This window comes from Rhodobacteraceae bacterium S2214 (assembly GCA_025141675.1).
GTDB lineage: Bacteria > Pseudomonadota > Alphaproteobacteria > Rhodobacterales > Rhodobacteraceae > Yoonia.
On sequence record CP081161.1, the window covers coordinates 1468849 to 1523785 of the forward strand.

General features: G+C 55.2%; 61 protein-coding genes (1 of these 61 cut by a window edge). 21 read left to right on the forward strand and 40 right to left on the reverse strand.

Annotation, left to right across the window (positions count from 1 at the left end):
• The 4 genes from K3729_07310 to K3729_07325 form a co-directional block, all read left to right on the forward strand.
• A protein-coding gene (locus K3729_07310; GenBank protein ID UWR00570.1) for a TRAP transporter large permease crosses the window boundary here: on the forward strand, positions 1-646 show its 3' end. It extends 893 nt beyond the left edge of the window; the window shows 646 of its 1539 coding nt (coding positions 894-1539); its start codon lies beyond the left edge, outside the window; its stop codon occupies positions 644-646.
• Between the two features lie 22 nt (positions 647-668).
• Positions 669-1733 (forward strand): TRAP transporter substrate-binding protein DctP, encoded by a 1065-nt coding sequence (gene dctP / locus K3729_07315; protein ID UWR00571.1) that lies wholly within the window; start codon positions 669-671, stop codon positions 1731-1733.
• 107 nt (positions 1734-1840) lie between these two features.
• Complete coding sequence (locus tag K3729_07320; GenBank protein ID UWR00572.1) at positions 1841-2233, forward strand: hypothetical protein; 393 nt, start codon at positions 1841-1843, stop codon at positions 2231-2233.
• A 401-nt stretch (positions 2234-2634) separates the two neighbouring features.
• Positions 2635-3354, forward strand: coding sequence for an NAD(P)H-dependent oxidoreductase (locus K3729_07325; GenBank protein UWR00573.1), 720 nt, complete (start codon positions 2635-2637; stop codon positions 3352-3354).
• Positions 3355-3496: 142 nt separating this feature from the next.
• Here the strand turns inward: K3729_07325 and K3729_07330 are convergent, their stop codons facing one another.
• Positions 3497-3913 carry a sel1 repeat family protein gene (locus K3729_07330; protein ID UWR00976.1) on the reverse strand — a complete coding sequence of 139 codons (417 nt, stop codon included), beginning with the start codon at positions 3911-3913 and terminating at the stop codon, positions 3497-3499.
• Between the two features lie 114 nt (positions 3914-4027).
• Here K3729_07330 and K3729_07335 point away from each other — a divergent pair, with 114 nt between their 5' ends.
• The 3 genes from K3729_07335 (at position 4028) to K3729_07345 (ending at position 6740) form a co-directional block, all read left to right on the forward strand.
• Complete coding sequence (locus K3729_07335) at positions 4028-5284, forward strand: methylamine utilization protein MauG (GenBank protein UWR00574.1); 1257 nt, start codon at positions 4028-4030, stop codon at positions 5282-5284.
• A 72-nt stretch (positions 5285-5356) separates the two neighbouring features.
• Positions 5357-6130: an MOSC domain-containing protein gene (locus tag K3729_07340; GenBank protein UWR00575.1), complete on the forward strand. Its 774-nt coding sequence runs from the start codon at positions 5357-5359 to the stop codon at positions 6128-6130.
• A gap of 262 nt (positions 6131-6392) precedes the next feature.
• A complete protein-coding gene (locus K3729_07345; protein ID UWR00576.1) occupies positions 6393-6740 on the forward strand; it encodes an H-type lectin domain-containing protein in 348 nt (115 codons plus the stop codon).
• 1 nt (position 6741) lies between these two features.
• On the opposite strand, the gene K3729_07350 is transcribed toward K3729_07345, so the two are convergent.
• Positions 6742-7755: a ribose-phosphate pyrophosphokinase gene (locus K3729_07350; GenBank protein UWR00577.1), complete on the reverse strand. Its 1014-nt coding sequence runs from the start codon at positions 7753-7755 to the stop codon at positions 6742-6744.
• Between the two features lie 111 nt (positions 7756-7866).
• Here K3729_07350 and K3729_07355 point away from each other — a divergent pair, with 111 nt between their 5' ends.
• Positions 7867-8460, forward strand: coding sequence for a 2-hydroxychromene-2-carboxylate isomerase (locus K3729_07355; protein UWR00578.1), 594 nt, complete (start codon positions 7867-7869; stop codon positions 8458-8460).
• Between the two features lie 42 nt (positions 8461-8502).
• Here the strand turns inward: K3729_07355 and K3729_07360 are convergent, their stop codons facing one another.
• From K3729_07360 to K3729_07390, 7 genes are all read right to left on the reverse strand, one after another.
• Positions 8503-9549, reverse strand: a complete 1047-nt coding sequence (locus tag K3729_07360; protein UWR00579.1) for a low specificity L-threonine aldolase — start codon at positions 9547-9549, stop codon at positions 8503-8505.
• Positions 9549-10016 carry a YcgN family cysteine cluster protein gene (locus K3729_07365; protein ID UWR00580.1) on the reverse strand — a complete coding sequence of 156 codons (468 nt, stop codon included), beginning with the start codon at positions 10014-10016 and terminating at the stop codon, positions 9549-9551. Before K3729_07365 ends, K3729_07360 begins: the two co-directional genes overlap by 1 nt.
• Positions 10009-10947 carry a bifunctional riboflavin kinase/FAD synthetase gene (locus tag K3729_07370; protein ID UWR00581.1) on the reverse strand — a complete coding sequence of 313 codons (939 nt, stop codon included), beginning with the start codon at positions 10945-10947 and terminating at the stop codon, positions 10009-10011. Before K3729_07370 ends, K3729_07365 begins: the two co-directional genes overlap by 8 nt.
• 36 nt (positions 10948-10983) lie before the next feature.
• Positions 10984-11427, reverse strand: a complete 444-nt coding sequence (locus tag K3729_07375) for a MaoC family dehydratase (protein UWR00582.1) — start codon at positions 11425-11427, stop codon at positions 10984-10986.
• Between the two features lie 91 nt (positions 11428-11518).
• Complete coding sequence (locus tag K3729_07380; protein UWR00583.1) at positions 11519-12394, reverse strand: TIGR01459 family HAD-type hydrolase; 876 nt, start codon at positions 12392-12394, stop codon at positions 11519-11521.
• Between the two features lie 145 nt (positions 12395-12539).
• Complete coding sequence (locus tag K3729_07385; protein UWR00584.1) at positions 12540-13460, reverse strand: manganese-dependent inorganic pyrophosphatase; 921 nt, start codon at positions 13458-13460, stop codon at positions 12540-12542.
• A gap of 108 nt (positions 13461-13568) precedes the next feature.
• Positions 13569-14441, reverse strand: coding sequence for a transferrin-binding protein-like solute binding protein (locus K3729_07390; protein UWR00585.1), 873 nt, complete (start codon positions 14439-14441; stop codon positions 13569-13571).
• A gap of 62 nt (positions 14442-14503) precedes the next feature.
• Between K3729_07390 and K3729_07395 the strand changes: the two genes are divergently transcribed.
• On the forward strand, positions 14504-15199 hold the full coding sequence (locus tag K3729_07395; GenBank protein ID UWR00586.1) for a hypothetical protein: 696 nt from the start codon (positions 14504-14506) through the stop codon (positions 15197-15199).
• Positions 15200-15264: 65 nt separating this feature from the next.
• Here the strand turns inward: K3729_07395 and K3729_07400 are convergent, their stop codons facing one another.
• Complete coding sequence (locus K3729_07400; protein UWR00587.1) at positions 15265-16899, reverse strand: substrate-binding domain-containing protein; 1635 nt, start codon at positions 16897-16899, stop codon at positions 15265-15267.
• Positions 16900-17032: 133 nt separating this feature from the next.
• Entirely contained in the window at positions 17033-18022 is a 990-nt protein-coding gene (locus K3729_07405) for a TraB/GumN family protein (GenBank protein UWR00588.1), read from the reverse strand.
• Between the two features lie 197 nt (positions 18023-18219).
• Here K3729_07405 and K3729_07410 point away from each other — a divergent pair, with 197 nt between their 5' ends.
• Both K3729_07410 and groL read left to right on the forward strand, forming a co-directional pair.
• Positions 18220-18507 (forward strand): co-chaperone GroES, encoded by a 288-nt coding sequence (locus K3729_07410; protein UWR00589.1) that lies wholly within the window; start codon positions 18220-18222, stop codon positions 18505-18507.
• A gap of 63 nt (positions 18508-18570) precedes the next feature.
• Entirely contained in the window at positions 18571-20208 is a 1638-nt protein-coding gene (gene groL, locus K3729_07415) for a chaperonin GroEL (protein UWR00590.1), read from the forward strand.
• Between the two features lie 121 nt (positions 20209-20329).
• Here groL and K3729_07420 read toward each other — a convergent pair whose 3' ends face one another.
• Positions 20330-21217 carry a dienelactone hydrolase family protein gene (locus K3729_07420; protein ID UWR00591.1) on the reverse strand — a complete coding sequence of 296 codons (888 nt, stop codon included), beginning with the start codon at positions 21215-21217 and terminating at the stop codon, positions 20330-20332.
• Between the two features lie 118 nt (positions 21218-21335).
• On the opposite strand from K3729_07420, the gene K3729_07425 reads away from it, so the two are divergent.
• Positions 21336-22172 carry a DMT family transporter gene (locus K3729_07425; protein UWR00592.1) on the forward strand — a complete coding sequence of 279 codons (837 nt, stop codon included), beginning with the start codon at positions 21336-21338 and terminating at the stop codon, positions 22170-22172.
• Here the strand turns inward: K3729_07425 and K3729_07430 are convergent.
• Positions 22169-22615, reverse strand: coding sequence for an NUDIX domain-containing protein (locus tag K3729_07430; GenBank protein UWR00593.1), 447 nt, complete (start codon positions 22613-22615; stop codon positions 22169-22171). The genes K3729_07425 and K3729_07430 overlap by 4 nt on opposite strands.
• Positions 22616-22703: 88 nt before the next feature.
• Between K3729_07430 and K3729_07435 the strand changes: the two genes are divergently transcribed.
• Positions 22704-23459 carry an alpha/beta fold hydrolase gene (locus K3729_07435; protein UWR00977.1) on the forward strand — a complete coding sequence of 252 codons (756 nt, stop codon included), beginning with the start codon at positions 22704-22706 and terminating at the stop codon, positions 23457-23459.
• Positions 23460-23486: 27 nt separating this feature from the next.
• Here K3729_07435 and K3729_07440 read toward each other — a convergent pair whose 3' ends face one another.
• From K3729_07440 to K3729_07450, 3 genes are all read right to left on the reverse strand, one after another.
• Complete coding sequence (locus K3729_07440) at positions 23487-24560, reverse strand: 5-(carboxyamino)imidazole ribonucleotide synthase (GenBank protein UWR00594.1); 1074 nt, start codon at positions 24558-24560, stop codon at positions 23487-23489.
• The gene (gene purE, locus K3729_07445; GenBank protein ID UWR00595.1) at positions 24553-25041 is read right to left on the reverse strand and encodes a 5-(carboxyamino)imidazole ribonucleotide mutase; all 489 of its coding nucleotides are present in this window, start codon (positions 25039-25041) and stop codon (positions 24553-24555) included. The genes K3729_07440 and purE overlap by 8 nt, the downstream gene beginning before the upstream one ends.
• Before the next feature lie 69 nt (positions 25042-25110).
• Positions 25111-25329 carry a DUF465 domain-containing protein gene (locus K3729_07450; GenBank protein ID UWR00596.1) on the reverse strand — a complete coding sequence of 73 codons (219 nt, stop codon included), beginning with the start codon at positions 25327-25329 and terminating at the stop codon, positions 25111-25113.
• A gap of 197 nt (positions 25330-25526) precedes the next feature.
• On the opposite strand from K3729_07450, the gene K3729_07455 reads away from it, so the two are divergent.
• On the forward strand, positions 25527-25940 hold the full coding sequence (locus K3729_07455) for an Hsp20 family protein (protein ID UWR00597.1): 414 nt from the start codon (positions 25527-25529) through the stop codon (positions 25938-25940).
• Between the two features lie 4 nt (positions 25941-25944).
• On the forward strand, positions 25945-26169 hold the full coding sequence (locus K3729_07460; protein UWR00598.1) for a DUF1150 domain-containing protein: 225 nt from the start codon (positions 25945-25947) through the stop codon (positions 26167-26169).
• A 74-nt stretch (positions 26170-26243) separates the two neighbouring features.
• On the opposite strand, the gene K3729_07465 is transcribed toward K3729_07460, so the two are convergent.
• Together K3729_07465 and trxB are read right to left on the reverse strand one after the other, a co-directional pair.
• Complete coding sequence (locus K3729_07465; protein ID UWR00599.1) at positions 26244-28319, reverse strand: bifunctional sulfate adenylyltransferase/adenylylsulfate kinase; 2076 nt, start codon at positions 28317-28319, stop codon at positions 26244-26246.
• A 201-nt stretch (positions 28320-28520) separates the two neighbouring features.
• Complete coding sequence (trxB, locus tag K3729_07470) at positions 28521-29468, reverse strand: thioredoxin-disulfide reductase (GenBank protein UWR00600.1); 948 nt, start codon at positions 29466-29468, stop codon at positions 28521-28523.
• Between the two features lie 200 nt (positions 29469-29668).
• Here trxB and K3729_07475 point away from each other — a divergent pair, with 200 nt between their 5' ends.
• Positions 29669-30169, forward strand: a complete 501-nt coding sequence (locus K3729_07475) for an Lrp/AsnC family transcriptional regulator (protein ID UWR00601.1) — start codon at positions 29669-29671, stop codon at positions 30167-30169.
• Positions 30170-30199: 30 nt separating this feature from the next.
• Here K3729_07475 and K3729_07480 read toward each other — a convergent pair whose 3' ends face one another.
• From K3729_07480 to lgt, 6 genes are all read right to left on the reverse strand, one after another.
• The gene (locus tag K3729_07480; GenBank protein ID UWR00602.1) at positions 30200-31372 is read right to left on the reverse strand and encodes a hypothetical protein; all 1173 of its coding nucleotides are present in this window, start codon (positions 31370-31372) and stop codon (positions 30200-30202) included.
• A gap of 249 nt (positions 31373-31621) precedes the next feature.
• On the reverse strand, positions 31622-32419 hold the full coding sequence (locus tag K3729_07485; GenBank protein ID UWR00603.1) for a Hint domain-containing protein: 798 nt from the start codon (positions 32417-32419) through the stop codon (positions 31622-31624).
• 426 nt (positions 32420-32845) lie between these two features.
• The gene (locus K3729_07490) at positions 32846-33031 is read right to left on the reverse strand and encodes a hypothetical protein (protein ID UWR00604.1); all 186 of its coding nucleotides are present in this window, start codon (positions 33029-33031) and stop codon (positions 32846-32848) included.
• Positions 33032-33310: 279 nt separating this feature from the next.
• Complete coding sequence (pgeF, locus tag K3729_07495) at positions 33311-34072, reverse strand: peptidoglycan editing factor PgeF (protein UWR00605.1); 762 nt, start codon at positions 34070-34072, stop codon at positions 33311-33313.
• On the reverse strand, positions 34062-35126 hold the full coding sequence (locus K3729_07500; protein UWR00606.1) for an SAM-dependent methyltransferase: 1065 nt from the start codon (positions 35124-35126) through the stop codon (positions 34062-34064). The genes pgeF and K3729_07500 overlap by 11 nt, the downstream gene beginning before the upstream one ends.
• On the reverse strand, positions 35123-36007 hold the full coding sequence (gene lgt / locus K3729_07505) for a prolipoprotein diacylglyceryl transferase (GenBank protein UWR00607.1): 885 nt from the start codon (positions 36005-36007) through the stop codon (positions 35123-35125). The genes K3729_07500 and lgt overlap by 4 nt, the downstream gene beginning before the upstream one ends.
• Positions 36008-36110: 103 nt before the next feature.
• On the opposite strand from lgt, the gene K3729_07510 reads away from it, so the two are divergent.
• Positions 36111-36350 carry an accessory factor UbiK family protein gene (locus K3729_07510; GenBank protein UWR00608.1) on the forward strand — a complete coding sequence of 80 codons (240 nt, stop codon included), beginning with the start codon at positions 36111-36113 and terminating at the stop codon, positions 36348-36350.
• Between the two features lie 25 nt (positions 36351-36375).
• On the opposite strand, the gene K3729_07515 is transcribed toward K3729_07510, so the two are convergent.
• A complete protein-coding gene (locus tag K3729_07515; GenBank protein UWR00609.1) occupies positions 36376-37143 on the reverse strand; it encodes a hypothetical protein in 768 nt (255 codons plus the stop codon).
• 24 nt (positions 37144-37167) lie between these two features.
• The gene (locus K3729_07520; protein ID UWR00610.1) at positions 37168-38199 is read right to left on the reverse strand and encodes a M20/M25/M40 family metallo-hydrolase; all 1032 of its coding nucleotides are present in this window, start codon (positions 38197-38199) and stop codon (positions 37168-37170) included.
• Between the two features lie 101 nt (positions 38200-38300).
• Here K3729_07520 and K3729_07525 point away from each other — a divergent pair, with 101 nt between their 5' ends.
• Positions 38301-38963, forward strand: a complete 663-nt coding sequence (locus tag K3729_07525; GenBank protein ID UWR00611.1) for an HD domain-containing protein — start codon at positions 38301-38303, stop codon at positions 38961-38963.
• 196 nt (positions 38964-39159) lie between these two features.
• Positions 39160-39663: a YbjN domain-containing protein gene (locus tag K3729_07530; GenBank protein UWR00612.1), complete on the forward strand. Its 504-nt coding sequence runs from the start codon at positions 39160-39162 to the stop codon at positions 39661-39663.
• Between the two features lie 41 nt (positions 39664-39704).
• On the opposite strand, the gene K3729_07535 is transcribed toward K3729_07530, so the two are convergent.
• From K3729_07535 to K3729_07585, 11 genes are all read right to left on the reverse strand, one after another.
• Positions 39705-40883: an aminotransferase class I/II-fold pyridoxal phosphate-dependent enzyme gene (locus K3729_07535; GenBank protein UWR00613.1), complete on the reverse strand. Its 1179-nt coding sequence runs from the start codon at positions 40881-40883 to the stop codon at positions 39705-39707.
• Positions 40884-40953: 70 nt separating this feature from the next.
• On the reverse strand, positions 40954-42258 hold the full coding sequence (locus K3729_07540; protein ID UWR00614.1) for an FAD-binding oxidoreductase: 1305 nt from the start codon (positions 42256-42258) through the stop codon (positions 40954-40956).
• A 1-nt stretch (position 42259) separates the two neighbouring features.
• Positions 42260-43612, reverse strand: coding sequence for a glutamine synthetase family protein (locus K3729_07545; GenBank protein ID UWR00615.1), 1353 nt, complete (start codon positions 43610-43612; stop codon positions 42260-42262).
• The gene (locus K3729_07550; GenBank protein UWR00616.1) at positions 43609-44292 is read right to left on the reverse strand and encodes a type 1 glutamine amidotransferase; all 684 of its coding nucleotides are present in this window, start codon (positions 44290-44292) and stop codon (positions 43609-43611) included. The genes K3729_07545 and K3729_07550 overlap by 4 nt, the downstream gene beginning before the upstream one ends.
• A 139-nt stretch (positions 44293-44431) precedes the next feature.
• Positions 44432-45763, reverse strand: coding sequence for a glutamine synthetase family protein (locus tag K3729_07555; GenBank protein UWR00617.1), 1332 nt, complete (start codon positions 45761-45763; stop codon positions 44432-44434).
• Between the two features lie 43 nt (positions 45764-45806).
• On the reverse strand, positions 45807-46427 hold the full coding sequence (locus K3729_07560; GenBank protein UWR00618.1) for a hypothetical protein: 621 nt from the start codon (positions 46425-46427) through the stop codon (positions 45807-45809).
• Positions 46428-46554: 127 nt separating this feature from the next.
• Positions 46555-47361 (reverse strand): amino acid ABC transporter permease, encoded by an 807-nt coding sequence (locus K3729_07565; protein UWR00619.1) that lies wholly within the window; start codon positions 47359-47361, stop codon positions 46555-46557.
• Positions 47358-48242: an ABC transporter permease subunit gene (locus tag K3729_07570; GenBank protein UWR00978.1), complete on the reverse strand. Its 885-nt coding sequence runs from the start codon at positions 48240-48242 to the stop codon at positions 47358-47360. Before K3729_07570 ends, K3729_07565 begins: the two co-directional genes overlap by 4 nt.
• Positions 48243-48337: 95 nt before the next feature.
• Positions 48338-49060: a transporter substrate-binding domain-containing protein gene (locus K3729_07575; protein ID UWR00620.1), complete on the reverse strand. Its 723-nt coding sequence runs from the start codon at positions 49058-49060 to the stop codon at positions 48338-48340.
• 27 nt (positions 49061-49087) lie between these two features.
• On the reverse strand, positions 49088-49900 hold the full coding sequence (locus K3729_07580) for an amino acid ABC transporter ATP-binding protein (protein UWR00621.1): 813 nt from the start codon (positions 49898-49900) through the stop codon (positions 49088-49090).
• Positions 49901-49945: 45 nt separating this feature from the next.
• Positions 49946-50386: a TerB family tellurite resistance protein gene (locus tag K3729_07585; protein UWR00622.1), complete on the reverse strand. Its 441-nt coding sequence runs from the start codon at positions 50384-50386 to the stop codon at positions 49946-49948.
• A gap of 159 nt (positions 50387-50545) precedes the next feature.
• Here K3729_07585 and K3729_07590 point away from each other — a divergent pair, with 159 nt between their 5' ends.
• On the forward strand, positions 50546-51229 hold the full coding sequence (locus K3729_07590; GenBank protein ID UWR00623.1) for an aquaporin: 684 nt from the start codon (positions 50546-50548) through the stop codon (positions 51227-51229).
• Positions 51230-51287: 58 nt separating this feature from the next.
• On the opposite strand, the gene rlmJ is transcribed toward K3729_07590, so the two are convergent.
• Positions 51288-52067, reverse strand: a complete 780-nt coding sequence (rlmJ, locus tag K3729_07595; GenBank protein ID UWR00624.1) for a 23S rRNA (adenine(2030)-N(6))-methyltransferase RlmJ — start codon at positions 52065-52067, stop codon at positions 51288-51290.
• 80 nt (positions 52068-52147) lie between these two features.
• Here rlmJ and K3729_07600 point away from each other — a divergent pair, with 80 nt between their 5' ends.
• The gene (locus tag K3729_07600; protein ID UWR00625.1) at positions 52148-52438 is read left to right on the forward strand and encodes an antibiotic biosynthesis monooxygenase; all 291 of its coding nucleotides are present in this window, start codon (positions 52148-52150) and stop codon (positions 52436-52438) included.
• Positions 52439-52470: 32 nt separating this feature from the next.
• Here K3729_07600 and K3729_07605 read toward each other — a convergent pair whose 3' ends face one another.
• Together K3729_07605 and secG are read right to left on the reverse strand one after the other, a co-directional pair.
• Positions 52471-54114, reverse strand: coding sequence for a CTP synthase (locus tag K3729_07605; GenBank protein ID UWR00626.1), 1644 nt, complete (start codon positions 54112-54114; stop codon positions 52471-52473).
• A 167-nt stretch (positions 54115-54281) separates the two neighbouring features.
• Entirely contained in the window at positions 54282-54644 is a 363-nt protein-coding gene (gene secG, locus K3729_07610) for a preprotein translocase subunit SecG (GenBank protein ID UWR00627.1), read from the reverse strand.
• Between the last annotated feature and the right edge of the window lie 293 nt (positions 54645-54937).

Consider the following 54937-nt stretch of genomic DNA (forward strand, 5'->3'; position numbering starts at 1 on the left):
GGGTGTCTTCACTCCGACAGAAGCCTCCGCTGTGGCCGTGGCCTATGCCCTGATCGTTAGCTTCTTTGTGCTGCGGTCAATGAACGGCAAAGACCTGCTTGAAGTGCTGGCGAAATCTGCGCTTTCCACATCTGCGGTGTTGCTGCTGGTCGGTGCAGCCGTGGCGTTCAAAACCGTGGTCAGCCTGTCCTATGCGCCGCAAATTCTGTCCGATTACATTCTGTCGCTATCCGAAAATCCGCTGATCCTGCTATTCCTGATCAACATCCTGTTGTTCATCGTCGGCATGTTCTTGGACGCGGGCCCTGCGATCATCATCCTCGGGCCGATCTTGGGGCCAATCTTTGTGGACCTCGGCGTGCACCCTGTGCATTTCGCGATCATCATGTCGGTGAACCTGACCGTCGGGCTAGCGACACCGCCCATGGGGCTTGTCCTATTCGTCGCGTCAACGGTGTCCGGCGAAAAGGTCGAAACCATCGCAAAAGCGATCCTGCCGTTCCTCGCCGTGGAGATCTTCGTGATCTTCCTCATCACCTATATCCCCGCCATTTCGATGACGGTGCCTTACCTGACTGGATTCTTGGGCTGCGGCCCAGAGGTTGGTTTCTCAGCTTGTATCAGTCCAGTTCCAACGCCAAACTAAGAACTACCAAAGGGAGAAGAAAATGTTGAAAACACTATCAAAGGTCGCGGCGACAGCTGCTTTCCTTGCTGCACCATTTGCAGCTTGGGCAGACGGTCATCAGGAATTTACGATCCGTGCGACTGCGAACTCGAATGAAAACGACGAAGACTATGACGGTCTGGTTGTCTTCAAAAACTACGTTGAATCCGCATCCAACGGCCGTATCGGCGTTGAACTGTTCATCGGTACACAGCTGTGTTCCGGTGGTGCTGAATGCCTCGAAGGCGTGGCTGAAGGGTCCATCGACGTCTACATCACCACATCCGGTGGTGCGGCCGGCATCATGCCGTTCGTTCAGGTTCTCGACCTGCCATACCTGATGTCCGATGACCGCGTGGCCGAGGCTGTGCTGACTGGCGACTTCACACGCACAATGCGTGACATGGGTCTGGAAGCAACTGACGGCGCGCTGCGTCTGATGACAATCGGTAACACAGGCGGCTGGCGCAACTTCGCGAACACGCAGCGCCGTGTTCAGGGGCCAGCAGACATGGAAGGTCTGAAAATCCGGACTGTTGTCGCTGACCTGCCGCAGGAACTGGTCCGTGCATTGGGCGCGTCCCCGACACCGATCCCGTGGCCTGAATTGTTCACATCGTTCCAGACGGGCGTTGTTGAAGGATCCAAAAACGGCATCACCGACATCATGGGCATGAAATTCCCTGATGCTGGTCTGCAGTACGTCACACTCGACGGCCACGCCTACATGGGTGCGCTGTGGTTCATGAACAACGAAAACTTCCTCGGCATGCCAGAAGACATGCGCCGCGTGGTTGTTGACGGGTTCTCCCAACTGCAGCAGGCGACCTTCGCGTCACCAAAGCGCAAGTCCATCGAAGCCTACGAAGCATTCGTCGCAGGCGGCGGTGACCTTTACGTACCAACACCTGAAGAAAAAGCAGCCTTCGCAGAAGCAGCGACACCTGTTCAGGCTTGGTTCCGTGAAAACGTAGACGGCGGCAACGAAATCCTCGACGCGATGATCGCAGCCGTGGATGCAGCCGAAACAGAGCTCGCAGCAGAATACGCAAGCGACCTGAACTAAGCGTTCACACATCACATCGAAAGGGCCGTCCATCACGGGCGGCCCTTTTGCGTTGGCGATCCCGCGCGCGTCCGCTACGATGCCCACAACAAAAACGGGAGACACCCATGCGAGGCGCAGGCGGCAGCGACGGCGGCGAATTTAACTTTCTCATCGGGTTGGTGATGATGGTGGCAGGCGGCTATTTGCTGCTGTCAAACATCGTGATCCGACCCATCTTTGGCATGGGCACGCGGGCCTTTGGGCTTGGGGGCTACGACGTCACCACAGGCATGATCCTGATCCCGTTCATGTTCGGGGTGGCCATGGTGTTCTACAACGGACGCAGCAAAATCGGCTGGGGGCTGGCGATCGGATCAGTCATCGCGCTGGTGGTCGGAGTGATCTCGAACCTGACGCTGCAATTCTCGAACCTAAGCGCCTTCGACCTGCTCGTCATCCTCGTGCTGCTCTTCGGCGGGATCGGGCTGTTCCTGCGGTCGCTGGGAAGTAGGTCGTAATAGTCGATCCAAACGAGCGGCTGGACCTCGGGGAGGCTACCAATGAACCGCAGCCTATCAACAAGGTGTAAAGCAACGACTGGCGAAACGTTGCAAGAAGCGCCCTCCCCATGGGGGAGGTCCGGGCGCTGCCAAATCGAAGATTTGGCTGGTTTCAACATGTGACCACTACGATTGGGGAAGTCTGCTTCGAGCCCAGAGTGCATGATGCTGCGAGATGAACGAATGGCTGGTATCTGTATCTCGCCCAGTTGCTTTGTCACTATAAGTCGACAACTATGGCTTCACTTACAAAGATGACCAAAACCTAATAAAGCGGCGGCCAAAGGTTCAGGTTGTAGCGAAACACGACATTTCGTTTTGGCGTTTCGATCGAATTGAACAGAAATGGTGGACACGAAATGACGAATTATTCAGACATCAACGCTCTATTTATAAACACTTCGTTAAAGAAACAACCAAGCGAAAGTCACACTAAACTGTTAATGAATGCCTCTGCCAAAATTATGACCGACAATGGGGTGAACGTCGAACACCTGCATATGTTAAGCCATAATATTCCCGCAGGCATTTACCCCGATATGACGGAACACGGCTGGGACGCCGACGATTGGCCCGGCATTTGGGAAAAGGTAAAAGCGGCTGATATCTTGGTAGTCGGAACTCCCCTTTGGCTGGGCGAAGAATCTTCGGTATGTCGGGTTTTAATCGAACGCCTTTACGGTATGTCCGGAGAGCTGAACGACAAAGGCCAGTCCATCTATTATGGCAAAACAGCGGGGTGTGTGGTTACAGGCAACGAAGACGGTGTCAAACATGCTGCAATGACAATCGGATACGCTATGAGCCATCTTGGCTTCACGATCCCGCCGCAGGCCGATTGCGGATGGATCGGCGAAGCCGGGCCTGGACCATCATATGGTGACAAAACCGACGACGGAGGTCACGTTGGTTTTGAAAACGAATTCACTCAACGCAACACGACAATCATGACTTGGAACTTGATGCACCTGACGCGGATGCTGAAGGACGCAGACGGTTATCCAAACCAAGGCAACGATCGCAACGCTTGGGATGCGGGTGCAAGGTTCGGATTTGAAAACCCTGAATATCGGAGTTGAGTTTTTTCTAAGGATGAAAAGTGTTTGCCCTTCTGCTGCATATTGCCTCAGCGGAAGGATCGCGCATTGCTTCGTTTAAGAGCAGCCATTTATTCGCGCGTAGCGAAAGGCAGCTAAGTCCCGCACAGCAGCCATTCGACCCTCACCGAAACGGATACATCCACACCCGATAGTCATCCACCATCTTCTCGGCCTGCGCCCGCTGCTCATCCGTCAATTTCGGCGATAATTCTTCCAGTGAATCCGGCGCATCCACGTCCCCGCCTATTGCCGACAATGCATACCAAAGGTACGCTCTGACATAGTCCGGGGTGGGGAGGCCGCGGCCGACTTCATAATACCAGCCAAGCCCAGATTGCGCACCCGGATGCCCTTTCAACGACGACCGCAGATACCAGTCGAACGCACGGATATCGTCCTGTTCGACGCCCAGTCCAAGCGCGTACATGACGCCGATCAATTCTTCCGCGTCGGCGTTGCCGGAACGCGCGTAAACCTCGAACAGCGCGCGGGCTTCTTCAAATTGCCCTGCTTCCATCAGATCGCGGGCTTCTTCCATGTCGGCGGACGCGGGGCTGGCCCACAGGAAAACCGCGATCAGCAGTGCACGGGTTGTGTACGGGTTGTGCACGCGTTTCACATCTTGCTCCTTAACCTTTTTGCCGGTGCCAGCATGGCTGCCGCACAGGGGATTTCGGCAGACGATTACATCCCCGTGGACCCCTTGCAAGCCGAACTTGGCCAGCTTTTGTTCTATGATAAAATCCTGTCAGGAAATCGCAATATAAGTTGCGGCACATGCCACCATCACGACCATGCAGGCACCGACGGATTGTCGCTTGGGATTGGTGAAGGTGGGGTTGGTGTCGGGCCGGAACGGACAGCTGGGGAAGGGGCGGACGCGATCCGAAAACGCATTCCGCGAAATGCGCCAGCCCTTTGGAATCTTGGACATAAATCCGTTGAGGTCATGTTCCACGACGGGCGTCTGACGCCTTCTGATCTGTACGAAAGCGGCTTCGATAGTCCGGCAGAGGAATGGTTGCCCGAAGGGCTTGATAACCTCGTCGCGGCACAGGCCTTGTTCCCCATGACATCGCAATTTGAAATGGCCGGAAACCCCGGCGAAAACGAGGTCACGGGTGCTGTCCACGAACGCATCGATTACGGCTGGCCAATCATCGCAAAACGCGTGCGGACTATTCCGGAATACGGCGAAAAATTTGTCGCGGCCTTTAACCATATCGAAACCGCAGATCAGGTAACAATCGTCGAAATTGGAAATGCCTTGGGTGCGTTCATCGCGTCCGAATGGCAAAGTTTTGATAGCCCCTACGACGACTGGCTCGCAGGGTTGCCATTGGATGATGATGCGGAACGTGGACGGGAAATTTTCTTCTATTCTGCACGGTGTAGCAGCTGCCATAGCGGTGATCTGTTCACGGATCAGGGCTTTCATGCGCTGGGTCTACCTGCCTTTGGTCCAGGTCGTACGCGGCGGTTTGACCCGATCCCGCGCGACGTCGGCCGTATGGGCAAATCGGACCTTCTGGAAGACGCCTATCGTTTTCGCACCCCATCCTTGCGCAATGTCGCCCTGACGGGTCCTTACGGTCATAACGGAGCGTTTCCGACGCTTGAGGCGATGATCATGCATCACGCTGATCCGGTCGCGTCCCGCGCGCGCTGGACGCTTTCGGACGCGCAGCTGCCCGATGTGCCTTGGATTGCTGTGGTTGACGGGGCGATCGCGCAAGATGCTGCCGAAATCGAACGTCAGGCGTCAGTTCAAGATTTGCGTTCGTTGTCCATTTCAGAGGATGATGTGCAGTATCTGGTGGCGTTTCTGAATGCCTTGACCGGCAAAACCGCCGAAGATCGCCCGTTAGGGAGACCGGATACTGTGCCGAGTGGGTTACCGGTGGACTGATCGTTCCAACGGCGGGGCCATCTTCAATAGTGCCGCTGAAAATTCGGTGCCCTAACAATGGGAAAGCCAAGCATGAACGCGACAATTGACAGCCTCAACCAATACCCGATCAAGGGGCTTTCCGGACATGCGTTGGAAACGGTAGACCTATCGCCGAAATGTGGTTTTCCAATTGATCGCGTCATGGGGTTTGCGAAGCCTGATAGCGGCTTCGATCCGAGCAATCCGATGCCGTTGTCGAAAAACAAATTTCACGTTTTGGCAAACGATCCGCGCTTGGCGTTGTTGGATACGACTTACGACGCATCCCGCAACGAATTAAGGATTGAAGGACCGCAGGGCCCGCAATTGTTTCAGCTTGATGCGGACACGGGGATGGCGGATGCCTGCACCGCATTGCAGCAATATCTCGATTTGCCGGACACCCACAAACCGACATTATTCAGCGCATCCCCCCATCGTTTCACGGACGTATCAGTGACATCCGCCCAATTGATGAACGCAGTCTCTCTGATATCGCAATACAGCGTTGATGCGTTCGCGCGGACTGTCGGCCATCCAATTGATGCGGCGCGTTTTCGCGGAAATATCGTCTTCTCAGGGATGCCAGCATTTCACGAATTAGACCTGCTGGGAAGGACCATCCAGATCGGAGAGGTTCATCTTCACGTGCTCAAGCGCACCAAAAGATGCGCTGCGACTGAAGTGAACCTTCAGACGGGGGAACGTGACGTGAAGGTGCCATATCTGTTGCGCAAACACTTTGGGCATATGGATATGGGCGTTTACGCTGAAGTCGTGAAGGGCGGGACGATACGTATCGGCGACGAAATCACGGTGTTGTAGCGGCCCCCGGCTGTAGAAGAATGCGTTTGCGACGTATGCGTTGTGTCTTCGAAAGGTGCTCAACACCGCTGAGGGTGCACAGTTAACGATGGTCAGCGGTTATGAGCGATACTTCTGTATACAACGATAGGCCTTGATCACGGGCCGCTGATCTGCACAAAATGTGCGTAGAATAATTCGATAAGATTTTGACCCAAAAGTTTGTTTTCATTTCATGATTTGAGAGCAATATGTGCACGATTTCTGCAGGACTGAGTGAACCATGAAGCGATTAGAAAGCCATGCCGTTGGCGTGGACCACGGAGATGTCATATTGTTTTCGGACTTCGAAGATGATGGCGAGATGTGGAAGGGTGAAGGACCGCGTTCCGCCCGGCATTCCGTCACGTTTTCGGAACGCTATGTCGACGCGCCAACTGTTTCACTGCAGATGTCGATGATTGATATGTCGAACGACGCCTTTATCCGTGCGGATCTTCAGCCCGAAAACATCTCTGAAGCGGGCTTTGACATTGTTTTTCGCACGTGGGGCGATAGTCGCGTTGCGCGCATTCGGGTCGCTTGGCAGGCGATTGGACCGCTGCCAAGCGATGATACTTGGGAGCTATAATTTAGCTCGTGTACATGCCTTCGTAGATTGGGCCCAGCGTTTCGTGGTCGAACAGCGACGACACAGACGTACCGTTTGACGTGTTCAGGATTGCCTGGGCAAACATGGGTGCCGTCGGAACGATCCGAATTTTGTCAGTCGCCAACACCGGTTTTGTCGCTTCGATTGTGTCGGTGATCACGAGATGCTTCATGACAGACGCGTTAACACGTTCGATCGCTGGGCCAGACAGCACACCGTGTGTGATGTAGGCGTGCACTTCTTTTGCGCCGTGTTCCATCAGGACTTCCGCCGCTTTGCAAAGCGTGCCTGCTGTATCAACGATATCGTCGACGATCAGGCAGGTCCGGTCTTTGACGTCGCCGATGACGGTCATTTCGGCCACTTCACCGGGCTTGCCGCGGCGTTTGTCAACGATGGACAAAGGTGCGCCGATACGCTGCGCCAAATCGCGGGCACGGGCCACACCACCAACATCAGGGGACACCACCATGATGTCATCCATCTGCTGCTTGAAGTTATGCTTCACATCCAACGCAAAGATCGGCGACGCGTAAAGGTTGTCGACTGGGATATCAAAGAAGCCCTGAATTTGCGTTGCATGAAGATCAAGGGTCAGAATGCGTTCAACCCCCGCTTCGACGATCATATTCGCAACCAGTTTTGCGGTAATCGGTGTACGCGCTTTAGACCGGCGATCCTGACGGGCGTAGCCAAAGTATGGGATCACAGCCGTGATGCGGGCCGCAGAGGAACGGCGCAGCGCATCGGCAATAATCAACAATTCCATCAGGTTATCGTTTGCCGGATTTGAAGTTGGCTGGATGATGAACATGTCCTCGCCGCGGACGTTTTCAAACACTTCGACGAAAATTTCACCGTCGTTGAAACGTTCAACACGGGCATCAACAAGGCCTACTTTCCGGCCACGGTGCATCGACATGCGTCGTGCGACCCTTTCGGCCAATGGGGTGTTGGCATTTCCTGAAATCAGTTTGGGTTCGGTGGTCGTCATCTGGCGCGGTCCTTTGGCAGAAGGTCTGTTCATTGTAACAGATTCGTGGCGTTGACACCGCTTAACACGCCGCTACGGTCACGCAAACATCATGCGCGTCAGGAGGACCAAATGGCCCATATCGATTACTACTTTGCAACGCTTTCCCCCTTCACTTACCTGTGCGGCACCCGTCCAGAGGAAATCGCAAAGGCCCACGGTGCAACCCTGACGTATAAACCGCTGGATATCATGCAATTGTTTGGCCGGACTGGCGGCGTGCCACCGAAGGACCGTCATCCAAACCGGCAGGAATACCGTTTGCAGGAATTGCGCCGTCGTGCCGCCTTGGCCGAGATGCCGATCAATATCAAACCTGCGTTCTGGCCGACAAATGGCGCGCCTGCGTCATATGCGATTATTGCGGCGCAAGCGGCGGGTGGCGATGTGGCCAAGCTGGTGGCGTGCATCACCAAGGCCTGCTGGGCCGATGAAAAAGACATTTCACAGGATGACGTGATCCGTGCGTGTTTGGTTGAGGCTGGGTTCGACGCTGATCTTGCTGAAAAAGATATGTTGTCGAGCGCGGAAACCTTTGCTGCGAACCTCGAACAGGGGATTAACGCGGGTGTGTTTGGCGCACCATTCTTTGTTGTCGGCGAAGAAAAGTTCTGGGGTGAAGATCGCTTGGCTGATCTGGATGCCCATCTTGCGGGTAAGATCTGATCTGGTGACGGTGGCGGGGCAATGCTCCGCCACTTTAGATTTTTAGCTGTTCAGAACCGCGATAAATCTTTCCACATCTTCTGAAGTTGCGGACCAATCTGTCACCATACGCGCGGTGAGGATTTCATCAGGGTCGCCTTCAGCCGGATCGCCGCCAGTGACGTAGTAATTCGCGCCAGCGTTCAAAAGCCGTTGGTGCAGGTGGCGCGGATAGCGAGCGAAAATCATGTTGGCCTGTGGCGTTTCGACGAAGTTGACCGCGTCGTGTCCGGCTAATCCGTCGGTCAACTGCGCACAGCGTGCGTTTGCCATTTTGGCCATGTCCAGCCACAGATCATCGGTCAAATACGCCAACATCTGCGCCGACAGGTATCTGTGTTTTGAAAACAAATGGCCGCCGCGTTTGCGCCGAAGCTCAAATTCCCATGCAAGTTTGGGATCGAAGATCACGCAAGCCTCGACGCCGAGCAGACCGTTTTTGGTGCCGCCGAAGCTGACTGCGTCGATGCCGGACTTCCATGTCATTTCGGCGGGCGTGCAGTCGAGCGTCGCAATTGCGTTGGCAAAGCGCGCGCCGTCCATTTGGACCAAGCTGCCAAATTCACGGGCCACGGCGGTGAGCGCTTTCAGTTCATCCAGCGTATGAACCGTGCCCATTTCCGTGACTTGGGTGATGGACACCGGACCGTGCTGTGGGCCGTGAACACCGCGATTGCCTTCGCCTGCCATGGATGTCCGCAGAGCGTCCGGCGTCATTTTGGCGTGGGTGGCAGGCACCAGCGTCAGCTTGGCGCCGCTGTAAAATTCAGGCGCGTTGCATTCGTCTTCGTGGATGTGAGCCATGGGGCTGCAAAAGATCGTGTCCCACGGATTTGCCATTGTTCCCAAAAGGATCGCATTGGCGGCAGTACCGGTCGCGACCAAATAGACGGCAGCGTCGGGCGCTTCGAACAAATCGCGGATTTGTTGGGTCACAGCGGCCATTTCGGCGTCCGCGCCATAGCCGGATCGGTAACCGGTGTTGGCTGCATTCAATGCGTCCATCACGCGTGGGTGCACGGGGCCGGAGTTGTCAGACGCGAAAAACATCAGGTCGGTTCCTCGATAATGTGGTCTTCCCAGTCGTCTTCATCGACTTCAAATTCGGGGACCGTCCGGCCTTGCATGGTTACGCCCGCCTCGTGGATTGCAGTGCTATTGCCCGCGATCAATGGGTGCCAGTCGTATAGACCGCGCCCTTCATACAACAACCGATAGCCGCAAGTGCGCGGCAACCAATACATGTTATCCTTCAACGTCTTGGGCGTCAGGACGATGCATTCTGGCACAAACTGATGCCGGATCGGATATTGCGTGCAAAGGCATGTTTCGTTGTCGAGCAGGCGGCACGCCACACGGGTCAGCGCGACTTCGCCGCTGTCTTCGTCTTCTAGTTTGTTCAGGCAGCATTTGCCGCATCCGTCGCAGACCGCTTCCCATTCGGCCTTGTTCATCTGATCGAGCTTTTTGGTTTCCCAATACCGATCCGCAAGGCCGTCGCGTGGGATATCAGACATCGATCAGTATCTTTCGGGCTTGGTCGCAATCGGCGTCCATTTGGGTGATCAGCGCATCGAGGCCGTCAAATTTCAGTTCTGGCCGTAGATAGTCCACGAGCGCGATGGACACGGTGGACCCGTATAAATCCCCTTTGAAATCAAAGATGAAGGTTTCGCAATTCGGGACATTCTCGCCAAACATCGGGCGCACACCAATGGATGCGGCACCACTGTAGCTGCCCTTGTGCGGCCCATCCAAGACGTCGGCTTTCACGGCATAAACCCCGAATTTGGGCTGGTGTAGGCCGCTGATCGACATGTTGGCTGTCGGATAGCCAAGTTCACGGCCGCGCTGTTCGCCGCGGATCACTTCACCTTCGATGCGGTGCCAATGGCCCAACATGGCGGCGGCGTCACGCGGGCGACCTTCGGTCAGCGCGGTGCGGATCGCGGTTGAAGATACCTCTGCCGTCGAGATGGTTTTCATCGGTGCAATGGTCACGCCAAACCCCATTTCTGCGCCGAACGCTGTTAAGTCTTGTGTTGTGCCTGCGCGGCCTTTTCCAAAGCAGAAATCAGACCCGACAACGACGTGTTTCAGCCCCAGTCGATCAACGATAATCTGTTGCGTGAATTCGCGTGGCGTCAGGGCGGCGAGGGCGGCGTTGAACGGCACTTCATACAGTTTATCGACGCCCAGACGTGCAAGGCGATTTGCCTTGGCTTCCGCATTCATCAGGCGGAAGGGGTTGGGATCATTCGAAAAATAGCTACGCGGGTGCGGTTCAAACGTCATGATCCCAAGTGGCGCGTTCGCAGTGTTGGCCGCTTCGCGCGTCAGGTCGATGACCGATTGATGGCCAAGATGTACGCCGTCGAAATTACCGATAGCAGCCGCAGCACCGCGGTCGCTTGGGTCGATGAAAAGGGTGTCACGGATAATACGCATGAGCTTGCGTAACCTGCCGCGAAACGGGGCGCAAGGTCAGTCGAATTTACGCGACGGTGCGAGCACAGTTGCTTCGCCTACCAGCACTTTTTTTCCGTTTACGATGCAACGCGTTTCCATTTTTACGCGCCGCTTCGAATGGTCGATTTCCATGACTTCAACTTCGGCCAGAACCATGTCGTCTGGGCGGACTGGCGCCAGGAATTTCAGGCTTTGTCCAAGGTAGACGGTCCCGTGACCCGGAAGTTGTTCGCCGATGACGGCTGAAATCAAACCGGCTGTCAGCATCCCATGCGCAATCCGACCGCCAAAAATGGTGTCGTGTGCATAGTCGTCGTCAAGGTGGACAGGATTGCGGTCGGTCGAAACTTCGGCAAACAATTCGATATCACGGTCGGTCACTTGCTTGCGCAGCGACCGAACCATGCCGATTTCAATGTCTTCGATACAGATTGTTCCGCGCGGTGCATTGTCCAACATCTTGCGTCCTTAGGGTAATAAAAGTCCGACCGGAATGGCCTCATTGAAATTTTATTACTTCGCGACCGCAGAAAAATCAACCCCTAAGTTCTTACCGCAAGTGGCCGATACTGTAGGTCGCAGACATTTTTTCTGTTTCTAAATAGTTGTTTAGCGCCTGTGGGTCCGGTTGTTGATCGGTTTTTGTTTCTTCAGCTGCCAATCCGCCTGTGATAAACAGTGTATCAAGGTCTTCTTGCACGCCGCCAAGCACATCGGTACGAATCCCGTCGCCGATGCATATGATATCGCTGTCCGCGATAGATTTGCCGAGCGCTGCGAGCCTGCGTTTAGCCAGATCGTAGATCGGCGGATGGGGTTTGCCGAAATACAGGCTTTCACCGCCCATTTCTGTATAAAGCGCCGCTAGCGCGCCCGCGCACCATTCGCGCACATCGCCGCGATCAACGATGATATCTGGGTTTGCACACAACAATTTCAGACCCTTTTGTTTGGCATACAGAAACTCTGGCCGGTTGACGTCGACGTCCGCCAACGTATCGAACGGGCCGCAGCAAACGATGCCTTCTGCGTCTTCCAACGGGACTTTTGTAATCTCGATCGGGTTTTCTAGGATCGACATCGGTTTAAAGAAATCATCGTCGCGGGGTGTTTCGCCCATGAACCAGACCTTTGATCCAACGATGCCCCGGAACATCGCAGAACGGGCACTGTCGCCCGATGTCGCTATGGCATCCCAGGCATCATCAGGAATGCCGAAGTCGAGGATCTGATGCGCCACGGAATCCCATGGACGCGGCGAATTTGTGACCAAAATGACGATGCCGCCTTTGGCCCGAAAATCTTGCATTGCTTTGACGGCGGCAGGGTGGGCTTCGATCCCGTTATGCATGCAGCCCCAAAGGTCGACGAATGCGGCGTCGTAGCGATCTGAAATCTCGGAAAAAGCGGTGATGATTTGGGTCATGGGACACCTTTGTGAAACGAATGAGAGGGCAGTCGCCCTTTGTACAAGGGGTACACCGGACGCGGGCAGGGCGTACACCTGAAAGTTAGGCAAAAAGAAAGGGCGCTGAAAAGCGCCCTGTTCTCGGAATTCTATCTGAAGTGGCTTAGGCTGTCTTCAGGTTCGGGATGATCTGCTTTTTGCGGCTCATCACGCCCGGAAGGACAACTGTGTCGCCTGAAACAGTTGCGCCGAAGGATGCTTCAGCGACTGTTTTGGACAGATCGTTCGGGATCATCATTGTGGCTTCTTCGTTCAGGATATCGACCACGAACAACAGCACTTGATCAACGCCGTCTTCTTTTGCGACGTCCGTCATGGATGCCATGATGCTGTCCTTGCGGTCCAACACGATCTTTGGCGCGGTGGTTTCCAGAACAGACACGCGGAATTTGGTGTCGCCGACAGCGTATTCTTTGCTGTCCATCCGCAGAAGTTCCGCGTCAGAGAAAGCAGAAACATCTGATTTGGCTTCGAACATTTCAGAGGCATACGCGCCCAAATCGACGCCCAGATCCGCGGCTAGTTTTTCAGCGAGCGCTTTGTCCACTGGTGTAGTGGTCGGCGACCGGAATTCCAGCGTGTCGGACAGGATGCAGGACAGCATCACGCCTTTGACGTTGTCCGGCATGTGGGCTTCGTGGCCTGCCATCAGGTCGTGCATGATCGTAGCTGTACAGGCCAACGGACGTATCGTGATGTCGATTGGGCCAGCCGTTTCCAGACCGCCCACCAGTTTGTGATGGTCGATGATCGCTGTGACGTTCGCGCCATTGATGTTGGCTGGCAATTCGGCAGGGTTGTTGGTGTCAACGATCACGCAGTCCTGACCATCTGCGACGTCGGCGATGATTTCCGGCTGATCAAAGCCCCAACGCTTGGCCACGAATGCGGCTTCGGTGTTTGGCGTGCCGAGCAACACCGCCTTGGCGTCTGTGCCTGTATGGTTCAGGAACCAGTCCCAAATGATCGCGGAGCCAAGGGAATCGGTGTCAGGGGCTTTGTGGCCGAAAACGAGCGTTGTCATATGTCATAGACCTATATTCAGGGGTGTTTTGCGGCCTTATAACAGGCGTGCTGATCTTGTCACGTGGACAAAATGGCATACCGCTATGCGTTCTGAGACGTGGCTAAATTATTCGGTAGCGACATAGGCGCCTTCGACAAGGGTCGGGAATTCACCTTCACCATTGTCAATTTCTCCGAAAATTTGACCTCCGACTGCCCCACCATCGGGACCATAGAAACGTCCCGTGATGCCCGCGCTGATAATCGTTCCATCAATTTCGCCAAGGCTCGCATCCTCGTCATAGGTCAGCGTGGTTTCAAAACCGTTCCCAGCGATATCTGTTGGGTCAATGTCGAAAGCGACCGATGGAACGCGCACCTCGGGGTTGTCGCCGCCATCATCGAAGACAAATAGATCACCCGCCAACGTCATCGCGTCAAAATCAACGTCGAGCGCGATCCGACCTGCGCCAAAGCCATCAATGAAACCGGTTCGTGTGGTCAGGCTGATGCCGCCTTCGTATTCCGCCCCGCCTGTCCGTGCACCGATCACGGCGGGGTCAGTGTCGACCCCAATGACGATGTTAGATGTGTTCAAGTTGTCGTCGAGCACGCTGAACAATGTTGCGACTTCCGCATTTGGGAAGTCTGAAATCTGGAATTGCAACACGGCGAAATCATCACCGTCTTCATAGACAAACCGACCGGGCGTCTGGCGGACAAGCGTGATTTCCTGTCCATTGATGGTCACAATCGCTTCGCCGTCTCGATCATCGAGGTCGTCAAGGATGATGTCTTGCACCTCAAGCGTGAGTTCTTCGCCGCCAGCGCTTGTGATCCTTCGTTGATCGACAAGGTTAAGCGTCGAGACGGTACCTGTCCTCACTGTATCAGATGCAAAGCCGCTTGGTGAAAGTGGAACGATGACGGGTCCGGAGCTGCTTCCGCCGCAGGCCGCGAGAAGTGTAAGGCTTGTGGCAACTGATAAATTCTTGAACATGTAGACTTTCCCCCTGGTGTTGTGGGAATGTTAACGTCAGCGTTTCAAAGGTTCAATCGCATATGGCGAAAGCGTCCGGCAAGTCTCAATCTATCCGCGAGGCGGATTTGTATGCCCCGGTGAAGGCCTATCTGACCCGTCAGGGGTACGACGTGAAGGGTGAAGTGGGCGCGGCTGATGTGGTGGCGACGCGCGGCAATGAAGACCCTGTCATTGTTGAGCTGAAGCTGGGGTTTTCGCTGAGCCTGTTTCATCAGGGCATTGACCGTTTGGCGGTGACTGATTTGGTCTATGTCGCGGTGCCCCTGAAGACAGGCAAACCGTTTCAACGCGCCCTGAAAGACAACATCAAGCTGGCCCGCCGTGTGGGCCTTGGCGTCATAACCGTGCGACCGCGAGACGGCCACGTGGAGGTTCACGCTGATCCCGCGCCATATGTGCCGCGCAAATCGAAAAAGAAGAAAACCCAGCTATTGCGCGCCTTTGACCGGCTGAAGGGTGATCCCAATGAGGGTGGTTCGACCCGCCATGGGATTGTCACGGGGTACCGTCAGGATGCCCTGCGGTGTGCGCGGTTCTTGGCTGTGCACGGGCCAAGCGCTGGTGCGAAAGTGAAAGAATGGGCCGAAGTCCCGCAAGCCACGACGATCATGCGCAACGATCACTACGGCTGGTTCGAAAAGGTCAGTCGCGGGGTGTACGGGCTGACCGACGTGGGGCGCAAAGGACTTGCCGACTATGGGGATTTAGAGGCTTAGGCCCGCGCCAATGCAAAAAGGGCACCGCGGTTGGGTGCCCTTTCAGTATTTATGGTCTTTTCAGATTAGCGCAGTGTGTTGCGGCTGTTCGGCAAGCGCAACCATACTTCAACGCGGCGGTTGCGTTCACGGCCGACTTCGCCATCGTTGCAAGACAACGGCAGCAATTCACCGTAGCTGATTGGCTTCACAAGTGCTGCGTTTTCAGCAGAAAGCGATCCGGCCAACACGTCACGTACGGCTTCGGCACGGTTTTGTGCGAGCGCCGTGTTCTGGACGCGGTTACCGACCGAGTCAGCGAAACCAACCAGCAAGACTTCAAGGCCTGCAAATTCGCCGTTTTCCATTTTTTCGGCCAACTCTTCAACGTTCCGCACGGATTCGACATCGAGGATGCTTGAGGCGGAAGAGAAGCGGAAAGATGTGCTCAACCGGTCAGCGCCGCGCAATTGCTGCATCATGTCGGAGTACTGTGCACCATCGAAGTCAGGTTCAACGGCTGCCGTATGCACGAGCATCATGCCCATATCTTCCAGACGCATGCGTTCCAGTTCGCGGTCGATGAAGTGGCTTTCCTTGATGTAGGCTTGTGCTTCGCTGGTCAGTGTCCAATCAAGAAACGCCTGTGCTTCCGGGTGGATTTGACCCGGTTTTGTGTAGGCGTACAGACGGCGGGACAAAGCGTAGCCTTCGATCTTCATGCGGAAGTCTGTTGGCGGGGACAGCAGGCCACATTCTTCACGAATGGACAGTAAGTTCACATCGTTTGTCCGTGCCAACCAACGGCCCACAAATCCGATGCCGCCGCGATCTGCCATAACCGCATCAACCATATCCTGGTAGGCGCTCCAACGGATTACGTCTTCTTTTTCGTCACGGTTGTTCGGGCGCACGAGTGCATCCATCATAACGGCGCGGTCGCCCGAGCTTTCGCTGAAGGAATTGACTGTGATGGGATGATCACCGCCGCCAAGTTCCAGCCAGTTTGTGATTTCACCGGACCAGATTTTCGCGATTTCTTCGGATGTCAGGTTGCGAACCGGGTTGTCGGGGTGGGCAATCATGACGATGCCGTCAACGCCAAGAACCGTTTCGTCAGCCGTATCGCGTAGGTCAGGAATTCCTGCGGCAGAAATCTTTTCGACGTCGCTGTCTTTCATACGGCGGTCGGCAACGCCAATGGCTGCACTGCCGTCGGCAATCGCAGGAAATGCACTGCCGGACCCGCGCGATTGCAGATCGATTTCTGCGCGCAAGGTGCCGTCTGCGTTTGTCAGGCGGATGATACGTTCAGCCGCTTCCGCAGTCGTTTCAAGTTCATAAGTTGCGCCCACGGATGCCGCGTAGCCACGCAACAAGTTCGGGATCAATGTCGTGCCAACGGTCCGTGAACCGTAGATGCCAAAGTTCGGGCCAAAATCCTGTGCAGCTTCCGCGACTTCAGGGCAGACAAGGCCGGTACATGTCACGCTTTTGGCCTGAATGCGCAGGGTGCCGAGTTCTTCGGTTTCAACGATATACATACCGTCTTCGTAGCTGAGGAGCTGACCAGAGATCGACATGCTGCCGTCGTTTGCTTCAAGCTGGATAGGGGCATTTTGTTGCGCTGACAAAGGGCCTGTCGCGAGTACAAGCAAGCTTGCGACGGCGCTCAATACGAACGGTAGTTTCTTACGGGATTTAGGAGTTAGGGCGCTCATAACTATTTCTCACACTATTAAACGGTTTCGCCGCATAAAGCTGTGAACGAAGGCAGCAATGCGGCAACATTGCGCCTCACAATGGCGGTTCCCTAACGTCATTTGTCAATTAAGTTGAAGCGCGCGATGCGCACTATCGCACCGGTTGTATTCTCCAACCAGCAGCATTCAGCAACGCGACAAGGCCCAATTCGCCGGGCAAATGTGCGGCCCCAACGGCGATCACAATATTGTCGTGCGTTTCTGTCGCGGCTTCGATCACGGGCATCCAGTTTTGGTTGCGGCGGTCCAGCAATAGGTCTTGGGTTTCGGCCATTTGCGCGGCTGCGTCTTCGGGGGACATACCTGTCAATTCGCGCGCCGCGATCTGGCTGACTTCCCAGACTCGCGCGATTTGTTCCGAGAAATAGGCGTCTAGCATAGCGACAAACAACGCTTGTTGATCTGCGGCGTCAATCAAGCCGAGTTTCAGCAGATCAATCTGTTCTTGTTGGGTGCCGTCGGTCAGGATGTCGATCAGCGTTTCCCAACCTTCAAGGGCTTGCACAGGCACGTCATAGGCTTCAGCATCTGCAATCAGCATATGGTCCAAACCGCGCATGCCTTGCGCGATTTCGGCCATGGCACAGGCAGGAATGCCAAGTGTCAGCGACAAATACCAAGGTTGGAACTTTGCGACGAAGAACGACGGCAGCCCGCGATCTTGGGCGGCTTGCTGAACCTTTTCCCAGACGTCCGGCGCCAGAAGTTCGGGGAGCGTTGGGCCGTCGTTGATTAGATAAAGGTCAGGGTTGGCGATAAATGCGTCCTGCATCGCCGCTTCTTCATCGGCGGTGGCTTCGACTAGTAACAGGTCTGCGGTCTGGATGGCGGGGCGGGCACGCACGCGCAGCAGTTCCAACCGTGCGTCATAGACATGCATCGTGCCGACAAGGGTCAGTGTGTCATCCCCTTTGGTCGCGGTCCAGATCAGTCCTGTGTTATTTGGAGTGGCTTCAACCGCTTGTGCAATCTCGTCCTGCACAGGTTGTGGAAGCTGATTGAGATAGCTTTCGCCAGAGCATAACCCGAATGCGGGCAGGGCGGTGAGTGTGGTAAGGGCGGTGAGAGCTGCGCGAAACATAAGCGTCCTTTTCGGGATCTGGTTTTGCGGCAGGGTAACCCGACTACACCCTGTGTCCACAGCCTATTTAGAATGATGTCAAAAAACGCGAACGGGCGTGTTGACTCGCGTTTGCGACCTGCCTACCTATGCATCGTTAGCACTCGTGACTTGTGAGTGATAACACCAGTTTTAACGCGAACAAGGAGAGTTCGGAGATGGCATTTACACCACTGCATGACCGCGTGTTGGTTCGTCGTATCGAAAGCGATGAAAAGACAGCAGGCGGACTGATCATTCCAGACGCCGCAAAAGAAAAACCTTCCGAAGGTGAAATCGTATCTGCGGGTACTGGCGCACGTAAAGACAGCGGTGAGCTGATCCCAATGGACGTCAAAGCAGGCGACAAAGTTCTGTTCGGCAAATGGTCCGGCACAGAAGTGAAAGTCGACGGCGAAGACCTGTTGATCATGAAAGAAAGCGACATCCTCGGTATCATTACCTGATTTGGATCGGTGCCTTCGGGCATCAACGCTTGAAACGAAAACTAGAATTTAAGGAGCTAATCAATGGCTGCTAAAGACGTAAAATTCGGTACCGACGCACGTGGTCGTATGCTGAACGGTGTCAACATCCTCGCTGACGCTGTAAAAGTAACGCTGGGCCCAAAGGGTCGTAACGTTGTTCTCGACAAATCTTTCGGCGCACCGCGCATCACGAAAGATGGTGTATCTGTTGCCAAAGAGATCGAGCTTGAAGACAAGTTCGAAAACATGGGCGCACAGATGGTTAAGGAAGTTGCTTCCCGGACCAACGACGAAGCCGGTGACGGTACAACAACAGCAACAGTTCTGGCCCAAGCGATCGTTCGCGAAGGCATGAAATCCGTTGCTGCTGGCATGAACCCAATGGACCTGAAGCGCGGCATCGACATGGCAACTGCCAAAGTTGTTGAAGCGATCAAATCAGCTGCACGTCCTGTGTCCGATTCAGACGAAGTTGCGCAGGTTGGTACAATCTCTGCAAACGGCGAAGCGGAAATCGGTCGTCAGATCGCAGACGCGATGCAGCGTGTTGGCAACGAAGGTGTTATCACCGTTGAAGAAAACAAAGGTCTTGAAACAGAGACTGACGTTGTAGAAGGCATGCAGTTCGACCGCGGTTACCTGTCCCCTTACTTCACAACCAACCAAGAAAAAATGACAGTTGAGCTGGAAGATGCGATCATCCTCCTGCACGAAAAGAAACTGTCTTCTTTGCAGCCAATGGTTCCACTGCTTGAATCAGTGATCCAGTCCGGTAAGCCACTTTTGATCATCGCAGAAGATGTTGAAGGCGAAGCGCTTGCAACTCTGGTTGTGAACCGTCTGCGTGGCGGCCTGAAGGTTGCTGCTGTTAAGGCACCTGGTTTTGGTGATCGTCGTAAGTCCATGCTGCAGGATATCGCTATCCTGACAGGTGGTCAGGTGATTTCCGAAGACCTCGGCATGAAGCTTGAGAACGTCACAATCGACATGCTGGGTTCTGCCAAGCGTGTGAACATCACGAAAGACGAAACAACTATCGTTGACGGTGCTGGTGAAAAAGCTGAGATCGAAGCACGGGTTACACAAATCCGTCAGCAGATCGAAGAAACAACATCCGACTACGACCGTGAAAAGCTGCAAGAACGCGTTGCCAAATTGGCTGGCGGTGTTGCTGTTATCCGCGTCGGCGGCATGTCCGAAGTGGAAGTCAAAGAGCGTAAAGACCGCGTTGACGATGCACTGAACGCGACGCGCGCTGCTGTTCAAGAAGGCGTTGTTGTTGGTGGTGGTGTTGCTCTGGTTCAGGGTGCAAAAGCGCTCGAAGGCCTTGAGGGTGCAAACTCTGATCAGACTGTTGGTATCTCTATCATCCGTCGTGCAATCGAAGCGCCTCTGCGTCAGATCGCTGAAAACTCCGGTGTTGACGGTGCAGTTGTTGCCGGCAAAATCCGCGAGAGCGACGACAAGTCTTTCGGCTTCAACGCACAGTCCGAAGAATATGGCGACATGTTCAAGTTCGGCGTGATCGATCCGGCCAAAGTTGTCCGCACAGCGTTGCAAGACGCCGCATCCGTTGCTGGTCTGTTGATCACAACAGAAGCCATGGTTGCAGACAAGCCAGCCAAAGAAGGCGCTGCACCAGCAATGCCTGACATGGGCGGCATGGGCGGCATGATGTAATCACTTTCGACTTTGTCGAAGGTGATGCGGGTGGCAGTGCTTTTTCAACGAAAAGGTCACGAAAACCCAAACCGCTAAAAACAATGAAGGGCGTCCCGATTGGGGCGCCCTTTTTAGTTATCTAGGTCAGGTGCGTATTGAACCAGCCAATCGTCCGGTCCCACGCGAGTTCTGCCATCGCTTCGTCGTAGCGCGGCGTGCTGTCGTTGTGGAAACCGTGGTTGGCCCCTTCGTAGATATAGGCCTCGTAGGTCTTTTCGTTGGCTTTCAGTGCGGCCTCAAAATCGGGCCAGCCCGCGTTAATCCGTTCGTCAAGTTCGCCCATTTGCACAAGCAGGGGCGCTTGGATTTTAGGCACATCCGCCGCAGCAGGTTGGCGGCCATAGAACGGAACCCCGGCAGCCATTTCGGGGTAGGCGACGGACAGGGCACTGACAACGCCACCACCATAGCAGAACCCGACGGCCCCCACTTTACCGGTGCTATCATCGCGGCCCATCAGGTGTTCAAAGCCCGCGAAGAAGTCATTCATCAGTTCGGTCCCGTCAACAGTACGTTGCAGGTCACGACCGTCCGCATCGTTGCCCGGATATCCGCCAACGGACGTCAGCCCATCTGGTGCGAGCGCCATAAATCCAGCCTTTGCAGCACGGCGTGCCACGTCTTCAATGTACGGATTTAGGCCACGATTTTCGTGGATCACTAGCACGGCAGGCAGCGGTCCTTCGACGTTTGCGGGCCGCACAAGATAACCGCGCACATCGCCCGTGCCGTTCGGTGACGGATACGTGATGTAGTCTGCAACAATGTCCGGGTCATTAAATGACACCTGTTCGGCCATCGCGTAATTCGGGCTAAGCATGTTCAAAAGCGCCATGGCGGTGACGCCGCCAACGGCGTAACGTCCTGCTTTATCAAGGAATTCACGTTTGGTGATCTTGCCGTGTGCGTAGAAATCATACAGATCAAGCAGTCCCTGATCAAAGTCTTTTGCGGTCATGCGGTTCATTCTAATGCTCCCCTATGGTGCGTTTCGCGTTCTGCGTGTGTTCATAGTAGCGCGATTGTGTGATCGCGATAGCCCTGCCGCGCTTGTTCTTGTGTCACGATTTCGACAGACAGGCGTTATGAAAATATTCTTGCTGACAGCCCTGACCATGACCGCGTTTGCGGCGAATTCCATTCTGAACCGCCTAGGCGTGGCCAGCTACGGCATGGACCCGATGGCCTTTGCGGTCATTCGAACGCTTGCAGGGGCTGTGATGCTGACGGTGTTGGTGATGATCCGCAGGGCAGGGGGGCTGAACCTTTGGACAGCGAAACGTGGTGCTGGCGCTATCGCATTGGCCTTATATATGATCGGTTTTTCGTGGTCTTACCTGACGCTTGGCGCAGGACTTGGTGCCTTGATCCTTTTTGGTGTCCTGCAAGTGGTCATGTTTGGCTGGGCGGTGTTTGAAGGCCAGCGGATCGCACCGATCAGATGGATTGGCGCGAGTGTTGCGATGGTTGGGCTGGTAGTTCTGCTATGGCCTGGTGGCGGTGCTGCCGTACCGATGGCAGGGGCCGCTGCGATGGTATTGGCTGGTGTGGCGTGGGCGGCGTACACGTTGCTTGGGCGTGGCGAGGCGGATGCATTGGCCGCAAGTGCAGGTAATTTTGTGTTGTGTTTCCCGTTGGTTGCGGGGGCATTACTGGTGGCTGATCTAGGGACAATAACGGTGCCCGGCACATTGGTCGCAATCATCGCGGGGGCCGTGACGTCAGGATTGGGATACGCGTTGTGGTATCGATGCCTGCCGCAATTGGCGACGGTGACTGCGGCGGTTGCGCAATTGTCCGTGCCTGTGATTGCCGTGGCTGCGGGGACGGTCCTGTTGGCAGAACCACTTACAACGCGATTGTTGATCGCGGGTGCGCTGGTGCTTGGCGGCATTGCCATTTCGTTGAAACCGTCCCGCTAGCGGACGATGGGTTCTAACGGGTCATAGGTCGGTGCATCTGCGTCTTCCCATGCAACAGCGGCCAGACTGTCTGGTTTGACCTGCATCTTGGCCATCTCGGCGCGGGTCACCCATCGTCTGCTCGTCACGATGCCTTCGGGGTCTTGCCAGTCGTCGGACAGAACGCCAGCGCGCAGCGTGCACCGGAAATAAACATCAACCTGATGGTAATCTCGTGCCGTGTCATTGAATTCATTGACGAGGCAGACCTCACCAATTGCAACCTCAAGGCCGGTTTCTTCCATGATTTCGCGGTGCAAATTGTCCGGTAGGCTCGCATGCGGTTCAACACCGCCACCGGGTGCACACCACAAATCATCGCGGCCGCTCCATGCGTTCACTAAAAGAAGACGATTATCGTGCACAAGCACAGCACGTACAGCAAGGCGAGGGGGTTTTGACATCCCCGCAACTTGGCAATGCTTCGCTTGTGACGCAAGGGCGATTGCATTCGGGACTTCAATTGCGGATCGGGAATGCTACATGATTATGATGAGATTAGCTTTGATACCGGCGATGATCCTGATCGGCTGCGCCCCGATTACCCAAGGCCTAGTGCACGCAGCCCCAAGGACGGCGCAGGAATGCGTTGTTTTGTTGCATGGTTTGGCGCGATCAGAGGTGTCATTGGCACCGATGGAGGCGGTGCTAAAAGCCGCAGGATACGAGGTGATCAACACCGGTTACCCATCCACAGAAGACCCAATTGAAGAACTGGTCGAACGCCAAGTCGGGGACAATGTCGCTGCTTGTGGTGATCGGCGCGTGAATTTCGTGACCCATTCGATGGGGGGCATTCTGGCGCGGGCATGGCTGACGGAAAACCGTCCAGCTGACATGGGGCGGGTCGTGATGTTGGCACCGCCCAATCAGGGATCCGAACTGGTTGATGTGTTTGGGGATTATCCACCGTTTGAATGGATCCACGGGCCAGCTGGATTGCAGTTGGGGACAGAACCGTCATCGGTGCCAAATCAGTTGGACGAAGTCCCTTATGAGATCGGAATTATTGCCGGCGACCAGTCGCTGAACCCTGTCTATTCTGCTTTGATTGAAGGCGCGGACGACGGGAAGGTTTCGGTGGATAGCACGCGTTTAGACGGCATGGATGACCACATTGTCCTTCCCGTTACCCATACCTTCATGATGAACAATCCGCTGGTGATCGCGCAGGTGCAAGCGTTCTTGAGCACGGGGCATTTCGACCGCGACCTTAGCTTTGGCGAAGTCGTTTTTGGTCTGGAATAGCGGTATTGATCGCCAAAACAGGCACGCCTATTTGGCTGCGCCTGTCACACGGTTGATATGGCCCATCTTCCGGCCCTGCTTTACGTCAGCTTTGCCGTAAAGATGGATCGCAGCGTTTGTTTTCGCGGCCTCCGGCACCTTATCCATGTCGTCGCCAATCAGGTTTTCCATCACAACGTCGCTGTGCCGCGACCCGTCGCCTAAAGGCCAACCTGCGACTGCGCGGATGTGTTGTTCGAACTGATCAATCGTGCACCCGTTTTGGGTCCAATGGCCTGAATTGTGCACACGCGGCGCAATCTCGTTCACGATCAGACCGTTGGGCGTCACGAACAGTTCGACGCCCATCACACCCACATAGTCCAGCGCATTTAAGATACGCGCCGCCAAAAGAACAGCGTCGGTGCTTAGGCTTGGCGTCAGTTTGGCGGGCACGGTTGTTGTGCTCAAGATGCCATTCACATGGACATTTTCACCGGGATCGTAGCAGGACACCGCCCCATCGGGATTGCGGGCTGCGATGATGGAAATCTCCGCGCTGAAATCGATAAACCCTTCGAGCACAGCAGTTGCGCCTGCCATATCTGCCAAGGCCTGATCCGCGTCTGCGGGCGACATGATGCGTGCCTGACCTTTGCCGTCATAACCCATCGTTCGCGTTTTCAGGATCGCAGGTGTGCCGATGGTGTCGATGGCTGCCGTCAAATCCACCGCGTTTTCGACGTTCGCAAAAGGCGCAGTTTGCAGGCCAAGGTCTTGCAGGAATGTCTTTTCGGTCAAGCGGTCTTGGCTTGTGGCCAGTGCTTTGCGGTTCGGGTGGATTGGCTTGATGTTTTCCAGCACATCCAAAGCAGATGTCGGAATGTTTTCAAATTCATAGGTAATCACATCGACCGATTGCGCGAAGGTCGTCAACGCTGCAACATCATCGTAGCTAGCGGTTGTCACTGCGTGCGCCACATCTGCGGCGGGCGGGTTTGCACCGGGTTCAAAGATGTGTGTTTTGAGACCAAGCCGCGAAGCCGCAACGCTGAGCATGCGGCCTAATTGTCCGCCGCCAAGGATGCCTATCGTTGCGCCAACGGGAAGAGGATTAGACATCGGTAGGTTCATCCGGAATTGATGCGCTGAGATCGTCGCGCCATTTCTCTAAACGGGTCGCCAAATCGGGATCCTGCAGCGCAAGGATACCTGCGGCCGTCAGGCCCGCGTTGCATGCGCCCGCCGCACCAATCGCCATGGTTGCGACAGGAAAACCACGAGGCATCTGTAGAATAGAATAAAGGCTATCGACGCCAGACAACGCTTTGGTTTGCACAGGAACACCGATTACTGGGACGCGCGTTTTGGACGCCATCATGCCTGGTAGATGCGCAGCGCCGCCAGCGCCTGCGATAATGACCTGAAGGCCACGATCCACAGCCGTTTTGCCATAGTCCCACAAGCGATCAGGCGTGCGGTGCGCAGACACGATCTTTTTCTCGTAAGGGATGTTCAGCGCGTCGAGAATATCCGCCGCTTCTTTCATCGTGGGCCAATCAGATTGGCTGCCCATAATAATACCGACGGAAATTGTTGTCATGTGGGTCTCGCTGCGGAAGGTGCCGATGGAAGCGGCAATATAGCTAGGCGCGGCCTGCGCGCAATGCGCTTATGCGATGATATCAGGGGTTATTCGGTCCTCTAGGGACGCAATTTCGTCCTTGAGTGCCAGTTTTTGTCGTTTCAGCCGCTGTAGCGTCAGCATGTCGGGCACGCCGCGTTCGTGCAGCGCGTGAATGGCATCATCAAGATCGCGATGTTCTTGTTTCAGAACCGCGAGCTTAACGCGCAGAACCTCTGTCTGTTCCATCGTAGCGGAGCTGTTCATGCGTTTTCCTTTGTCGAACTGGCGGTGCCAGTACATATCTCACAGTTTTTTATAAAGCGTGACGACGCAAACGCCTAGCTTTTCCTTTACGATCTGCGGGGTTGCAAGACGCGAGCGGTGACACCATATTTTAGGCAACAGATTGCCGAATGCGGGATCTGAAACAGACGGTCGCTTTGGACGTAAGGACGTGTCGTATGACAAAACTCACTTTAGGAACGCATCCGTTCCTGCTCGGCTTTGAGCAACTTGAACAACTGGTCGAACGTACCGCGAAAAGCGGGAACGAAGGCTACCCACCCTATAATATTGAACAAACGTCAGATTATTCCTACCGGATCACATTGGCTGTCGCCGGTTTTTCCGATGATGATCTGGCGATTACGGTCGAAGACAACGCGCTTGTCATCCGAGGACGCCAATCTGAGGACAACGAAAGCCGTGTGTTCTTGCATCGTGGCATCGCCGCCCGCCAGTTTCAGCGGAACTTTGTTCTCGCTGACGGTGTTGATGTAGGAGAGGCAGTGATGGAGAACGGGTTGCTGCACGTGGATCTGACCCGATCAGAACCAGAGCAAATCGTCCAGACGATTTCAATTCGGAAGGGGTGAAGACATGAACGACAAATACGAGGCTGCCAAGAACGACAGCAATATCGTCTACATCAAAGAAGTCATGGCGAGCGAAGTGCCAGCTGACATTAACCTTGATGCGTTAGAAAGCGACAGCGTGTTTGCATTGCATGATGCAAATGGTGCGCAGCTTGCCGTCGCGGCCAACCGGCAACTGGCCGTACATCTGGCAAAAGCGAATGATTTGGTCCCGATGACCCTTCATTAAATCTTTTCGGTTTTTGAACGTAAAGCCCCGACGTGATGATCACGCCGGGGCTTTCTTCTGGACTACCGTCGGAATTACCCTTTGATCAGACCCATTGATTCCAGCTTCAGGATCACCTGATGCGCGCAGTTATCAACTTCGACGCTTTCAGTTTCGATGACCAATTCAGCGTTCTCTGGAACATCATATGGATCTGAAATCCCTGTGAATTCCTTGATCTTGCCTTCGCGGGCCAGCTTGTACAGACCCTTGCGGTCACGGCGTTCGCATTCCTCGATGGATGTCGCGACGTGGACTTCGATGAAAGCACCGAATTGTTCGATATCTTCACGCACAGCACGACGTGTTGTCGCATACGGCGCGATTGGCGCACAGATCGCGATACCACCGTTTTTGGTGATCTCAGATGCGACATAACCGATCCGGCGGATGTTCAGATCGCGGTGTTCTTTTGAGAAGCCCAATTCGGACGACAGGTTCTTACGGACGATATCACCGTCAAGAAGCGTCACCGGACGGCCGCCCATTTCCATCAATTTCACCATCAGCGCGTTGGCGATTGTGGATTTACCGGAGCCGGAGAAGCCCGTGAAGAACACGGTGAAGCCTTGCTGTGCCCGTGGCGGACGGGATTTGCGCAACTCTTCCACAACGGATGGGAAAGAGAACCATTCAGGAATTTCCAGACCTTCAGCCAAACGACGGCGCAATTCGGTGCCTGAGATGTTCAGAACAGTCACGTTTTCTTTATCTTCGATTTCGTCAGCAGGTTCGTATTGGGCGCGATCCTGCACATATACCATGTGCTTAAAGTCGACCATTTCGATGCCCATTTCTTCCTGATGCTCGCGGAACAAGTCCTGCGCATCGTATGGACCGTAGAAATCTTCGCCTTGGCTGTTGTTGCCTGGGCCCGCATGGTCACGACCAACGATGAAGTGGGTGCAGCCGTGGTTCTTACGGATCAGGCCGTGCCAAACAGCTTCGCGTGGACCAGCCATACGCATAGCGAGGTTCAGTAGGGACATCGCTGTAGTAGAGGCCGGGTATTGATCCAGAACCGCTTCGTAGCAGCGCACACGCGTGAAGTGATCAATGTCGCCCGGTTTTGTCAGGCCAACGATTGGGTGGATCAACAGGTTGGCCTGCGCTTCTTTAGCGGCGCGGAAGGTCAGTTCTTGGTGGGCGCGGTGCAGCGGGTTACGTGTTTGGAACGCAACAACTTTGCGCCAGCCCATTTTGCGGAAATAAGCGCGCAGCTCATTAGGTGTGTCGCGACGGGCGCGGAAATCGTAGTGCACTGGCTGCTGGATACCTGTTACAGGACCGCCGAGGTAGACGTTGCCCGCTTGGTTGTGCAGGTAGTTCACGGCAGGGTGGGCGCTATCGTCGGCACCGAACACTTTTTCAGCTTCGCGTGCTTTGTTTGGTGTCCACTTGTCAGTGACCGTCATGGTCGCGAGGATCACGCCTTCTTGGTCGCGCAGGGCGATGTCCTGACCAACTTCGATGGTGTCGGCTTCCTTTTCGGACACGTCCAATGTGATCGGCATTGGCCACAGCTGGCCGTCTGCCAGACGCATGTTTTCGACAACACCGTCGTAATCTTCTTCGGACAAGAAGCCCTTCAGTGGGTTGAAGCCACCGTTCATCAGCAATTCGAGATCGCAGATCTGGCGCGGTGTCAGGTCGTGGGATGCGAGATCTGCTGCTTCCATTTTCAGCTTTTGGGCTGAGTCGTAAGAAACATAGAGCTCTGGGATTGGGGCGAGCGTATCGGCCATAAAATTTGTCCTATTTTTCAGAGGATTAAATCCAGAAGTGGTGCCAGTGAGTTCGGCATGAATTTTGTCGTATTCGGCGAATTTGCGTTTCAAGAACCTATCCGTGAGACGGTTCTTTTCAGACGCGCCGCGGGTCGTGATCGCATAGGCGACGCGTTTGCGTTTGTCGGTGCTGTCGGTGTCGGTGAGTTTGATCAGACCCGCATCAGTCGCAGCACGTAGTTGTGCGTTGAGCCGGCCCAATGATATATCCAAAGCAGCAGCCAGCGCCCGCTGTGACGCATCAGGTGCGACATCTAGCTGACGAAGAAGACGGAAGAGGTGGTCTTCGTCTTCATCACTGCGTTTCAGGGTTGGCAACGGCATACTCACGACTCAGGGTTTGTTCACGCGTGAACGTATGTCACGAAAAGTGTGTTCAGGCTAGAACAAACTTTTGTGCGGCCGAAAATATGGGAGATCGGTTAATATGTTGTGTCGCTACAACGAAATTGTGGTCGAAATACGAAAACGCCGACGCGTTTGCACACGTCGGCAGTCAATCTTGGTCTGTATTGAGGGGTATGCTTACGCGTCGTCCATTTCAGCAATGAATTTTTCCGCGTCCAGCGCTGCCATGCAGCCCATGCCAGCAGACGTAACAGCCTGACGATAGATGTGATCGGTCAGGTCGCCTGCTGCGAATACACCCGGAATGGCGGTGCGTGTGCTGCCTGCTTCGACTTTTACGTAGCCGCCTGAATGCAGTTCCAACTGGTCTTTGACCAATTCGGACGCGGGGGCGTGGCCGATTGCGATGAAAATCCCTTTCGCCGGAATTTCCGTGATTTCACCTGTTTTTGTTTGACGGACGCGCACAGCTTCGACGCCCAGCGGGCTTTCGGTGCCGGTGACTTCGTCGACCTCGTGGAACCACAGCGGTTCGATCTTTGGGTTCTTCATCAAGCGATCGATCAGGATTTTCTCGGCGCGCAATTCGTCGCGGCGGTGGACCAGTGTGACCTTGGATGCGAAGTTGGTGAGGAAAAGTGCCTCTTCAACAGCCGTGTTCCCGCCGCCGACAACGACGATTTCCTGCCCGCGATAGAAGAAGCCGTCGCAGGTCGCACAAGCCGATACGCCGAAGCCTTTGAATTTCTCTTCTGATGGCAAGCCCAGCCATTTTGCGCGGGCACCGGTGCAAAGGATCACCGCATCAGCCGTGAACACAGTGCCGCTGTCCGCTGTGGCCGTAAACGGACGTTTGGACAGATCGAGCGACGTGATGATGTCGCCGACGATCTCACAGCCCATTTCGCGCGCGTGGGCTTCCATGCGGACCATCAGGTCGGGGCCCTGTACCTGCGTGTCGCCCGGCCAGTTTTCGACTTCGGTTGTCGTGGTCAGCTGACCGCCCGGTTCGATGCCTTGCACCAAGATGGGTTCCAACATTGCGCGGGACGCATAAACGCCAGCGGTGTAGCCGGACGGGCCGGAGCCGATGATCAAAACTTTGGTGTGACGCGTGTCGGACATGGGGCAGCCTTTCAAGGAATCTTTGACCCGATATAGTCGTGCAGGGCCTGTGTTAAAAGCCCGTGATACGGTGATGTGTTTGACGGCACTTCATTTCGACACGCAGAATGTTGGCGACATTTTCTTTTAACTATGTGAAACATTGTTGCGCAGTCGCTTGGTCTGACGTAGGAATCAACAATACAGCAAGGGAAATAGGCATGCCGGGTCAAAAACTAGACGATATCGATCGGATGATTCTGGCTGAACTGCAGGCGGACGGGCGTATGACCAACGTCGAGCTTGCGAAACGCGTTGGCATTTCGGCGCCACCTTGTCTGCGCCGTGTCAGGACGCTCGAAGAATCGGGGTTTATTCGCGGGTATCACGCGGACGTTGATCCACGCGAATTGGGCTTCGAAGTTCAGGTTTTTGCGATGGTTGGTTTGGTCAGTCAGGCCGAAGTTGATCTATCCGCGTTTGAAGACAAATGTCAGGACTGGCCGTTGGTTCGCGAATGTCACATGCTGAACGGCGAAGTGGACTTCATTCTGAAATGCGTCGCACCTGATTTGCGGTCATTTCAACGTTTCCTGACGGAAGAACTGACAAGCGCGCCGAACGTGGCTTCTGTGAAAACGTCGCTGGTTATTCGGGGTGCAAAAGATCACCCCGGTGTACCGTTCGACGTCCTTGAAGAGCGGCTCGCACAAGAGGCGTAATGACGGCGGGACGTGCCCGCCGCTGTTGTTTTATCGATTCAATAGGCGCCCCATCAGCCCAACTTTTTTCTGAGTCGCATCGAAATCATATCCGAACCCTTCGAAAAAGCTGCGCACTTCAGGTGTCAGCATGCCACGACCACTGGCATATTGTGGCAAGTCAAATCCACCGCCGTAGTTGAGTTCAACCACAACAGGACCGGTCGGCGTAATCGCGATATCCGTGGATTGGTAACGGATCGGGCCAAACAGACTTGCGGCTTTGGCATTAATCTCGATCACCTGATCCCAATGCGGCAGTGTCATTCCCATCAAACCGGATTGTTCCGGATAGTCGTCCATAAACGCCACAACAGGGTCTGCGCGTTGCGCGATTGTCTTGATGCGGCCGGTCGCAACATCGACTTCCGACGCCAGATTGCCAGGCCGCCAGAACGCGTCGGCAATGTTGTTGCCCTGCGGGAGCTTGATCACAGCCATCGGTACATAGACGCCGTCATCTTTCAACAAATTCACCATGCGCACGGTGGCGATAGATGAACAATACTTCGCGATATCCGGATGGTTGGACAGTTTGCGCTGCACGACATAGGCGTTGTCGGCCACAACATTTTCCATGAACGCCGCATACGTGACGGGTTCCTGACCTGCGCATGTCAGGTGAGTTGCGTCAGCGTGATCAATGCGAAACGCGCCAAAGCTGACCATACCGTCGACAATCTTGCCAAACAGGCCATCGCCAAGTTCAAAGGTCACAAGTTCCTTTAGCTCTTCAGCTGTCGTGATCTTGCGAACACCAGGGTAAACGCGCGCGGATTTGTCGATGACGGCAACTGTTTCCGGAACAGGAACGCCGCCCGCTTTGAGCATGGTTTCAGCCAGCATCTTGTCTTCGGCGACTGTGGACCAACCCTGATTATTGCAGGTGTGTGTCATGTCCCAATGACGGTCATTCGAGATAAACAATGCACGCGCTTCTGCGTCGTGGCGATCTGCATCGAACAGGCCATGACGGACATATTCAACAAGGTTCAGGCGGCTGTGTGATGCGGCCATTGCTTTGTAGTCACGCATGATCTGGATGACCGACCTGCCGGATGTCTTCGCTGCATATACAAGCAGTTCTTGCTGCGTGCTTTCACGCGCGGCGAGGTAATCTTGTTGGTCTTTCTGTTCGGCGGTCGGTAAAATTTGTACGTTCATGGCGCTCACATTGTTTCCAAGGGCAAGAAGGTTGTTTCGAATTGAACAACAATCAATCTTGAAAACGTGGTGAGATTAAGGCGCAGTCGGGGCCAGACGCGGGCGGGGTCTCGAATTATGTGCAACGTGCACTGGTGCTATGACCATGCGGCGGGCCTGCGCCGTCTGAACGCGCCGCGGCTGGCGTCGCTTTCCAACGCGGATTGTAAGCTTGGTTGTCGGCGATGATAGGTCCAGACGGGTCATCGGTTACGCCACAGCGAACATATCAAGATCGCGCAGGTTCAGTCGCGGATGGAGCAGGACGTCAAAATCCGAAAGGCTTTCTTTGTGCGGAAACAACGACATAAACAATAGCTGCATGTCTGACCGCATTTGAACTGTATGGGCCAAACCGGGGTGTAGCGTTTCAAGTTCGACGCCGTTGACGTTGATCTGTTCGTGATTGTCGAAACCCAATTGGTAGCAATGGACGGGTGCAATTGGGCGCAATTCGATGATGCTCGACCCGTCAATAAAGTCGCGCACCGGTGCGAATGCGGCGTCGCTTCCAGTTAAGGTTTTGACGCCTGGCGCCTTATGCAGCATGCGTGCCGATGGCCCCAAGACCAGATCCATTCCGGGGCGACCGTACCCTAACGCATCAGCCGTCAAGCGTGTCATCGTGCCCATTTCGGGGCGTTTATTGCGGGCACCGGGGACAATTGTCATACTGCCGCGCCAGCGTAACGTCTGGAAACCATTGGTCGATGTTTTGATTTTGTCGCCCGGCAACAGATCTTCAACGGCGACAGGGCCGTTCTGGGTCTGCAAGATCGCGCCGCGCCCGATAGCTGCAAAACAATCTTCAAAAACAGCCGACGCAGGTGCGATGCGCGTGAATTCTTCGATGTCGTAAGATGGTGTCAGATGGGCGACTTCATATTTCCGCATGAGAGGCTTCACACGGGACAGTCGCCCATCTTGACTAGCGATCCGACCACTATGGGCCGGAGAGGTATAACTTTCCGTCGCGAGGCCAGCGACGGCTTGGTGGGTCTTGCGCATGCGAACACCTTTCGGTTCTTCACACATCTGTCGGCCCCACCGACAACATCTGAGGAGAGTTGCTAATTTCGTTGTAGTGAATGTGGCAAATTTTGGCGTGCACTGTCAAAATTATTTGGATTTGTCAGCGCTATCGGAGTTAATCCCATTTCAGGGATCGGGATTGTCGCCGAAACGAGCACGACTCTGCCATATTTGCGGGGGCGATCAACGGATCAAACACGTCCTGCGGGTGTCCAAACACGAATCAACCGCGCAGCTTGGGACTACGCGGTTGACAGACCGACCCTTGGGAAGTCGGGGGGAGGGAGAGGGAATGCGGGCCGTTACAGCACCGTTTGGAACGCCTGACGTCTGAGCATTACAAAAGTCCCACGATTGCCATGCCTGGCGGGGGCTTTTGCTGCAGGCTTTCCGAAGGTGTCGTTAGGCCGAAATGTCCATGGACATGAATGCCGGCATTGGCGGCAGGGTAATTTTGTTCTGACGTGTTTCAGTCTCAAGGCGGCGGGCGATCATCGCTTGGCGGCGCAATCCGCGGGCCCACGGCATATTTGTTTCACAGTCGTTTGCTGCAGTTTTCGTTTCATCCATCCAGCGTGCTTTAGCCATTGTTTTTCTCCGGTGTCGATCTGTTGGTTCGTGCAACGTTGTATTGTTGCTGCTCTGAGAACAGTTTGTCCTAGGATGCGGGCAAGAATTTGACCGTCCTCAAAAAAGTTTCGTGTTTCGCACCACTAGAATGGGGCAAGTTGGTTAACATTGCCCAAACGCCCGGAAGTTTTTGTTTTTTATCGGTAATTTCAATCTGCGGAAACAATCAGGCTGCAGATTGAGCAATTGTTTCACAAAATTAGGCAATACCTTGGCGCGATATTGCCTAATTCCTGCCTAAGTCGGGCAGGAAATCGCGGCAATCAGTCGACCATAGTCGGCTTCTTTGCGGTGACAGGTCCGCCGGTAGCTGTAGAATCGGTCTTCGTCTGCGTACGTACAGTGCCGCGTCCAAGCCGCATCGCCGATTCCAAAGCCACGCAGGCGCATCAGGCCAAAGCCCGGCAGGTCGAATTGCATTTTGTCGCCTGTGCCTTGCGCAAAGAAACGGGCGTAAAGCGGGTCTTCTGCCAGAAAGGTCTCGAAAAACTCTGGTCCAACTTCGTAGGCCGCTTGGCTGATTGACGGGCCAATGACCGCTTTGGTGTTCGCGCGGTCAGCGCCCAGCGCTTCCATCGCGTCTAACGTCGCCTCAAGCACACCATTCAACGCACCTGTCCAGCCCGCATGCGCAGCACCGACAACCTTTGCGACCGGGTCAGCAAAAAGGACGGGTTGGCAATCAGCAGTCAGGATCGACAGGGCGAGCCCCGGTACGTTCGTCACAAGCGCGTCGGCTTTGGGCTTATCCGGTGTGGGCTCTTTGACCGTGACCACATCCGTTGAATGGACTTGATGAACGCCCATCAGATGGGCGTGAGGAACAGACATTGCGTCTGCCACCCGCGCGCGATTGATCGCGACGATCTCGTGTTGATCAGAGCTGCCAAAGCCGCAGTTCAAGCCCGCATAAACACCTGAAGACGCGCCGCCTTTGCGGGTAAAGAACCCGTGCGGAATGCCTTCCAACAGATCGTCGGTGATGATCTCAAGCGTCATGTGTCAGTCCCGCAGGTGGTGGGGTGCCTTTTGGATGCAGCCCGATAACTTTGAATATCTCACCCATTTCTGACGGGTGGGTCAAGCGGCGGTGTGCTGCGATATGTTGGTCTAACCCGTCACCGGTTAAATGCTGTGCAAGCGATTGGGCGCGATTGGTAATACCGAGCCGTTCGAGAAAAACACCCTGCGTGGTCAGGCGAGTGAATTGAGCTGGGCTTGCCGCCTGCGCAATCGCTTCGAAATCCACATGCGCGGTCAGGTCAGCGTCGCCGGGTGCTTTGAACGGATCAACGGGCGCGTGGTCTGTGATGGCTTGTAACGTATCGCCCAAACTGCGCCAATCGCCGTAATCGATGATCAGCGCGGCGCCGCCGTGGTCTGCGATCCGCTGTCCGATCTGCGCCGTAATACCAGGCAAGGCAGGGCAAAGTTCAACCAAATCGCCTGCCTTGGTGTCGTCAAGCCTGTGGTCCAGCGCCTCTATCGGGGCCGCGGCCGACAGGCCTAGCGTCAATGTGTCGTCCTGCACCCCAACCATGTGTTCACGCCAACCCGCGTCGTCGCGTGTAAACTGGCGGATGGGGAGCGCGTCGAAAAATTCATTCGCGACCATGAACAGCGGCGCGTCTGGTAATGTGCTGATCGTATCGTGCCACGTCGCTTGCGGGACCAATTCGGCCTGTTTGGCGCGCAAAACGGGTGATGCTTCGATCAGATGCACCGATGCGGCATCATGGAAACCGGGCACTGATTTCGTCGCTCGCAGCATGTCCGCCATTAACGTCCCACGGCCCGGACCAATTTCGGCGAGCGTAAAGTGCGTGGGTTGGCCCTGATCGATCCATGCCTGCGCGAGGCAAAGCCCCAGCATTTCGCCAAACATCTGGCTGATCTCGGGCGCCGTAATGAAATCGCCCTTGGTTCCAAACGGGTCGCGTGTGGCGTAATACCCGTGTTTCGGATGCAGTAGGCATTCGGCCATATAGTCCGCCAGTGTGATCGGGCCGGTCTGGCCAATCCGCGCAATCAGAAGATCGGCAAGTGCGGTCATGACCGCCGCCGCGCCATGACAAAGATCGTCAAGCCGATCAGGATCATCGGCAACGAAAGGGTTTGGCCCATGGTCACGCCCCATCCATCAATGTGAAACGCGAGGCCAAGCGGATTGCCTTCTGTGACGAACTGGGCATCCGGCTGGCGGACAAATTCGATGATGAAACGTGAAATGCCGTAGCCTGCGAAAAACAGGCCAGTGATCATCCACGGGCGTTTCAGCGCGCCAAAGCCGAACACCAGCGTCATGAGGATCGCGCCAAGGATCAATCCTTCGAGACCGGCCTCATAGAGCTGCGACGGGTGACGGCCACACAGTTCCGTTGCCGTGGCGCAGCTTTGTGCCGCTTGGCCTGGAAATGCGACTGCCCAAGGCAGATCCGTGGGACGGCCCCAAAGTTCTGCGTTGATAAAATTCGCAATGCGGACCAGCAGAATAGCAGGGGTGGCGGCGACGCAGACGATGTCTGCAAGGGCGGAAAAGGGTATCTTGTTGCGATAGCTGAACAGCCAAACGCCAATAACAACACCGATAAAGCCACCATGGAAGGACATGCCACCAGTCCAAATCATCGGAATCTCAAGCGGGTTCGCTATGAAACGGGCAGGGTTGTAGAATAGAACGTAGCCCAGTCGCCCCCCGCCAATCACGCCGATCACGACGTAGGTCAGCAAGTCTTCCAGTTGCTTATGTTCCATCGGGGCCACGCCACCGCGCCACAGATGTGGGCGACGCAGGGCTGCGGCAATCACCTGCCAGCCAATAGCGATCCCGACGATATACCCCATCGCGTACCAGCGTAGGGCCAGTTCAAATCCAAATACATTGATCGAGAAAATCTCGGGCGATATGGCGGGGAAGGGGATCGGATTGCTCATGCCTTTACGTGGCTTTGGGCTGCGGCAAAGTCAACAGGGATGGCGGGTTGCACCTGGACACGCGGGTGCCCATATATAAACCAAGCAAAAGCGGAGCTGCATCATGCAAACCAAGAACAAAATGTTAGACGACCTGTCGCAACTGATGACCAACGCCATGGGCGTGGCACAAGGCGCGAAAGACGAAGCGGGCAACGCAATGAGTTCGATGATGGACCGCTGGTTGGCTGATCGTGACTTTGTGACCCGCGAAGAATTCGACGCAGTGCGGGCGATGGCGCAAAAGGCCCGCGAAGAAAACGAAGCACTCGCGGCACGTATTGCGGCGCTTGAGGCGAAGTAAGCTATGTGGTTGGTGCTTATAAGTATCAAAAATCGGGCAACCAACCGCTAATCTTTGGCCAAAGGCTTTCGAAGCTAGGCATGTCTAACCCTCCCATCCAAGATGCGGCACCGGCTGTCGCATCTACGGATTTTTGCCAAGCGGCTCTTGGGGAAGATCGTATTGTCGCCAGAACCTCGGCTTTACTAGGGACAGTTAACCCACAAACCTCATCACTTTCCGCCGACTCGGCGATGTCAGGGTCGAAAGAATTCAGTAGTTGGTCCAGATCGCTCATCGTGTCGCAAGCTGCGGCGAGTTCGAAAGTAGTTGCGCCGACAATGAAGGCTATCCCTGCAAGTGGTATAGCCTCTCCCATTAGACTTCCAAAATTGACGGCAGCAGCTTTTGAGGTCCGAGATTTAATGCGATGTAAAGCATTCACAGTAGCCAGACTGACCCTTGCGCTTTGCAATGAGTTGTCGTTGCGCGCGGCTAAAAGTGTTTCGTTAGAAGTGACAACGCGCTCAAGTGCTGTGAGAAGATTCAGATTGAGTTGAGTAAGGATGGCATTTGCAGCCAAGGCATCTTTGAGTCGAGCTTCTGTTGTTTCCAGTTGATCGAGTGGGCTGTCTTGGCTTGATTGTGTCAGCGCGGCAGGGACGTTCGTCAATTCTAAAGTCGTAGCGCTTGTTGTTTCAGCAGACACACTTCCCCAACTGTTAGTCAAAGCCAAACACAATACAATAGTTCGAAAGATGAATTCTGCCTTTCGAGCTATTGGTTTTTCTTGAAGCAATGTGCAGTTTAGCATCTAGGCCCACCTCATAAGTTTCGCTTAAAACTCCGCCAGATACGCCACCAAAATATCCAGCGCTGCCTGTAGATCATCCTTTTCGATCATCTCGGTCACTGTGTGGATATAACGCGTACCCACGACAATACCGACAGCCCGTGCGCCGGCTGCCGCTTGTTGTGCTGCTGCCCCGTCTTGGCCACCGGCGGCGAGCATCGTGCGCTGGAAGGGGATGTCGTTTGCAATCGCGAGCGCCTCGATCTGTTTCACCAAATCCCGATCCGCGATGAATGAACTGTCCCTCACATGCAGGCCGAACCCTTTGCCTTGCGTTGTTGTCGCGTCCTTTTCGGGAATACCGGGCGTGTCGCACGCCAGCGTGGTGTCGACACCAATTCCGATATCAGGCTTCACGGCAAAGGCCGCAGTTTTGCCGCCGCGCAGGCCGACCTCTTCCTGACAGGTAAAGGCCACGTGAATTTCTGCACCGCGCCCTTTATCCCCAAGTGCCCGCATCGCTTCGATCCCCAACCAGCAGGCGATCCGGTTATCCAGTGCCTTTGACACGATCTTGTCCCCGATTTCGATGAATGGTTCTTCCATCACGACAAAATCGCCGACTTTGATGACGTCGTGCGCTTTCTTGCCCATCCCGAGATCAACAAAGAAATCGCCGACCTCCGGCACCTTCTTGCGATCCTCGGGCGAGGCGATATGCACAGGCTTGCCACCTGGATTCATGACGCCAAGGTAATCGCCATCATCGGTGCAAACGCGCACACGGCGTGAGAACAGGTTGCGTGGGTCAAAGCCGCCGACAGGGTTCAGGTACAGATAACCGTCTTTGCTAATATGACTGACCAGAAACCCGATTTCGTCCATATGGCAGAGCAACATGATCTTCGTCGGGTTGTCGCCAGTCCCGTTGCGTTTGCACAAAAGGGACCCCATCGGATCGGTTGTGACCTCGTCAAACAACCCGTCGATCTCGGCTGTGATCAGGTCGCGCACGCGATGTTCATTGCCGGGCACACCGGGGGTTTCGCACAGGGTTTTCAGCAGATCGAGGTTCATCAAAGGCTCCGTCATTTTAGGTTATTATAAATGTGGGCTGCGGGGGTGGTGAAGGCAAGCCGGTTGTCGGTATGCAGGCGGCCAAACCGTAAGAGGCCCCGATGACCACACCTGATATCTTTGCACCTTTCACCGCATTGGCCGCGCAGCTTTTGCCGCATGCCTGCGACAACGCAGACGATGGGTCACATGACATTGCCCATATCGCACGGGTCTGGGCAAACGCGCGTACCATTCACGCGGCAGAAGGTGGGGACGGTCGTGTGCTGTGTGCGGCAACGCTGCTGCATGACTGCGTGTCGCTTGAAAAGGATGCAGCAGATCGGTCGCAAGGGTCGCGGATGGCGGCGGACAAGGCCCGAGGCGTATTAGAGGGGCTGGAATGGGATGAAGCGGATGTTGACCGCGTATCCCACGCGATCGTTGCGCACAGCTTTTCAGCAAATGTCACGCCAACAACGATTGAAGCAAAGATACTGCAAGATGCGGACCGTTTAGACGCGATCGGCTTGATTGGCGTGGCACGCTGTTTCTACGTCGCGGGGCGCATGGGGTCCGGCCTGTACGATCCGGCTGATCCTAGGGCGCAAAAACGGGAACTGGACGACAAGGCCTTCGCCATTGATCATTTTGATACCAAGCTGCTGACGCTTGCAGACGGGTTCCAAACCGCGACGGGTGCTGCGATGGCGCAAGACCGGCACGCGGCGCTTTTGACCTTTCGGGACGGCCTGCTGGCCGAAATCGGGGCCGAACAGCGTTAACCTTTTGAATAATCGCGAGTTCTCCACAGGTATCTTGGGCGACGTCCCACTTATCCCCAAGAAATTGCTTTACAGGTAAGGTCTCGTAAAGCACCATATGTCGTAGGAACAGAAAACAAAAATACTGATCCTAGAGCAGTCACATAGCGGTTGGGTCGCTGCCACGTCCCGCTGCCAGACAGGCGAGGCGCGACATATGGCACTTTCAGAGCATTATCTTGAGACGGATGACCTGCATCCGATTGATTTGGTTGAATACGTCGCCGAACACCATGACTGGCAATTTGACCGCATCCACGATGACCAGATCGCGATGGCGGTTGAAGCGCAGTGGCGGACCTATGCGATTACTGTGGCGTGGTGTGCGGCCGATGAAACGCTGCGGCTGATCTGCACGTATGAAATGGAACCGCCGGCGAACCGTATTCCGGCGCTTTATGAAGCGCTGAACACGATCAACGACATGTGCTGGGCGGGATCGTTTTCGTGGTGGGGCGATGAACAGATGATGGTCTATCGCTACGGTCTTGTGCTCGCGGGCGATCAGGCACCATCAGCGGAACAGATCGATACAATGATCGGGGCCGCTGTCGCGAGTTGCGAACGCTATTATCCTGCCATCCAACTGGTGACATGGGCCGACCGTAGTCCCAAAGATGCGGTTCAGATCGCCATTGCTGAAGCTTACGGACGCGCGTAACCGCGCGTGCGGTCTCCCATTAATCACGAAGCATCTCGACGTTACGCAGCCTTTTGCTGTGTAGCTTGGGTCGCTGCTGATAGCAGCACCTGCGCCACTGCATCACATTCCGCCTGCGTCAGTCGTGCAGGCAGCCGCACGTCGCAGGCATTCATCAGCATGGCACGGGTTTTGGGCAGTTCAGGTGCATCCCCAAGAAAATGCCAGTTCCAAAACGCACGCGCGTTATCCGTGGAGCGCCCAAAGATTTGGACGTTCAGACCAGCCTGTTGAGTAGCACGCTGGAAATCCGCGATTTGCGCATCTGTCATATCGACAAGATTGAACTGTATTGAATCCGGTGCGCGGTTTTCAGGGGAAAGCTTTGCGGGGACCGCTAAATTCGGATGTGCATTCAATTGGTCTGCAACATGATCATGATTGCGCCGCCCGTCTGTGACGCGCTGGTCCAATGCGTCCAGCTGTGGCCGGATCAAAGCCGCAGACAGCGTGTTCAGACGCAAGTTATAAAGCGGTAGCTTGTTCTGCCATGTTGCGAAGGGCGCATGCAGGACCGGATGTTTTCGCCAGTTATGTTCATACGCGCCGGACATGATGATCGCTTTGGCGACAAGTTCGGCGTCATCGGTGATCATGATCCCGCCTTCGCCCGCGTTCAGCATTTTGTAGGACTGGAAGCTGAAGCAGCCGATTTTACCAATCGTCCCGATATTCCGATCGCCCCACGTCGTGCCAAGGCTATGCGCTGCATCTTCGATGACTGGAATTCCCGCCGCGTCGCAAAGCGTCATGATCGCATCCATGTCCGACGTATGCCCGCGCATGTGGCTGATGATGACGGCCTCGACCGATGGCAGCTTTGCCGCGAAATCATCTAGATCGATGCGGTAATTGTCTCCACATTCGCACAGCACGGGCACGCAGTCGGCATGCACCACGGATGACGGCACTGCCGCAAAGGTGAATGCGGGGATCAGAACACGGGCGTCGCGGGGCAGCCCAAGCGCCTTGAGCGACAGGAACAAAGCAGCAGAGCATGACGACACGGCCAACGCATAGGTACTGCCAAGCTTCGCGGCAAATTCCGCTTCTAGCAGCGCGACCGGAGATTGATCGTTGGTGTAGCGAAACAGGTCGCCGGTTTCCAAGATACGCGTGACTTCTGCCTTGGCGGCCGCGGGGATTGGTTCAGCTTGTGTCAGGTTGGGCAATTGTGACATGTTTCACCTTTTCCGAAATGCTCTTTCGGAAATAGCTAACATGAAACTTATGACAATTCTATGACCGCGCTCAAAGCCCTAGTTTTTCGCGCAATCCGTTCCATGCGAGCACCATCTGCAACAATGGACGTCCCAGTGCGGTGCCGCCAGGGAAGGCGGGCGTCGGCAATGTTGCGAGCGTGTCGAACCGTGATGCATGGCCTGCGACGGCCTCGCCCAAGATCTTGCCGCACAAGCCGGACAGTGCCACCCCGTGGCCCGTATATCCACCCGCAGAGACAATGTTGTTGTCGATCCGTTGGATTGCGGGCAGCCCCGAAATCGTAACGCCCAATGTCCCGCCCCACGCATAATCAATACTGATCCCACCCAAGGTCGGAAATAACGCGGTGAAACGTGGGCGCAGCATCGCGCCGATGTCTTGCGGGAATGTGGTTCTGGCTGCCGCGCGTCCACCAAAAAGCAGGCGTTTGTCATCAGAAAGACGGTAGTAATTCACATCATTCTTGCTGTCCTCAACCGCGATATCCTGTTTTAGAATAGCCGCTTGGGCGTCGGATAACGGGGCCGTTGCACAGATAAAGCTGTTCACGGGCATAATCGTGGCCGCGACTTTGCGTTCAAGACCGCTGATATAACCGTTGGTCGCGATAATCAGATGGTCGGCGGTGACATGACCTTTGCCAGTGCGCAGCGTGACTTTGGGGCCTTTGCCAATGTGGTGTACGGCACTGTTTTCATAGATCACCGCGCCCGCATCTTCGGCAGCTTTGGCAAGCGCCAGCACATAGCGCAACGGATGAATATGGGCCGCACCCCAATCAATCGTGCCGCCTTGGTACAAAGGGGAACCGACAACGTCGGCAAACTCCGATTGCGTGAACGTCTTGATCTGGTCGTAGCCATAGGTGTCCTGCAAATAGGCGGCGTCAGCGTGATGGCCGTCGCGTTCTTTCGCAGAATAACACCCATGTGCGACGCCTGGCTTCCATTGCGCATCGGGTGCGATGGTTTCGCAGTTCGTCGCGACGTCTGCTTTCGCTTCTTGGGTCAATGCCCAAAGATCGCGTGCGGTATCTGCCCCTAGCTTTTTCGCCAGTAAGCGTTGCGGTGCATTGTAGCCGGACGCGACCTGACCGCCGTTGCGGCCCGATGCGCCAAAGCCCGCGCGATGGGCTTCCAAGACGACGACGGACAGACCTTTTTCGGCAAGTAGCTTTGCCGCCGATAATCCTGTGTATCCTGCGCCAATGATGCAAACGTCCGCCGCGTTTGCGCCGCGTAGGTCCGACCGTATAGGGGGCGCATCAACCGTGGCCGCGTACCACGAGTTCGGGAATTGGCCTTGGGTGTCGTTGCGGTACAGGACGCTCATTTTACACGTTCAACAGCAAATGTTCGCGTTCCCACGGGCTGATCACCTGAAGAAACTCATTGTATTCGGCCCGTTTGACGATCGAATAAACCCGCGCAAAATCGGGGCCCATGATGTCGTGGATGTCTGTCGCTTCGTCGAACAGATCAAGCGCTGCGTACAGGCCCTGCGGAATATCGTCTTCACCGTCGTAGGCATCGCCGCGGTAAATTTCGTCCGGCTTTGTTCCGTTCATCATACCCAGATACCCGCAAGCCAATGAAGCCGCGATGCACAGATAAGGGTTGCAATCCATTCCAGCGAGCCTGTTTTCGACCCGTCGCGCCGCAGGATTAGACAGCGGTACACGAATTCCCGTGGTGCGATTGTCGCGGCCCCATTCAAGGTTAATCGGTGCGGCGTGATCACGGACGTAGCGCCGATAGCTGTTCACATAGGGGGCCATGATCGCGACCACATTGGGCAGGTTTTTCTGCAGACCACCGATGAAATTCATAAACGCAGGCGTTTCGGAATCGTCGGCCCCGGTGAAGATATTGCGCCCTTGGCTATCAAGAACCGAATGGTGAATGTGCATCGCACTGCCCGGTTCGCCCTCGATCGGTTTGGCCATAAAGGTCGCAAAACAATCGTGTTTCAGCGCTGCTTCCTTGATCAGGCGTTTGAAATAGAACACCTCGTCGGCCAATTTCACGGGGTCGCCATGCAGCAAGTTAATCTCGAGCTGGCCTGCGCCACCTTCCTGAGTAATGCCGTCAATTTCGAACCCTTGGATTTCCGCAAATTCGTAAATGTCGTCGATAACCGGACCAAAGTCGTCAACAGCGGACATCGAATAGGCCTGCCGTCCCGCGACGGGGCGACCGGTACGCCCAACCATCGGTTCAATCTTCTTGGCGGGATCAGTGTTGCGGGCAACCAGAAAGAATTCCATTTCAGGGGCCACGACGGGGGTCCAGCCTTGTTCAGCATATTTCGCGACGACGTGTTTCAAAACATTGCGCGGAGAAAACCCGATGGGATCGCCATTCGTGCGGTATGCGTCGTGAATGACCTGCAGGGTTCCGTCTTCGGTCCATGGGGCTGCGGTTGCGGTCGACATATCTGGGCGCAGGATCATGTCCGGTTCGGTGAAACCGGCAGGGCCGGCGGCTTCGCCCCAATCGCCCGTAATAGTCTGGAAAAAGATTGATTCCGGCAGGTGGAAGAACTGTTGTTTTTCCCATTTGGCGGCAGGCACGGCCTTACCACGCGCAATGCCGGGCAGATCGCCGATGACACATTCGACTTCATCCAAGCGGTTCGTTTCGAGATAAGTCTTGGCAGCATTCGGTAGCGCGTCAATCCAGCTCATGCGATGGACCTTTCCTTAAAGAACGACCCGATCTGGCGGGCCAAGCGGGCGTTATGAACCGGCGCATCAATCGTCGCACGGGCAGCATCAAGTTGCGCGTCAGGAACGACGCCGGGGCCGCGGTGTGTCGCGAGACCAGCGATGAAGTTGCCGTCAAATTCGGGATGCGCCTGAACGGTGAACGCTTTCTTTCCATAGATCAGCGCCGCGTTTTCGCAAAAGTCATTGCGCGCACAAACGGTTGCATCGTCGGGGAGGGTGACCACTTGGTCCTGATGCCATGCGTTCAGGTGGATTTCTTCGCCTTGCCAATCGTAAGTCTGACGACCAACGGCCCAACCGTCCTTGAATTTCTCGACTTTCCCACCGAGCGCCTGCGCAATGATTTGATGGCCAAAGCAAATGCCAACAAGCGGCAGGTCGGCAGCGTAGATATCGCGGATCAGGGTTTCGAGAGGGGCGATAAACGGGTGATCTTCATATGCGCCATGTTTTGATCCCGTAATCAGCCAACCATCGGCCGCTTCTGCGTTGGCGGGGAACTCCATATCAACGACGCTATAGGTCGTGAAATCGAAGTCTTGCCCTGCCAGAAGATTGACAAAAAGGTCCGCGTAATTGCCCGTTTCCCCCAAAAGTTCTTTTGGGGAATGTCCGGTTTGAAGAATGCCGATTTTCATGCTGTGCCTGTTATGGATACTTATGCAAACCCTAGCCAGCGCGGTGTCGTGGGGCAAGTGTGGCGATGTGCTTGGCGCGCCAAGCATGGGGGGTTTGCACCCCCAGACCCCCGCAGGATATTTGTAACCAAAAGAAGGGTCAGACCGTGTCGAGATACAGGTCCAGTTGTTCTTCGGGTGTGAGCTGGTCAAAGTTCATCATTTCCTGCCGCTTGGTCAGGACAAAATTGTCGACCAGAAGCGGGTCGAAAATGCGTCGCGCGATCGGGCTTTTGTCAAAGGCTTCGATTGCGTCGGCCCAAGTGCTGGGCACTTGAGGCAGGTCTTGGTCATAGGCATTGCCGGTGATCGGTGCGCCGGGCTTCAAGTTGTCTTCGATCCCGATCAACGCGGACCCAAGCACGGCGGCGAGGAACAAATACGGGTTCACGTCGCCACCGGCGACACGGTGCTCGACACGCCGCGCTTTATAGCTGCCGCCAGGGACGCGGATGGACGCGGTGCGGTTGTCGTAAGCCCAGCAAATACCAGTCGGGGCATGGCTGTTTGGCACCAAGCGTTCATAGGAATTGCCGTGCGGCGCGAAGATAAGCGCGAGGTCAGGAATACCCTTTAGGCAACCCGCAATTGCGTTGTGCAGCATGTCAGTGCCTTCGAACGTATCATTGGCCATCAGGTTGTTGCCGTCAGCGTCAATGACCGAGAAATGCGTATGTAGACCATTGCCTGCGTAATCATCGTATGGCTTGGCCATGAAACTGGCCGCCATCCCGTGATTACGAGCGAGACCGCGCACTAGCATTTTGAACAGCCACGCATCGTCCGCAGCCTTTAGGGCGTCAGGCACATGTTCAAGGTTCACTTCAAACTGACCGGTACCTGCTTCCGAAATCGCGGCCTCTGCCGGAATATCCATTGCTTCGCAGGCATCATAGAGATCGTTGAAGAAATCATCGAAGGCATCAAGTGCACGCAGGCTAAGAATTTCTGCACCCGGTCGGCGTTTGCCTGATCGTGGCGACATGGGTTGCCTGATTTCGCGGCCACTGTCGTCGACAAGATAAAATTCCATCTCGGTCGCGGCGACGGGGGTCAGGCCAAGCGCCTTGTACCGATCAACCACCCGCGCCAGCGCATGACGTGGATCACCTGCGTAAGGTGTCCCGTCTTCGGCGTGCATCCAAACAGGGATCAATGCGGATGGGGCCGACAGCCAAGGCATCGGCACGTAGCCACGTTCCGTCGGCAGCAACAATCCGTCGGGATCACCCGTTTCAAAGACCATTGGACTATCGTCGATGTCTTCGCCCCAAATATCGAGGTTCAGGACGGACAACGGGAAACGTGTACCTTCGGTTTCCAGCTTTTCAGCAAAGCGGCGGGGGACGCGTTTGCCCCTTGCTTGACCGTTCAGGTCGGCTGCACCGCAGCGGACGTTACGGACTTCGGGGTGATCGTGTAGCCATGACATGGAGTTAGGTCCTTAGCCCAAAAGGGGCATTCCGACCTTTGTTTTACTGGACGTCAGGGGATTGAGCTAGTGGGAAACTGCGCCGTCTCCGCCATTTCAACAAACCAAGCCCAGCCATCGCAGTCACTATCAATGGCAATCCAGCTGGAACAGGGATCGGGGCGGGGTTCGCGAGGGCGCCATCAATGAAGAATTCAACGCCTGCATTGCCGTAATTCTCGAAATAGATCAGCTCAAACGCCACGCGCCCCTCTGCGGGGTTCCGGTTTCGGGTGGTTGTCGCGAAGCTGCGCGCCCGCGCGCGTTGGGTTACCTGCGTGTCGTCAATGGTCAGGCGGAACCCGTCATCAGACCCGACCGCAAAGGACTGATTGCCCGGAAGCAGGTCAAGGAAACCAGTAAAGCGAAACACGGACGTCTGGATCGTGGCCAAACCGTTGCCAACAATGGATGCGGCATCAGCGCCAAGGAATGCAGCGAGTGTTGTGTTGCTGCTATTGGTGTTTGTGTTGCCATTTGGAAAGTCGATTGCGCTTGTTTGAAACGTAGCCGTCGGACTGGCAGACGCAATCGCATTGATAGCTTGGTTGATGTTGTTCGATGGGGAGTCCAGCTTGAAGAATTCGCCAGTAAAGGTCGCAGCATGACTGGACGCTGGGGTCATAGCCACAACGGCGCATAGAGCGCACAAGATATTGATGCCGCGAAGAAAGCGAAACAGTCTCAACATGCGCCTGATTTGCCAAGTTAACAGAGCATTAACGTGACGCATCTATGGCCGGATTGCGGCACTATCGAATGATCTGCGGTTTTATCTTCAGTTTGGTCCGGCGTTCGGACGGAAGATGCCTGTTCAGACGCGCATTGATCAATCCGAATAGGCCGATCACGCAGAGCGTTACCAAGATGAAATAGCCCGCAAGAATTGGGTATGGGATGAACGGGTTAAACGTCTTGTCGGCAAAGTAGTTCGCGTAATACAGCGCGTCGCCGCGTTGTTGGAATGCTGGAAAACCTGCGAAAAACACAAGGGTCGTTGCGTGAAATAGGAAGATCGCTTCGTTCGTGTAAGCGGGCCAAGCCAGTCGCAGCATCGTCGGCCAGATGATCCGTTTGAAGCGCGGCCAGCCGGTCATGCCGTAAGCATCGGCGGCTTCTGTGTCGCCTTTGGGAATAGACTGCAGCGCTCCGTAGAAAATCTCGCCGGTGTAGGCAGCCGTATTCAAGATCAGCACGACCAACGCCCCGAAGGTCGCAGACGTCAGCGGGCTAAAGATCGGATAGACGCCCTTTAGCGATAGGAACAAGAAATAGGCAAAGAAGAATTGGATAAATAACGGAGATCCGCGAAACACGAAGATGAACCATTCAGCTGGTTTACGCAGCATGGCGCGCGGACTTGCTTTGCCCATCGCCACAAGTGTCGCAATGCAAAACCCCACGAGCAGCGCCAACAATCCGAAATAGATGTTCCAGATCATGCCCGAACCGATCAGCGTAAACTGCTGGCACAGCGTAAAATCGGTGCGCGGCAACAGACGTTCGCCATACCCGATAGACCGGAAAGCGTAGGCCGCGATGGTTTCAAAACAACTCATGCGGCGGCCTTCCGTTGGGCTTCCCCCGCCGCTGTGGCTTGGCCACGGGTCAGGCGGGCCATGATACGGTCCAGCACGACTTCGGACACTTTGGTGAAGCACAGGTAAAACACGAGCAGCGCACCGAAATACCACATGCGCCAATCGGGGTGCGGGTAGTCGGTGAAGTTTGGCGTTTTGGAACCGCCCAATTCGCGGGCCCAGTAAACGATGTCTTCAACCCCCAATAGGAACAGCAGTGGGGTGGCTTTGATCAGAACCATCCACAGGTTCGACAGGCCGGGCAGGGCGTAGACCCACATTTGCGGGACGATAATGCGCCAGAATGACTGGCGGTTGGTCATGCCGTAGGCCTCTGCGGTTTCAACCTGACCACGTGGTACAGCGCGCATCGCGCCAAACAGGACGTTCGCGGCGAAAGCGCCAAAAACAATTGCAAAGGTCAACACAGCAAGGGCAAAACCGTAGGTTTCGTGGACCCATTGTGGGGCATTTCCAAGCGGCAGTTTCGCGGCCTGACAAACAATAAAGTCGCTGCCTTGGCGGATCGGTTCATCCCAATCGGGGCATTTGATCTTGTGGCGCAGGTATTCCAGCCCCTGATCAAGGGCGATCACAAAGAACAGGAAGAAGACGATGTCAGGGATGCCGCGCACAACGGACATGTAGCCTTTGCCGATCCAGCGCAGTGGCGCGATCTGGCTGCGGGCAGCGGACGCACCGCCAAATCCGAAGGCGAGCGATATAGGGGCCGTGATGGCCAGCAACAGCAGGACTGTGCCGAATGCCCAATACATATTCATGTGCTTGCCCGTGGTCAGGTAGCAAGACAACCATGTCAGCCCCTCGAGCGAGGCGGGATCAGCGCAATATGTAAAGATGGGTTCAGCCTAGTCGACAGCAGGGAATTGAATTGTTTGGGTAGATGAAAGGGAAAGCGCGCCCCAACGATGAAGCTGGAGCGCGCTGGAAAGGGTTACTCGAAAGTAACGCCGATTTCCCACTTTTCGATCAGCGCGTTCAATGACCCGTCCGCTTTCATGGACTGGATCGCGGCTGTCAGCTTGTCGCGTAGCTCTGTGTCGCTTTCGCGTACACCAGCAGCAACACCGCCACCCAACAGGACTTCACCAACAACAGACAGGTCTGCTTCGGCTTCGGCCACTGGTGCGAGGAAGGATGCGTCGGCCAGAACAGCGTCTGCTTCGCCGTTCTTCACAGCAGCAACAGTTTCGTCAGGTGTCGCGAATTCCAGCAGGGTCGCGCCCATTTCAGCAACGTGTGCCGCTTGGATCGTGCCTGTCTGTGCTGCAATCACAGCAGAGTTCAGGTCGATGTCAGCTGATGCTGCAACGAATGAAGACGGATCAGGCTGGGAATAGTTTTCAGAGAAGTCGATAACTTCGTCGCGCTCGTCCGTGATGGACATGCCCGCGATGATCACGTCGTAGTTGCCGGACACGAGGTTCGGGATGATGCTGTCCCACTCGTTTGTGACCCATTCGCATGTCAGTTCAGCACGTGCGCACAGTTCGTCGCCCACTTCACGCTCAAAACCGTCTACTTCGCCGGCGTCATTGATGAAGTTCCACGGAGGGTAGGCGCCTTCGGTGCCAAGACGTGTCACAGCGTGGCCATCTGCCATCGCCATTGTTGATACGAGCGACGCAATTGCAGTCGTCAGGATCAGGTTTTTCATCAGAAATCTCCCAAAGTTGATGAGTAGTTAGTGTTGGGTCGCGGATAGAAATCCCCGCAACCGGTCCGTTTGCGGATTCTTGAAAAGTGTCTCGGGCGGTCCTTGTTCTTCGATCAGACCTTGGTGCAAAAATACGACGTGGTCACTGACGTCAGCGGCCATGCGCATGTCGTGGGTCACGATCAGCATTGTCCGACCTTCTGCTGCCAAGTCTTTGATCACTTTGACAACTTCTTGTTCAAGTTCAGGATCAAGCGCCGATGTCGGTTCATCGAACAACAAGGCCTTTGGTTCCATACACAAGGCACGCGCAATCGCGGCACGTTGCTGCTGGCCACCAGACAATTGCGCGGGATACACGTCGCATTTGTCGCCGATCCCAACCTTGGCAAGGTATTCGCGGGCTTTGGCTTCGACTTCGGCCTTATCGCGACCTAGGACCGTCACAGGTGCTTCCATCACGTTTTGCAGGATCGTCATATGGGCCCACAGATTGAACTGCTGAAACACCATCGACAGGTTGGTGCGAATACGGATGATCTGCTTTTGATCAGATGGGCGGCGGTTGTGACCGGTGCCTTTCCATGTGACGGGTTCATCGCAAAACAGAACGTCGCCTGATTGGCTGTCCTCAAGCAGGTTCGCACAACGCAACAGTGTTGATTTGCCCGATCCGGACGACCCGATCAGTGACACCACATGACCCGCAGGGGCCGCGATGCTGACACCCTTGATGACATCGAGATTGCCATAGGATTTGTGTAGATCACGGATTTCAATAACGTTTTCGGATGTCACAGGTCGCGCGCTTTCGTTGCTTTGCCGGTTACTAGGCCGCATTTTTAAGGATTCGGCAATGCGTGACTTTACGATGCGCGATGTGATTTAGGAATTGGCTTCGACAGCAAGCCGTGCGGCGTTGCTGTCTTGGTCCGTTACGCCAAGCATTGGGGCAACCATCCGCATCAGACTGTTTTCTTCGTCGTCGCGTTCCCCATCAGCCAACACTATTTCCCACATCGCAGAAATCAGGGCGCGGCGATCTTCATATGCCACCGAATCCTTGATCGCACGGGTGAAGCGGACGGTATCCGGGGCTTCGGATTCCAGTGTTTCGCAATCACGCCGCAACGTTGCCGTATCAGCGTCTGACAGATTGTAACGTTTCGACAGGATGCGATCGATACGTGCGACTTCCACGTCTTGGTAATCGCCATCCGCACGGGCCAGTCGGACAAGCAACGCGCCAAGCGCAAGGCGGGCATCCGTGTCAGGAAGCGGGGCGGGGTCGGGGGCCAACAGGCCTTTGAGGAAATCTGCAAACATGCCAATCGATATAGGGCGCGCCTGTACCGAATGAAAGGGACGGATCGCAGTTCGGAACTGGCCCTAATCGTGCGTTTAGACAATTATCGGGCTTTTTTCCCCTAATTACGGGTGTTTTTGCCAGTTAGCGTGCCTCTACCTTAATGGAAGGGGACGACAATGAATAAGCAAATCGCCGAATTTATCGGCACATTTACACTCGTGCTTCTGGGGTGCGGCTCTGCCGTTATCGCAGGATCAGAAATTGGATTCACAGGCATTAGTTTCGCGTTTGGCTTTGCCCTGATCGGTATGGCCTACGGGATCGGGTCCGTGTCCGGTTGCCACATCAACCCCGCAGTATCGCTTGGGATGGTCGCCGCAGGACGCATGACGATGCCTGAAGCTATAAAATACATCATCGCGCAGGTGGCCGGTGCTGTCGTCGCCGCGTTGATCCTGCTTTTGATCGCGTCAGGCAAAGCAGACTATAGCGTGGCCGAGAATGGTTTAGGGCAGAACGGTTGGGGCGCTGGATACTTGGGCGAATATTCGATGGTATCGGCATTCGTGTTCGAAGTTGTGGCGACGTTCCTTTTTATGGTCGTGATCCTTGGGGCCACAGGCTTTGGCCCAACTGCGAATATGGCAGGTCTGGCAATTGGTATTGCGTTGGTCGTGATCCACCTTGTCGGCATCAATGTAACTGGCGTTTCAGTTAACCCAGCACGGTCAATCGGGCCTGCATTGTTTGCGGGTGCTACTGCAATCGGCCAGGTTTGGTTGTTCATCGTCGCACCTATCATCGGTGCAACCTTGGCTGGGATTTTGTTCAAGTCGGGCATGTTGACCGCCGACGAATAACCAACCGAAGAATGCTAAAGAAAAGGGTGGATTGCGTCAGCAGTCCACCCTTTTTGCTTTACAGGAGCTTTCGAAATTGGCTTGAAAGCCACTTGCCTTCTTCCTCCAAACCATAAGGCGGATTGATCACGAACATGCCCGAACCGACCATCCGATGACCCGCGCGGGCAGGCGGAAAATGGACTTCGTGACACAACGCATCTGAATGGTTGCGTTTTAGTGCACGCGTCATCGGCAGATGCGGCGCGTCTGTCAGGATCGGATACCAAAGCGCGATCACGCCGACCGACCATTTGCGATTGATCTTGCGGATCGTGTCTGGGATCGTTTCGTAGTCGGTTTTGACCTCGAACGATGGATCGATCAGCAACATCCCACGCCGTGGATCAGGCGGGCACTGCGACAACGCCATTTCCCAACCGTCGCGTTGCTGGCAGATCGCAGCATGCGGTTTCATATTCTCGCGTAGATGACCAAATTCCTGCGGGTGCAGTTCGGTCAGGAACAACGGGTCTGATGGGCGCAACACATGGGCCGCCACCATTGGTGATCCGGGGTAGGCGTTCGGGCCGTGATCTGCGTGAACCTTGTCCAGCGCCACGGCATAAGGGTGATCTGCGGCGAACCATTTGCGTGCAATCGCAATGCCTTGGGCAGCTTCACCCGTCTTCGCCGCCATTTCATCTGTCACGTCGTACAGGCCGCGTCCCGCATGGGTTTCCATGTAGGTCAGCGGCTTGTCCTTGCGGGTCATGTATTCCAGTATCCACGCAAGGATCGCGTGTTTGTGGACATCGGCCATGTTACCTGCGTGATAGGCGTGTTGATAGGACAGCATCGGCGTCTCCTTGGGTTGGCCCTGTCCTATGGGAATGGGCACGTGACGCCAAGGACAATTCGAATGGAGGGGATTGTCAGATGATCACACGGATTTATCGGGTCCAGATCAAACCGGATTTGCGCGACGCATTTGAACCACTGTTCCAGACCGTGGCCCGCGGGTCAGTCGCGGATGTGGCGGGCTGTACTGGCGTCATCGTAGGTGGTCCAACGGCGGACACACCGGACGAATATGCGATGATCTCTCATTGGTCTGACGCACAAAGCCTGACTGATTTCATAGGCTCGGATTGGTCAAAGGCGCATATTCCGGACGGGATGGAAAAGTTCGTCGTGGCGTGCTGGGTCCACCATTTTCAACACATATAGAAAAGGGGGCCGAAGCCCCCTGATCTTAATCCCTAAACCAGCCGCGAATTTTCGACTGCGGCTTTCACGAACCCTTCAAACAGTGGGTGCGGTGCGAAGGGTTTCGACTTTAGTTCTGGATGGAACTGGACGCCGATGAACCACGGGTGGTCCTTCCATTCGACGATTTCCGGCAATTTCCCATCAGGGGACATGCCCGAGAACGTCAAACCAACGGCTTCCAGTTTCTCGCGGTACTTCGTGTCGACCTCATAACGGTGACGGTGGCGTTCTTCGATCGCTGTGGTGCCGTAGACTTCGGCGACTTTCGATCCTTCGACCAGCGTCGCGTCGTAAGCGCCCAAACGCATTGTGCCGCCTTTGTCGTCGTCGGCTTTGCGGGTCACAGCGTGGTTGCCCTGAATCCATTCCTTGAGGTGGTAAACGACAGGTTCAAAGCGTTTCTTGCCTGCCTCGTGGTCAAATTCTTCGGACCCTGCATCTTTCATGCCAGCCACGTTGCGCGCGGCCTCGACCACAGCCATTTGCATGCCCAGACAGATGCCAAGGTATGGCACGTTGTTTTCGCGGGCGTATTGCGCCGCTTTGATCTTGCCTTCGGTACCGCGTTCGCCAAATCCACCTGGAACCAGGATCGCGTGGTAGCCTTCCAGATGCGGGGCGGCGTCGCCCTTATCAAAGACCTCTGCATCGACCCATTCGATTTTGACCTTCACGCGGTTGGCCATGCCGCCATGCGTCAGCGCTTCTGCGATGGATTTGTAGGCATCTTCAAGCTGCGTGTATTTGCCAACGATGGCGATTTTCACGCGGCCTTCAGGATTGTGGATACGGTCGTAAACGTCGTGCCACACATCCAGTTTCGGCATCGGGGCAGGCGAGATATCAAAGGCATCCAAGACGGCCTGATCAAGGCCCTGCTTGTGGTAGGCCAGTGGCGCTTCGTAAATGGAGTTCAGATCGTAAGCAGGCACAACGCAGTTCTTGCGCACGTTACAGAACAGGGCGATCTTTTCGAGTTCGCGATCAGGAATCGGGTGTTCGGACCGGCAAACCAACACGTCAGGGGACAGACCAATAGACTGCAGTTCCTTGACAGAGTGCTGTGTCGGTTTCGTTTTCAGCTCACCAGACGCAGCCAGGTAGGGCAGCAACGTCAGGTGCATAAAGATGCACTGACCGCGTGGTTTATCATGGGCGAATTGGCGGATTGCTTCGAAGAATGGCAGGCCTTCGATATCGCCAACAGTACCGCCGATTTCGCAAAGCATGAAATCAACTTCGTCATCGCCGATGTTGATGAAATCCTTGATCTCGTTGGTGACGTGCGGAACAACCTGAATAGTCTTGCCAAGGTAATCGCCGCGGCGTTCCTTTTCCAACACGGTGGAATAGATCCGGCCAGAGGATACAGAATCAGTGTTGCGTGCATGAACGCCAGTGAAACGTTCATAGTGGCCCAGATCCAGGTCGGTTTCAGCACCGTCATCTGTCACGAACACCTCGCCGTGCTCGAACGGGGACATCGTGCCCGGATCAACATTCAGGTATGGATCAAGCTTGCGCAGGCGGACCGAAAAGCCCCGTGCCTGTAGCAACGCACCAAGTGCGGCAGACGCAAGGCCCTTGCCCAACGACGAAACAACACCACCAGTAATAAAGATATAACGCGCCATGCCCGGCTGTCCCCCGTGAGTATTTTTCTTGGAATCACGATCATCAAAAATCGCATCATCACGGGATTTAAGAATACTCGGATTCGGCCCGCGCCCGCAACCCGTAGAACAACAGCTGACCCAAGAATGTGCCTGGGTCAGTGCGTTACTATAAAGATACCAAGTGGTTAGTTTCCTGACGGAACCAGCGGCGCATCATCAGATGATGGTGGCAGCAGGCTTTCGCCCAGATCAGGCGTCGCAACACCATCCTCAGCCACCGGAACGTCGCCCAAACGGTCAACAACAGATGCACCTGCGGATTGCTGTGCAGCCACGATTGTAAGCGCGATGGATGTTGCGATGAATGCGCCTGCCAAGATCCACGTGAATTTACCCATCACTGTGGCAGGGGCACGGCTACCGGCAGAACCGCCGCCACCGCCGCCGCCGCCCATGCTCCCCATGCCGCCCTCAGAGCGCTGCATCAGCACAGCGCCAATCAATGACAACGCCAAAATCAGGTGAATAACGAGGATGACGTTTTCCATAGGGGGTATAGTGCCTGCGATCAGTTGTGTTTAGGGGTATTTAGGGGTTTGTCGGGTTTGTCGCAAGGGTGGAATGCGGAAACGGCGCGTGGTTTGGGAATTGGGGGAGTGAGGTCGTGGGCAACGTATGGATATGGATGTTGTGTTTGAGCCCTAAATCACTGGTCGCCAGCAATAGAGCTAATGTCCGACACTAAGGAGCAGGCAAAAACGTCTAATATCCCAATGGTTGTATTGCACTTATTAGTGTAGGATGTTTGAGCTTCAAAGCAGCCCTGTCAGCAATTTAAAGG

What these genes read in the sequence shown, in the direction of transcription:
- K3729_07475 (UWR00601.1), top strand. Translation starts at nt 29,669, where the DNA reads ATGCCGGGTCAAAAACTAGACGATATCGATCGGATGATTCTGGCTGAA.
- K3729_07410 (UWR00589.1), top strand. Translation starts at nt 18,220, where the DNA reads ATGGCATTTACACCACTGCATGACCGCGTGTTGGTTCGTCGTATCGAA.
- rlmJ (UWR00624.1), bottom strand. Translation starts at nt 52,067, where the DNA reads ATGCTGTCCTATCAACACGCCTATCACGCAGGTAACATGGCCGATGTC.
- K3729_07450 (UWR00596.1), bottom strand. Translation starts at nt 25,329, where the DNA reads ATGAACAGCTCCGCTACGATGGAACAGACAGAGGTTCTGCGCGTTAAG.
- K3729_07370 (UWR00581.1), bottom strand. Translation starts at nt 10,947, where the DNA reads ATGCGTATTATCCGTGACACCCTTTTCATCGACCCAAGCGACCGCGGT.
- K3729_07580 (UWR00621.1), bottom strand. Translation starts at nt 49,900, where the DNA reads ATGCGGCCTAGTAACCGGCAAAGCAACGAAAGCGCGCGACCTGTGACA.
- K3729_07330 (UWR00976.1), bottom strand. Translation starts at nt 3,913, where the DNA reads ATGGAAGAAGCCCGCGATCTGATGGAAGCAGGGCAATTTGAAGAAGCC.
- K3729_07435 (UWR00977.1), top strand. Translation starts at nt 22,704, where the DNA reads ATGAGATTAGCTTTGATACCGGCGATGATCCTGATCGGCTGCGCCCCG.
- K3729_07375 (UWR00582.1), bottom strand. Translation starts at nt 11,427, where the DNA reads ATGTTGGACAATGCACCGCGCGGAACAATCTGTATCGAAGACATTGAA.
- K3729_07385 (UWR00584.1), bottom strand. Translation starts at nt 13,460, where the DNA reads ATGACAACGCTCGTTTTCGGCCACAAAGCCCCTGACACCGATTCCCTT.
- secG (UWR00627.1), bottom strand. Translation starts at nt 54,644, where the DNA reads ATGGAAAACGTCATCCTCGTTATTCACCTGATTTTGGCGTTGTCATTG.
- K3729_07525 (UWR00611.1), top strand. Translation starts at nt 38,301, where the DNA reads ATGACCACACCTGATATCTTTGCACCTTTCACCGCATTGGCCGCGCAG.
- K3729_07340 (UWR00575.1), top strand. Translation starts at nt 5,357, where the DNA reads ATGAACGCGACAATTGACAGCCTCAACCAATACCCGATCAAGGGGCTT.
- K3729_07430 (UWR00593.1), bottom strand. Translation starts at nt 22,615, where the DNA reads ATGTCAAAACCCCCTCGCCTTGCTGTACGTGCTGTGCTTGTGCACGAT.
- K3729_07440 (UWR00594.1), bottom strand. Translation starts at nt 24,560, where the DNA reads ATGTCTAATCCTCTTCCCGTTGGCGCAACGATAGGCATCCTTGGCGGC.
- K3729_07395 (UWR00586.1), top strand. Translation starts at nt 14,504, where the DNA reads ATGGCGAAAGCGTCCGGCAAGTCTCAATCTATCCGCGAGGCGGATTTG.
- K3729_07585 (UWR00622.1), bottom strand. Translation starts at nt 50,386, where the DNA reads ATGTTTGCAGATTTCCTCAAAGGCCTGTTGGCCCCCGACCCCGCCCCG.
- K3729_07380 (UWR00583.1), bottom strand. Translation starts at nt 12,394, where the DNA reads ATGACCCAAATCATCACCGCTTTTTCCGAGATTTCAGATCGCTACGAC.
- K3729_07325 (UWR00573.1), top strand. Translation starts at nt 2,635, where the DNA reads ATGACGAATTATTCAGACATCAACGCTCTATTTATAAACACTTCGTTA.
- K3729_07545 (UWR00615.1), bottom strand. Translation starts at nt 43,612, where the DNA reads ATGAGCTGGATTGACGCGCTACCGAATGCTGCCAAGACTTATCTCGAA.
- K3729_07555 (UWR00617.1), bottom strand. Translation starts at nt 45,763, where the DNA reads ATGTCATGGCTACACGATCACCCCGAAGTCCGTAACGTCCGCTGCGGT.
- K3729_07345 (UWR00576.1), top strand. Translation starts at nt 6,393, where the DNA reads ATGAAGCGATTAGAAAGCCATGCCGTTGGCGTGGACCACGGAGATGTC.
- dctP (UWR00571.1), top strand. Translation starts at nt 669, where the DNA reads ATGTTGAAAACACTATCAAAGGTCGCGGCGACAGCTGCTTTCCTTGCT.
- K3729_07565 (UWR00619.1), bottom strand. Translation starts at nt 47,361, where the DNA reads ATGAGTTGTTTTGAAACCATCGCGGCCTACGCTTTCCGGTCTATCGGG.
- K3729_07490 (UWR00604.1), bottom strand. Translation starts at nt 33,031, where the DNA reads ATGGCTAAAGCACGCTGGATGGATGAAACGAAAACTGCAGCAAACGAC.
- K3729_07425 (UWR00592.1), top strand. Translation starts at nt 21,336, where the DNA reads ATGAAAATATTCTTGCTGACAGCCCTGACCATGACCGCGTTTGCGGCG.
- K3729_07575 (UWR00620.1), bottom strand. Translation starts at nt 49,060, where the DNA reads ATGAAAAACCTGATCCTGACGACTGCAATTGCGTCGCTCGTATCAACA.
- K3729_07560 (UWR00618.1), bottom strand. Translation starts at nt 46,427, where the DNA reads ATGACCCCAGCGTCCAGTCATGCTGCGACCTTTACTGGCGAATTCTTC.
- K3729_07590 (UWR00623.1), top strand. Translation starts at nt 50,546, where the DNA reads ATGAATAAGCAAATCGCCGAATTTATCGGCACATTTACACTCGTGCTT.
- K3729_07390 (UWR00585.1), bottom strand. Translation starts at nt 14,441, where the DNA reads ATGTTCAAGAATTTATCAGTTGCCACAAGCCTTACACTTCTCGCGGCC.
- lgt (UWR00607.1), bottom strand. Translation starts at nt 36,007, where the DNA reads ATGAGCAATCCGATCCCCTTCCCCGCCATATCGCCCGAGATTTTCTCG.
- K3729_07360 (UWR00579.1), bottom strand. Translation starts at nt 9,549, where the DNA reads ATGTTTTTCGCGTCTGACAACTCCGGCCCCGTGCACCCACGCGTGATG.
- K3729_07405 (UWR00588.1), bottom strand. Translation starts at nt 18,022, where the DNA reads ATGTTTCGCGCAGCTCTCACCGCCCTTACCACACTCACCGCCCTGCCC.
- K3729_07465 (UWR00599.1), bottom strand. Translation starts at nt 28,319, where the DNA reads ATGCCGTTGCCAACCCTGAAACGCAGTGATGAAGACGAAGACCACCTC.
- K3729_07535 (UWR00613.1), bottom strand. Translation starts at nt 40,883, where the DNA reads ATGTCACAATTGCCCAACCTGACACAAGCTGAACCAATCCCCGCGGCC.
- K3729_07455 (UWR00597.1), top strand. Translation starts at nt 25,527, where the DNA reads ATGACAAAACTCACTTTAGGAACGCATCCGTTCCTGCTCGGCTTTGAG.
- K3729_07540 (UWR00614.1), bottom strand. Translation starts at nt 42,258, where the DNA reads ATGAGCGTCCTGTACCGCAACGACACCCAAGGCCAATTCCCGAACTCG.
- pgeF (UWR00605.1), bottom strand. Translation starts at nt 34,072, where the DNA reads ATGACGCTTGAGATCATCACCGACGATCTGTTGGAAGGCATTCCGCAC.
- K3729_07365 (UWR00580.1), bottom strand. Translation starts at nt 10,016, where the DNA reads ATGTCTGATATCCCACGCGACGGCCTTGCGGATCGGTATTGGGAAACC.
- K3729_07500 (UWR00606.1), bottom strand. Translation starts at nt 35,126, where the DNA reads ATGACCGCACTTGCCGATCTTCTGATTGCGCGGATTGGCCAGACCGGC.
- K3729_07520 (UWR00610.1), bottom strand. Translation starts at nt 38,199, where the DNA reads ATGAACCTCGATCTGCTGAAAACCCTGTGCGAAACCCCCGGTGTGCCC.
- K3729_07550 (UWR00616.1), bottom strand. Translation starts at nt 44,292, where the DNA reads ATGAAAATCGGCATTCTTCAAACCGGACATTCCCCAAAAGAACTTTTG.
- K3729_07355 (UWR00578.1), top strand. Translation starts at nt 7,867, where the DNA reads ATGGCCCATATCGATTACTACTTTGCAACGCTTTCCCCCTTCACTTAC.
- K3729_07600 (UWR00625.1), top strand. Translation starts at nt 52,148, where the DNA reads ATGATCACACGGATTTATCGGGTCCAGATCAAACCGGATTTGCGCGAC.
- K3729_07320 (UWR00572.1), top strand. Translation starts at nt 1,841, where the DNA reads ATGCGAGGCGCAGGCGGCAGCGACGGCGGCGAATTTAACTTTCTCATC.
- K3729_07605 (UWR00626.1), bottom strand. Translation starts at nt 54,114, where the DNA reads ATGGCGCGTTATATCTTTATTACTGGTGGTGTTGTTTCGTCGTTGGGC.
- K3729_07480 (UWR00602.1), bottom strand. Translation starts at nt 31,372, where the DNA reads ATGAACGTACAAATTTTACCGACCGCCGAACAGAAAGACCAACAAGAT.
- K3729_07420 (UWR00591.1), bottom strand. Translation starts at nt 21,217, where the DNA reads ATGAACCGCATGACCGCAAAAGACTTTGATCAGGGACTGCTTGATCTG.
- groL (UWR00590.1), top strand. Translation starts at nt 18,571, where the DNA reads ATGGCTGCTAAAGACGTAAAATTCGGTACCGACGCACGTGGTCGTATG.
- K3729_07530 (UWR00612.1), top strand. Translation starts at nt 39,160, where the DNA reads ATGGCACTTTCAGAGCATTATCTTGAGACGGATGACCTGCATCCGATT.
- purE (UWR00595.1), bottom strand. Translation starts at nt 25,041, where the DNA reads ATGACAACAATTTCCGTCGGTATTATTATGGGCAGCCAATCTGATTGG.
- trxB (UWR00600.1), bottom strand. Translation starts at nt 29,468, where the DNA reads ATGTCCGACACGCGTCACACCAAAGTTTTGATCATCGGCTCCGGCCCG.
- K3729_07460 (UWR00598.1), top strand. Translation starts at nt 25,945, where the DNA reads ATGAACGACAAATACGAGGCTGCCAAGAACGACAGCAATATCGTCTAC.
- K3729_07400 (UWR00587.1), bottom strand. Translation starts at nt 16,899, where the DNA reads ATGAGCGCCCTAACTCCTAAATCCCGTAAGAAACTACCGTTCGTATTG.
- K3729_07335 (UWR00574.1), top strand. Translation starts at nt 4,028, where the DNA reads ATGGCTGCCGCACAGGGGATTTCGGCAGACGATTACATCCCCGTGGAC.
- K3729_07510 (UWR00608.1), top strand. Translation starts at nt 36,111, where the DNA reads ATGCAAACCAAGAACAAAATGTTAGACGACCTGTCGCAACTGATGACC.
- K3729_07515 (UWR00609.1), bottom strand. Translation starts at nt 37,143, where the DNA reads ATGCTAAACTGCACATTGCTTCAAGAAAAACCAATAGCTCGAAAGGCA.
- K3729_07350 (UWR00577.1), bottom strand. Translation starts at nt 7,755, where the DNA reads ATGACGACCACCGAACCCAAACTGATTTCAGGAAATGCCAACACCCCA.
- K3729_07485 (UWR00603.1), bottom strand. Translation starts at nt 32,419, where the DNA reads ATGCGCAAGACCCACCAAGCCGTCGCTGGCCTCGCGACGGAAAGTTAT.